The following is a 57,671-nucleotide window of genomic DNA, read 5'->3' as shown; positions in this document are numbered from 1 at the left end:
ATTACATAAGACAAAAAGAACCTAAAGGACTTGGACATGCGGTATGGTGTGCACGTAAATTTATTGGAAATGAGCCATTTGCAGTATTACTTGGTGATGATATTGTGCAAGCGGATACGCCATGTTTACGTCAATTAATGGATCAATATGAAGGAACACAATCATCTGTTATTGGGGTACAGACAGTGCCAGAAAATGAGACACACCGTTATGGAATTATCGATCCGATTGAGCAAAATGACCGCCGTTATCAAGTGCGTCAATTTGTAGAGAAGCCAGCTCAAGGTACAGCACCATCTAATTTAGCAATTATGGGTCGCTATGTATTAACACCAGAAATCTTTATGTTCCTTGAAGATCAACAAACAGGTGCTGGTGGAGAAATTCAGTTGACAGATGCGATTCAACGTTTAAATGAAATTCAACGAGTATTTGCTTATGATTTTGAAGGAATACGCTATGATGTTGGGGAGAAGTTTGGGTTTATTAAGACTACGATTGAGATGGCACTTCAAAATGAAGAATTGAAAGCAGATTTGATGAAATACATGAAGAAACTTATAAAAAAAGATGAAGTACATTCATAAGAGAATGTCCTTTTTTATTATTAATTAAATAATATTTATATACAGAAGGGAACAGGTATATTGAGTTATCGAAGACGGCTCTCATTATTAATTTTATTAGATTCATTTATTGTATTAACTGCCGTGTACTTAAGTTATTGGTTTATACATCCTAATGTATTAAATAAAATTCCTACGACAGTAGTTATTAGTTCTATTACATTATTGTGTAGTCATCATATTTTTGCAAGTATGTATAAGCTATACAATAAAGCATGGGAATATGCAAGTATTGGTGAATTGAAACAAATATTCAAAGCAATCACTCTGTCTATTATCGTAACAGCAATTGTTCAACAAATTATAAATCATGATATTTATGTTCGAATTTTAGCAATTGCATGGATGCTACATTTATTATTGATTGGTGGTTCGCGTTTCGTATGGCGCATGTTCCGTGATACATATATTGCAAAAGATACGAATAAAAAAAGAACACTAATTGTCGGTGCAGGTTCAGCAGGAACTATGGTAGTAAGACAATTACAACATAATAAAGAAGCAGATTTATTTCCAATTGCATTTGTGGATGATGATAAAAATAAACAAAAATTAGAGATTTATAATGTACCAGTTGTTGGTATGACAAATCATATTAAAGAAATTGTAGAAGATAATGATATTGAACATATTATCATTGCTATTCCTTCTTTAAATAGAAAACAAATAAATGAGATTTTTGAGAGATGTACGAAAACGAAGGCGAAAACTCAAATTGTACCGATGCTTGAGGACCTTCTAGATGGTAAAGTGTCTGTCAATGAAGTGCGTGATGTGCAAGTAGAGGATTTATTAGGAAGAGAACCAATTCAGTTAGACGACGCAGGAATTGGAGAAAAGATTACAGGTAAAACAATTTTAGTGACAGGTGCAGGTGGATCGATTGGATCAGAGATTTGTCGTCAAGTGATGAAGTATAAGCCTGCAAAAATTGTTCTTTTAGGGCATGGTGAAAACAGCATTTATAATATTGAAATGGAAATGCGAGTTACATACAAGGATTCGATCGAAATTACTACAGAAATTGCTGATGTACAAGATCGCCATAAAATCTTTGAAATAATGAAGAAGCATCGTCCATACATTGTGTATCATGCAGCTGCACATAAACATGTGCCTTTAATGGAACGTAACCCTGAAGAGGCTGTGAAAAATAATATTTTTGGTACAAAAAATGTTGCAGAAGCAGCTGATACATTTAAAGTAAATACGTTTGTCATGGTTTCTACAGATAAAGCTGTAAATCCGACGAATGTAATGGGGGCTACAAAACGATTTGCAGAAATGCTTGTACAACATTTGGCAGCAGTGAGTACGAATACAAGATTCGTTGCTGTTCGATTTGGTAATGTTCTTGGGAGTAGGGGAAGTGTAATCCCATTATTTAAGAAGCAAATTCAAAAAGGTGGGCCTGTAACAGTTACTCATCCTGATATGATTCGTTACTTTATGACAATACCAGAAGCTTCAAGACTAGTTATTCAAGCTGGAACGTTAGCAAAAGGTGGAGAGCTATTTGTTCTTGATATGGGAGATCCAGTTAAAATTGTTGACTTAGCAAAAAATCTTATTACTCTTTCTGGATATTCTATTGAAGAAATTGGAATCGAGTTTACTGGACTAAGACCAGGGGAGAAGATGTATGAAGAGCTCTTAAACGAAGGAGAAATTCATCCTGAACAAATATTCCCTAAAATCCATATAGGAAAAGCTGTATTGATGGACCAGGGGATTTTAAGGCAGTTTATGAATGATTTTGAAAAAATGAGTAAAGAAGATATAAGAGAAAGATTGTTAGAGATTGCTAATAGTAAAGTTTTAATTAAAAGCTAGCTTGTTTCTAAATCATTTATCCGTATGCTGAGAAAATTGAGGTGGTAATAAAAGTGATATATAAAAAGAGTTTGAAACAAATAATAGATTGTATCTTTGCAATTATAGGGTTAGTAGTATCATCACCTTTATTCTTATTATTAATAATTTGTATAAAGCTGGATTCCAAGGGCCCTGTGTTATTTAAACAACGCCGTATTGGTAAAGGGAAAAAAGAATTTTATATTTTAAAGTTTAGAACAATGAGGATTGATACACCAAAAGATATGCCTACTCATCTTTTGGAAGATCCTGAAATGTATATCACAAAAGTTGGTAAATTTTTGCGGAAAACAAGTTTGGATGAACTCCCACAAATTATAAATATTATTAAGGGTGAAATGAGTATAATTGGTCCCCGTCCTGCACTTTGGAATCAATATGACTTAATCGAAGAACGTGATAAATATGGTGCAAATGATGTTGTTCCAGGATTAACGGGATGGGCACAAATAAACGGACGAGATGAACTTCCTATTGATGTAAAAGCGAAACTAGATGGTGAATATGTAAAGAAATTGTCACCATTATTTGATTTGAAGGTGTTTTTTATGACTATAAAAAGTGTTTTAAAATCTGAAGGAGTTAAGGAAGGGAAAAATAATAATAGTGAACAAAACCCCGAAATGAGAAAAGGGGCTAGTTCATAAATGAACAAGAAACGAATTTTAATAACTGGAAAAGAAAGTTACATAGGAACAAATTTTGAGAAATGGGTTAGTAATTGGTCAAGTCAATATGATGTTGATAAAATATCTGTTAGAAATGATGGATGGAAACAAAAGGACTTTTCCCAATATGATGTTATTTTACACGTAGCTGGAATAGCACATGTTTCAGCTGATCCTAAAATGGAAGAAATGTATTATAAAATTAATAGGGATTTAGCGATTAACATTGCAGAAAAAGCTGAAAAAGAAAATGTTAAGCAATTCATTTTTATGAGTAGCATGATTATCTACGGTGCAGATGGAAAATTAGGTGAATCTAAAATTATTACTGCAGAGACCGAGCCAAGTCCTATTGATTTTTATGGGCGAAGTAAGCTCGAAGCTGATTTAGCTATTCAAAAAATGAATAGTAATAAATTTAAAACGGTTATGGTACGAACGCCAATGGTGTATGGACCAAACTGTAGAGGGAATTTTCCTAGGCTGAAAACGCTGGCGCAAAAATCACCAATTTTTCCTGAGATAAGTAATGAAAGAAGTATGATATTCATCGATAACCTGTGTGAATTTTTAAAGGTTGTTATTGACAAAGAGTTGGACGGGGTATTTTTCCCGCAAAATAAAGAATATGTTAGTACGAAAGATATTATTAATCTTATGGCTATCAACGTGGGTAAGAAAGTCCACTTTATTAAAACATTTAATCCAGTCATAAAGATAATGTCAAAAAAGATAAATGTCGTTAATAAGGTATTGGGAAATAAAGCATATGATAAAAAACTAAATCCTGATTTTGACTATTGCGTTGTTGATTTTGAAACTTCTATAAAAATAAGTATGTAATTAGGTGAACATAAAATTATGAATAAAAAAGTACTATTATTAGGTAATCATGGATTTGTAATATACAATTTTCGTAAAGAACTAATACAAGAATTATTGAGGGAAGGATACGAAGTATATATATCGTTACCCAAAGATGAAAAAGTAGATAAGATGATTGAATGGGGATGTAAATTCGTAGAAACAAATGTTGATCGACGAGGCACAAACCCGATAACTGATTTTAAACTAGTCGCGCACTATATTAAAATATTGAAGGACATAAAACCGGATGTTGTATTGACATATACGATAAAACCAAATTTATATGGAGGATTAGCTTGTAGGCTTTTAAATATCCCATGTATAAATAATATTACAGGTTTAGGAAGCGGATTTAGTAAAAGTTCACTTTTAAAAACGTTTTTATCTACTTTATACAAGGTAAGTTTGAAAAAGTCTTATTGTGTTTTCTTTCAAAATACTGAAGACATGAGAATGTTAGTAGATAGGAATATAATTAAAGGGCATTATGAACTTATTCCAGGTTCAGGAGTGAATTTAGAAGAATATAAATTTAAAGATTTTCCAGAAGAAGATGTGTTGAAGTTCATTTTCATTGGAAGAATTATGAGGGATAAAGGTATTGATCAATATTTAGAAGCTGCAAAAATTATAAAGACAAAATATCCAGACACACAATTTAATGTAATAGGTTTTGTTGAGAAAACACAGCCACATTATAACGATATGATTAATCAGCTGCAAAATGAAGGTTTTATTACATACTTAGGGTATCAATCAGATGTTAAACCATTTGTTAAAGAAGCTCATTGTCTTATTCAAGCCTCTCATGGTGGAGAAGGCTTATCTAATGTTTTATTAGAGGCAGCTGCTACTGGAAGAGCATTGATTGCCTCTAATATACCCGGTTGTAGGGAAACAATTTCAGAAAATCAGAATGGATATACATTTGAAGCTAAAAACACAAGCAGTTTAGTTGGACAGATTGAAAAATTTATTTGCTTAACAAATGTTGAAAGAAAACAAATGGGTATAAACTCTAGAGAAAAAATCGAAAAAGAGTTTGATAGAAACATAGTAATAAAGGCATACATGAATCAAATTGATCAAATTTGTAATAAATAAATTGATGTGGAGTGTAGAATATGACCAAAATAGCAGTAGTCGGAACAGGTTATGTAGGTTTAGTATCAGGAGCTATTCTATCAGATTTTGGACATACGGTGACGTGTGTTGACGTCGATAAAAATAAAATCGAGAGCCTAAAAAACGGTGTAATTCCTATATATGAACCGGGATTAGAAACAGTCGTACAAAAAAACCATTATTATAAACGTCTTAATTTTACAACTGATATTAAAGAAGCTGTAGAAAATAATGATGTTATTTTTATAGCGGTAGGTACACCGCCAGCAGATGATGGAAGTGCTGACCTTCAATATGTACTTGCAGTTGCAGAGAGTATTGCAAAATATATGAATGGATATAAAGTAATTGTAGATAAATCCACTGTGCCAGTAGGAACAGGGCAAATTGTTAAATCTACAGTAAAAGAAGCACTGGATAAAAGAGGGATCCAGTATGATTTTGATGTAGTTTCAAATCCAGAATTTTTAAGAGAAGGTTCTGCTGTTAGAGATTTTACTCATCCTGATAGAGTTGTTATCGGAGCTGAAAGTGAAAGGGCATTGGAGTTAATGAAGGACGTTTATAGAGTTCTTTATCTAAATGAAACGCCATTTGTAGAAACTAATATTGAAACAGCAGAAATGATTAAATATGCTGCAAATGCTTTCCTTGCAATGAAAATAACATTTATTAATGAAGTTGCGAATGTATGTGAAAAAGTTGGTGCGGATGTTCAGAAAGTAGCGAAAGCGATGGGGCAGGATGGGCGAATTTCACCGAAGTTTTTACATGCAGGTCCTGGATATGGAGGGAGCTGTTTCCCAAAAGACACGAAGGCTCTCGCAAGAATAGCTCATGAGCACGGTGAAACTATTTCTTTAATTGAGGCAACAGTAGAAGCAAATGAAAAACAGAAGTTAAAAATGGTAGATAAAATTGTTAATGCCATGGGTGATGTTGATGGAAAAACATTTGCTATTTTAGGTATCACCTTTAAACCTAATACAGATGATATGAGGGATGCACCAGCACTTGTAATTTTACCTGAGTTGGCTAAACGTGGAGCAAAATTCAACATATATGATCCTGAAGGGCTGAAAGAGGGAACGTGGCGTCTTGAAGGAATTAAAGATAGTATTACATGGTGTGAAACAGCATATGAAGCAATTGCAAGTACAAGTGCTACAGTGATCTTAACCGAGTGGAATGAATTTAGAAACCTTGACTTTGATAAGCTTCGTGAAATAGATGGAAGTGAGTATTTCTTTGATTTGAGAAATATTTATAATAAAAAAGCAATGATCGAAAAAGGCTTTAAATACTATGGTGTAGGAGTCTGAAAATGAATTTAAAACATGTAGATTCTAAAAAAACATATTTAATAACAGGTGCAGCCGGCTTTATCGGTATGCACCTTTCTAAACAATTATTAGAGATGGGTTGTAAGGTTATTGGATATGATAATCTTAATAACTATTATGAGGTTAGCCTTAAAGAACGTCGTTTAAATATATTAAATCAGTATGAGAAGTTTATTTTCCATAAAGCGGACTTAACTGATAAAGAGTATTTGGAGCAATTATTTGTTGAAAACGAGATTAATATTGTTATTAATCTTGCTGCACAAGCAGGTGTAAGATACAGTATTGAAAATCCAGATGCTTATATTCAATCAAATGTTGTTGGGTTTTTGAATATCCTTGAAATGTGTAGACATCATAAAGTAGAACATTTGCTTTATGCATCATCAAGTTCGGTATATGGTGCAAACAAAAAAATACCGTTTTCAACAGAAGACCAAGTGGATAATCCAGTTAGCTTATATGCAGCAACAAAAAAATCAAATGAATTAATGGCTCATACATATAGCCACTTGTATAATGTGCCAACAACTGGCTTACGTTTCTTCACTGTTTATGGACCTTATGGAAGACCAGATATGGCGTATTTCTCTTTCACAAAAGCGATTATGGACGGAAAACCTATAAAAGTATTTAATAATGGTGATATGTATCGAGATTTTACGTATATTGATGATATTGTAGACGGTATTATTAAGTTGTTAGAGAACTCGCCTGTCCTTAATAATAAGGAATTACCATATAAAGTTTATAATATTGGAAATAATAAACCTGTAAAATTGTTAGATTTTATTCAGGCTATTGAATCTGCAGTAGGTAAAGAAGCGGTCAAAGAGTATTATCCGATGCAACCAGGAGATGTTTATCAAACATATGCAGATGTTTCAGATTTGATTAATGATGTAGGGTTTAAGCCAGATACTCCCATTCAAGAGGGAATAAATAAATTTGTTGAGTGGTTTGAAAATTAATAACCAAGGTAAAGTAATAGAAAAGTATATTTAAAATATAGGGAATGATTATTTTGAACGAAAGAATTAAATATAAGTTATCAAAAGCACTATCACTCTTTCCAGATCGTCAATACTGTACACTTACTTTTTTGCTGAAAAATAGAAGATTCCCTGATTTAAAAAATCCTGTCTATTTTAATGATAAATTACTTTTTTTGAAGTTAAATAATCATAATCCAGTTATGAAAAAAGTAGTTGATAAGTATGAAGTTAGAGCTTATATAAAAGAAAAATTAGGGGAAGAATACTTGGCTCCTTTAATAGGGGTGTATTCGGATCCTAAAGAAGTTGATTTTGAAAAATTACCCAATAAGTTTGCACTGAAGTTAGCATCAGGCTCTCAATATAATATTATTTGTCAGGATAAAGGGAAATTGGATTGGGAAGAATCTGCTAATAAATTAACGAAATGGTTAAAGCTCGATCCTTATATGAGGACTAGGGAATGGCAATATAAAGATTTACCATCACGTTTTGTAATAGAGGAATACATCGAGGATTCTCAAGGCAATACTTATGATTATAAATTTTGGTGTTTTAATGGGGAACCTAAGCTTGTTCAAGTAGATACAGATCGGTTTGGGGAACATAAAAGAAGTATGTTCGATATTAATTTTAACGATAAGCATTTAGATGTGAAAATTGGTCATGAAAATATTGATAAGCCTATAGAGAAACCTAAAAATTATGAGCAAATGGTTGAAATTGCTAGCAAACTATCAAAAGGTTTTCCATTTGTTCGGGTTGATTTATATAACTTAGATGGGAAAATTTATTTTGGTGAAATGACTTTTTATCCAGGCAACTGTAATGAAAAAATCGAACCAATTAAATATGAAAAAATTATTGGAGATATGCTCCAGATTAGATAAATTCAAAGTATATAATTGAAAAAGCACCATTGACTATGGGATGTAAAAGTATTTTTGAAAGAATTTGATCTATAGAATTGTAAAATTATTAATATTGAAGGTGACTTAAATGAAGGTTTTAATTTATGATGCATATGCTAAATCTTCACCTATAGGTGGATCGAATATAAGTCTAATTGATTTTTTAAAGGTTCAAAAAGAAAAAACAGAAATTGAATACTATTTTTTAACTAACCAATTAAATAAGCAATACTATGAAAAATATATAAAACCTTTAGGCGTTAAAGAAATGTATATGAAGTTCCCGAAAAAATTATTAGTGTATGGAAAAGTATATGAGAAGAATAATTTTAGTAGGTTATCTTTGATATTATTTACAATGTTCTCATTTAGTATAAAATTTGCATACTTATTAAGAAAAAAGAAAATTGATAAAATAATTGGTAATGAACTACGAGCTAGCTTAACTGTAGGACTTGGAGCGCTTATTGCTAAGAAAGAATTAATTACATTTGTTAGAAGTGATTATGGATTAAATTCAAAGCTAAACAAATTAAGTTTAAGCCTTTCTTCAAAAGTTATCTGTATATCTAATGGGATATACGAATTATTGGATGATAAGATTAAACGAAAAGCAAAAATAATTAATGAATCTGTCGAAATAAGTAGTCCTTTAGTAAAATCATATCGAACAAGTACAGTAAACATTCTTAATATAGCAAATATTGCTCCGTATAAAAATCAAATAACTTTAATTAAAGCAATTGGGTTAGTTGTGAAAAAATACAAAGATGTAAAACTATATATAATAGGGGAAAAATTGGACAAAAAATGTTTAGATGAACTATTAGGTTATATAGAGAAGAACAATCTACGGAATTATATAGAGTTTACAGGTTTTCAGTCGGATATAAATAAATTTTTATCCATAGGTGATATCTATGTACAACCTTCACTTAATGAGGGATTGGGAAGGAGTATAATAGAAGCTCAACTTTTTGGGATGCCTGTTATAGGTAGCGATATCCCAGGAATACAATCAGTAATTAGAAATGAATTTAATGGTTTACTCTTTAATGCAGAGGATGAGATTGAACTATCTAATAAGATAATAGAATTAATAGGTGATAAAGATAAAAGAATTTTGCTGGGCACGAACGGAAGAAAATTTATGGAGCAAAATTTCAATTTAGAAACAAATGCTCGGCAAATAGAGGAATATCTACGGAAAGTGATATGAATTTAATATAAAGGTGAAGAATATGACTAATAAGGTTGCAGTGGTTATTTTAAACTATAAAAATATTAAAGAAACATTAAGGGCTATAGAAGAATTTAAAGAACAAACAGACGAGGTAGAGATTGTTGTTGTTGATAATGATTCTCAGGATGAATCTCATAATATTTTATCTAAGAAAAGGGATATAATATATATTCAAACAAATGAAAATTTAGGGTATGCAAAAGGAAATAATGTGGGTATTAAATATGTCGTTGATAATATGGATGTGAATTTTATTATCGTTTCAAATAATGATATTCATTTACCTATGAAAAATACAATTGCAATGTTAAAAAATATAGTTGGAACATTACCGTCTGATTGGGGATATTTAGGAACGACCATAAAGAATATTGATGGAACTTTAGCACAATATTATCCAAAAAAACATACAACGTTGGTAGAGAGATTCATTAACACTACTTTATTTGGAATACCTTTAAGGAAACTTTATAATAATATCACTACGAAAGATTTAAAAACAAAGGGTGTTTTTGAATCAGAAATTGTTTCAGGGGCTTTCTTTCTTTTAAATGCAAAAGCTGTAGAACGTATAGGGGCTTTTGATCCATACACTTTCTTGTACGGGGAAGAGCGTATTTTAGCAAAAAAATATTATGAAAAAGGGTACAAAGGTTTTATAACAAGTGATGTATATGTGGTACATGAAAACGCAGCAACTACTAAAAAATATCCCTCAATCTCTTATGTGAATGGTTTAAAAGGGGAGTATTACTACTTTGTTAAATATACAGAGATAAATAAATTTAAACAAAAGCTTTTAATATTAGTGAGGTTAATGGATACAATGAGTCGAGTTATTATAAGAAATGTTAGTATGAAAACTTTTAATAAAACATTAGAAATGTATATTGAAATACAAAGGGAGTTAAAATGAGTTATTTATTTACAATTTTTCTGTTACTCTCCTTAATGTATCCAGAAGTCTTATCTCCACAATTAATTATTATTGTATGTTTGATAGGCGTATTTGTATCATTAATAAAAAATAACTTATTAATGATAAAGAGTTTAGCGTATATCCATGTACTTTGGATAATCTTTTTTATCCTATTAGGCTTAAGTTATTTTCATTATCATAATGATCAATTTTATGCGGAAGTTTTATTATTCATTTGTTTAGCTGGAAGCATGTATATTGGAATTTTGACGGGCATTAATTTTAAAAAAAATTTATTATATGTTTTTGTTGGTTGGGTATCGATTATACAATTTCAATTATTTACAAAAAATTCAATTGATCAGGTGCTTAATGAAAGGTGGACAATAACCACTGGCTGGCTGAATTCTAATGCTGTGGGAGCAATGTTAGTATTTTCAATTCCCTTACTTTTTTTATGTTTTTTTGCAACAAAATCTAAACTAATTAAAATACTAATAGTATCAGAGGTATTTATTAGTATTTTAATTGTTTTTTTGCTGAGTAGTAGAGGAGCACTTTTAAGTTTAAGTGTAATTTTAATTTTTACATTTTTAATATCAAAAAATAAACTTAGAAAGATTTTAATAATTGTACCATTCTTAGTAATAATTACACCTATAATTTTAAGTGTTGATATTGTGCAGCAATCTGTTGAATTAACCTTTAAGCGGATTAATTCTTCAGGTTTAAATGGTAGAGAAGTACTGTGGAGTGAAGGGATAGAGTTGATTAAAAATAACCCGATTTATGGGATAGGTGCTAGGAATGGAATGGCGATTGATTTACATAATCCCTTATTACAAATTGCCATGCATTATGGAGTTTTTATGGTAGTACCATTTATGGCTTTAATATTATCGCCCCTAGTATTAATAAAGAGAAAGCAGTTTAAAGAACTATCTATAGCATGTATTTTTGCTACTTATATAGCTATATTAGTTCAATCTTCATTAGAGGCTATTCTTACACCGTTGATAGCAGGATCGGTAGGATGGTACTTTATTGGTCTAATTTATGGTGTTCTGGTTAAATATAGAGTGGATAGTGATTTTCACGATATAAAGATAAGCGAAAGAAGGAAGTGAATTTTAATTTTTAGGTAGTTAGCTAATGTTTGAATTATAAAGATCAATCAGGGGAAAGTGTTTACATAACAATTTGTTTTTATTCATTAATTGTTAATACACTTTCCTTATTATTATTTAATGTACAATATTATAGGGATTATGATAGAGTAGGTTATTTAAATTTTAATATTTTGAAGATCTATTAATTTTGAAATATATATATAACTCCAAAATATTAAAAGAAACCTGTATAGGAGGAGTGAAAATGTTAAGAGCGCTTAAAAATGAATTTAAGCTAAATATTTTTAGGAGGAAATTTAAAAAACGTTTTGTTACAAACCTTATACCAACAAGGATTTTCAATTTAAATGTGGTGAAAAAGGTTGGAGAATACTCCTACGGTCCGCTGCATGTAATGACTTGGAATAACCTAAAGGAAGAATTATACATAGGAAACTTTGTTTCAATTGCTAATGATGTAATTATTCAATTAGGAGGGAATCACGAAATGGATAAAATATCCACATTCCCTTTTAAAACAAGATTGAATATAGGTCAGGAAGATATTGCATGGAGTAAAGGCCCTGTTATAATCGACGATGATGTATGGATTGGAAGTAGATCTTTAATACTATCTGGAGTACATATTGGTCAAGGGGCTGTGATTGCCGCAGGAAGTGTAGTGACAAAAAATATCCCTCCATATGCGATTGTAGGAGGAAACCCAGCAAAAGTAATTAAATATCGTTTTAGTGATGAGGTCATTAATCAGCTGTTATTGAAAGTTGATTACAAAAAGGTTAATGAAAAAAACATTAATGAATTTGTTAATATTTCCTCTAAACGGATAAATTTGAAAGTAATTGAGGAAATTGTGGATGTATTGAATGGAGAACAATCTAATGCCAAGTAATAGTAGTTTTGTAAAGGGCAGCCTTAGAAATATTTCATATACCTTTATTGCACAAGGAATAGCTCTTACTATAAGTCTTATTAAAGCTTTATGGATTCCGAAAATACTTGGAATTGAGGAGTTTTCCTACTGGCAACTATTTTTATTTTATAGTAGCTATGTGGGATTTTTTCAATTTGGATTAAATGATGGAATATATTTAAGATATGGTGGAAAGAAATTTGAACACCTTGATAAACCTTTATTTCGTTCGCAATTTTGGATACTAGTAGTATCTCAAGTTATTTTAGCGATTTTAATTATCATTTTTTCAAATATATTTGTTGTAGATGATAATAGACTAATTGTTTTAATAATTACTTCTATGTGTATGTTTTTTACTGGTACATCCGCCTTTTTTTGGTTTGTCTTTCAAAGTACTAATAAGATTAAAGAATACGCATTGTCAGTGGTCGTTGAAAAATTTACATTCCTTATAATTGTCTTAATTTTATTGGTAATGAGGAAGGGGAATTTCGAATACTTTGTCCTGGCTGATCTAGTATCACGTATATGCGGGCTAATTTTTTGTATTGTTATAGGAAAAGAATTAATTGTTGGACAGATTTCCTCTTGGAAAATTGCAATTTCAGAAATGATAAGTAATGTTTCAGTTGGGATGAAACTTATGTTTGCAAATATAGCGAGTATGTTAATAATTGGTGTTGGTAGATTTGTTGTTGATTATAGATGGGGAATTAATGCATTTGGAGAGTTCTCTTTATCTTTGTCAATAGTTAGCATGATTTTATTATTTATAAATGCGGTGAGTATTGTTTTATTCCCGGCACTTAGAAGAGTGGGAGAAGATAGGCTATCAGAAACGTATAGTTTAATAAGAACTATACTTATAACATTACTTTGTGGATTTTTAATTTTTTATATCCCAATTCAATATATTTTAACTGCATGGTTACCTGAATATTCTAGGAGTCTGAAATATCTAGCGATCCTATTTCCTATATGTGTATTTGATGGAAAGATGCAAATGCTTGTATCTACATATTTAAAGGTCCTCAGAAAAGAAGGTATATTACTCAAAATAAATATAATTGCGCTACTGTGCAGTTTATTAGTTTGTAGTATTGCAGTCGTTATTTCGGATAATCTAAATCTTGTGATAGTTTCTTTGGTGGTTGTAGTAATAGCTAGATGTGTACTTGCTGAGTTATATTTATCTTCTAAATTAAATTTATCAATTATGAAAAACCTTATCGGTGAAATTTTATTAATGGTAGCTTTTATGATGTCTTCTTGGTATCTGGAAGGTATTTTGAGCTTATTCATATATCTAACTGCGTATTTAGTGTTTATATATTTTAATAAATATGATTTAAAGCATTCATTGAGACTAATCGGAAAAGTCTCTTCTAAGTAAAGATAAATATGGGGGGAAAAAAATGAAAGGCATAATTTTAGCAGGAGGAAGTGGTACACGTTTATATCCACTCACAATGGTTACAAGTAAACAATTACTTCCTATTTATGATAAACCAATGATTTACTATCCATTATCAACATTAATGTTAGCAGGGATTCGTGAGATTTTAATTATTTCAACACCGGAAGACACACCACGTTTTGAAGCGTTATTAGGTGATGGTTCTCAATTCGGTATTTCTCTTCAATATAAGGTACAACCGAGCCCTGACGGTTTAGCACAAGCATTTATTATTGGTGAAGAGTTTATTGGTAATGATTCTGTTGCTATGGTATTAGGAGACAATATTTATTATGGTAGCGGGCTTCGTAAAATGCTACAACGTGCGGCGAATAAGGAAAAAGGCGCTACAGTTTTCGGATATCATGTAAACGATCCAGAGCGTTTTGGGGTAGTTGAGTTTGATGGGAATGGAAAAGTACTAAGTGTAGAGGAAAAGCCTCAGGAACCAAAATCTAACTACGCAATTACTGGATTATATTTCTATGATAATCGCGTAGTTGAAATTGCAAAAAATGTAAAACCATCGGTTAGAGGAGAGTTGGAAATTACATCTATAAATGAGGCGTATTTAAATAGTGGTGAATTAGAGGTTGAGCTATTAGGACGTGGTTATACATGGTTAGATACGGGAACTCATAAGAGTCTAGTAGATGCAACAAACTTTGTAAAAACAGTTGAGGACCATCAAGGAATTAAAATTGCAGCTCTTGAAGAGATTGGATATATTAATGGCTGGATTAACAAAGAAACTCTAATTAAATCAGGTGATCAGTGCTCTAAAAATGGCTATGGTCAATATTTATTAAAGGTAGCAAACGGTAGCATTAAATATTAATCTGGAGTGAGCATAATGAAAGTTATAGACACAAACCTGCTAGGCGTAAAAGTAATTGAACCAAAAGTATTTGGCGATCATCGTGGTTGGTTTATGGAAACGTATAGCGACAAAGCAATGAAAGAAGCGGGGATTGATTTAAAATTTGTACAAGATAATCAATCGTTTTCTGCAACAAAAGGAACACTTCGTGGTTTACACTATCAATTAAATTCTAAAGCACAAACTAAGCTTGTGCGTTGTACACGTGGATCTATATTTGACGTAGCAGTCGATATTCGCAAGGGAAGCCCTACGTATGGTCAATGGTTTGGCATTGAACTAAGTGCTGAAAATAAAAAACAATTATTAATTCCAAAAGGATTCGCACATGGATTTATGACATTAACAGATGATGTTGAGGTTCAGTATAAAGTTGATGAATTGTATGCTCCTGAATGTGATCGTGGTATTGTTTGGAACGATCCTGAAGTTGGCGTTGAGTGGCCAATGGAGGTTCAACCGGTGCTATCTGAAAAAGACGAAAAAGCACCTTCATTAAAAGAAGCAGAAAATAACTTTGTATACGGGGAGTAAAAAAATGAAAGTTTTAGTAACCGGTTATAATGGTCAGCTTGGATATGACGTAGTAAAACGTGGAGAGAAGCAAGGACTAGAAATGCAAGGTATTGGAATAGAAGATTTAGACATTACAAACGAAGCTGCGGTTTATGAATTTGTAGATAATGTAAAACCAGATGCAATTATTCATTGCGCAGCATATACGGCTGTTGATAAATCTGAAGATGATAAAGAGCTTTGCTGGAATGTTAATGTAGAAGGTACAAAATACCTTGCTACAGCAGCAAAAAAATTAAATGCCAAATTTGTGTATATTAGTACAGATTATGTATTTGATGGAGAAGGAACTCATGCATTCGTAGAAACTGATACGCCGAATCCGGTTGGATACTACGGTTTAACAAAGTATGAGGGAGAAAAAGTAGTTAGAAGTCTAATAGATAACAATTTTATTGTGCGTATTTCATGGGTATTCGGTATTAATGGAAATAACTTCATTAAAACAATGCTTCGTTTAGGTGAAACACGTGATGAATTGAATGTTGTAGGAGATCAAATAGGTTCACCAACTTATACGTATGATTTAGCTCGTTTGTTAGTTGATATGGTCGTAACGGAGAAATATGGTACATATCATGCCACAAATGAAGGTTTCTGTAGTTGGGCTGAGTTTGCGCAAGAAATCTTTGAAATCGCAGGACAAGATGTGAAAGTAAATAGTATTACTACAGAAGAATATCCTACTCGTGCAGTACGTCCAAAAAATTCACGTATGTCTAAACAAAAATTAATTGATAATGGATTTAAACCATTACCAACTTGGCAAGAAGCGGTAAAACACTATATTACGCAATTACAGCAAGAGGTGAAGTAAAATGGAGAAAAAGAAAGTATTAGTAACAGGTGGAGCAGGATTTATCGGGGGAAACTTTGTACAGTATATGGTAAATAAATATCCTGATTACCATATTGTAAATCTAGATGTATTGACATATGCGGGAGATTTAACAAAGCATAAGGATATTGAAGCGAAAGAAAATTATTCATTTGCTAAGGTTGATATTGTAGACCGTCAAGCGGTCAACCAACTATTTGAACAAGAAAAATTCGATTACGTTGTACATTTTGCGGCAGAAAGTCATGTTGATCGTTCTATTGCTGAACCTGAAGTATTTATTAGTACAAATGTATTAGGAACACAAGTGTTATTAGATGCAGCAAAGGCATATGGTATAACTAAATTTGTTCACGTATCGACAGACGAAGTATACGGCGAATTAGATTTTGATCCAACAACATTCTTTACAGAAGAAACCCCTTTACAACCAAATAGTCCATATAGTGCAAGTAAAGCTTCTTCAGATTTATTAGTTAGAGCTTATCATGAAACATTTGACTTACCAATCAATATTACACGTTGTTCAAATAATTATGGACCTTTCCATTTCCCAGAAAAACTAATTCCATTAACAATTTCACGTGTATTAAATGATGAAAAAGTTCCTGTATATGGAGACGGTAAAAATATTCGTGACTGGTTACACGTTATTGATCATTGTGCTGCAATTGATCTAGTTATGCATGAGGGTGTAAATGGAGAAGTCTACAATGTCGGTGGACATAATGAACGTACAAATTTAGAGGTAGTTAAAACAATCATTAGTACGCTTGGCAAAACTGAAGAATTAATTGAGTTTGTTCAAGATCGATTAGGTCACGATAAGCGTTATGCAATTGATCCAACAAAGCTAGAGAAATTAGGTTGGAAACCAACTTACACATTTGAAACGGGAATTGCTCAAACGATTCAATGGTATTTAGATAATACCAAGTGGTGGGAACAAATTATTAGTGGTGAGTATCAAAATTACTTCAAGAAGCAATACTCATTATAATAATTAGCTAGGGGTTTGTCATAATACGATTATTATCTTATTCTAGCCTCAAATAGAAGGGATATTATATTTCTAAATAAGAATTTAAATTTATAAAATGGGTATAAACAATTTAAACTTTAAATGCTAGAATATAGAAGACTTTTTATAAGTTTGCTTGTTGATTTTACTTATAATAGTTGGAGAGTTTTAGTACAAGATAGGATATAAATGTTGATACATATGAATTAATTTTTATTTCGACTTATATTAGAATTCTTATGATACTATAAACATAAATGAATAATTAGTATATAAATTGAAAGAGGGCTAAAGGAATGAAAAAAAAGATCCTATTATGGATACTAGGCGTTATAGGGGTAATGATTATAGGTGGGGGAGTATATGCCTATAATGTATATTCCAAAGTTTCAAAAACATTAGATGAAGTTCATAAGCCGTTAAAGCGTGATAAAGACTCTAATGGTGTAGAAACAGCAAAAATTAGTAAATCAGAACCGATTTCAATCCTATTACTAGGAGCGGATGAACGTGGTGAAGATAAAGGGCGTTCAGATTCTTTAATGGTTATTACTTTAAATCCTAAAAATAACTCAATGAAGACTGTAAGTATCCCTCGTGATACATATACAGAAATCGTTGGAAAAGGGAAAAGTGATAAAATCAACCATGCTTATGCATTTGGTGGCGTAGATATGTCTGTCGCAACTGTAGAAAAGTTCTTAAATGTTCCTATTAACTATTATATTGAAGTAAATATGGAAGGTTTTAAAGATATTGTTGATGCAGTTGGTGGGGTAGATGTAAATAATGACTTAGAATTTACTGCAAACGGTCATCATTTTGCTAAAGGAAATATTCATTTGAATGGTGATGAGGCTCTAGCATTCACACGCATGCGTAAAGAAGACCCACGCGGTGACTTCGGTCGTCAAATGCGTCAACGTCAAGTGATGCAAGCTGTTATTAAGAAAGGTGCAAGCTTCTCTTCTCTAGCAAGTTATGGAGATGTACTTACAGCAATTCAAAAGAATGTGAAAACAAACTTAACGCAAGATCAAATGTTTGATATGCAAAAGAATTATAAAAATTGTCTGCAGAACAGTGAGGATATCCAAATTCCTGGTGACGGCCACAAAGCCGCGGATGGCATTTGGTACTACTATGTTCCAGATGCAGCAAAACAAGATTTAACGAATAAGTTAAGAGCACAGCTTGAATTGACTAAGTAATATGTAATAACCCAACTCCTTTGGAAGGAGTTGGGTTTATTTTTGCATGGATTTATATTAGTATTATATGTTGTGAGATTAATAGATGAGGTGAATCGATGAATAAGAAAGCAGTACTTGTCCTTGTTATTTTTGCAGTGTTTGTCGCTTCGATTGTGAGCGGTAAATTGTACTGGAATAAGAAAGTTGCAAATGCAACGGGGCAAACGAGTGAAGTAACGAAAACGAAGGCTGAAGTGAAAGATAGCGGAGCGAAGAAAGAAGAGAAAAAACAAGAAGCGAAGTCATCTTTTAATGAAGCATATGCGAAGAATTTACCCGATAAAGTGAAAGAGACGTTGAAGAAAGCTGCTGAGGAGAAGAAGGCGGTAAATCTTGTTATTGTTGGTGATGAGGCTTCTTCATCTGAAAAAGATGCTTGGGCAGCTAAGTTAACAGCTAATTTAGAAACTGCTTACGGTAAAGGTTTATGGAATGTGACAGTAAAGGAATATAAGGGTGAAAGTACGGAAGAGTTAATCGCAAATAAGCGTGATAAAGAGATTGCGAAAGACAACCCAGATGTGATTTTATTTGAACCACCATTTATTACTGATAATGGTAAAACTGGTAATGGTAACTCTGTTGCGAGTACACAGAAGTTCGTTCAAGCACTTTCTACTAGTGCAAAAGGCGCTACAATTATGATCCAACCACCAAACCCAGTGTATGGTGCGAAGAATTATCCGAAATCGATTGAAGCATTAAAGCAATTTGCGACGCAAAATGGTTATACATATGTTGATCATTGGGGAGCGTGGCCAGATGCAACAACAAAGGCTATTTTACCATACTTAAAAGAAGAATTTGGTTTCCCAAGTGCTAAAGGACATGAGGTTTGGGCACAATATGTAACGGATTATTTTGTGGCTAAATAATAAGTGAAAGAGAGAGGGTATCGTCGACAAAATATGTTCGACAATACCCTCTCTTTTTTCGTCTTATTTTTGCTATACTAAACTGTACTATAATACAGGATGGAAGGAGGAGAATGATGAAAATACTTGTAGTTGATGATGAATCGAGTATTCGTAATTTGATTCGGATGCAGTTAGAGATGGAAGGATATGAAGTATTGACGGCAGCTGACGGGAGAGAAGCTGTAGAGAGATGGAATGAGCAGCCAGATGTACTTATTTTAGATGTGATGCTTCCTGATACGGATGGGTATGAGTTATTGCGTTTATTCCGGGAGAAGGATCGTGATATTCCGGTGCTGATGTTAACAGCGAAGAGTCAGATGAATGATAAATTGCTTGGTCTTCAGCTTGGAGCTGATGATTATGTGACGAAGCCTTTTAATTATGCTGAGCTTATTCTTCGTGTGAAGAATATGAGCAGGCGTGTGAAGAAGGAGGAGACAACTGTAAGTCACGAAGTAATTCGTGCAGGTGAGTTAGTGATTTGTCCTAAGGAGAGAAAGGTACATGTCGAAGGGCAAGAAATTCAGTTAACGTACCGGGAGTTTAATTTATGTCAGTTGTTTGTTTCGAATCCGCAGCGTGTGTTTATGAGAGATGAGCTACTTGAGAAAGTATGGGGGTTTGAGTATATCGGAAATACGAGAGCGGTTGATATTATGGTGCAAAGGCTTCGAAAGAAACTAGGTAATAGTGGGGAGTATATTAAGACGATTTATGGCGTTGGCTATAAGCTGGATTGTTAAGTGGTGATGATATGTCTTTAAAACGAAATATGGTGTTTGGAATAGTTGGATTGTTGATTCCAATTCTTGTTCTTTTGTATGCAGTTGTTTATATTGCACTGGAGAAGAATGTGTATCATAATGCGGCGGATTCCTTAGAAAAGTTAAGTGTAGAAGCGCAAATTTATACGATGAATTATTTAGAGAAAGAAGCAGAAGTGGAGACACTAGGTCCTAATTCGCTTTTAATTGCTTCGTATTTAGCGAAGCGAATGGATATCCGTGTGCAGATGATTGGGAAGAATGGAGATGTTGTTGCGGATACACAAAAAGGAGCATTACTTCATCGAAATATCGATATTGAGAGTTCTTTGAAGGGAAAGAAATCTTATGTTTTCGAGGAGGGAGACCCAGCTCCAATTCTTTTGTTTTCAAGTCCGGTTTATTATGGAAACGATGTCATTGGGAGTATTCGTTTTATAAATGAGTTAACGGATGAGAAGGAAGTTTTAACAAATGTGAGTTGGACGTTTTTAATAACGTCTCTTTGTTTAGTAGCTGCTGGTATTTTCTTTGCGATTCGTTTGGCGAAGTCTCTTCATAAACCAATTGATCAGTTAAGGCAAATGGCGCATCGGCTTGCGAATGGAGATTATGAAAGTAAGATTGAGCTGAATGAGTATGTGGAAATTGCACAGCTTTCAGCATCTTTTAATGCGATGGCTGATGGAATTGAACTACATATTAAGCAACTGAAGGACGAGAAAGAGAAACAGAAAGATTTCTTAGACCGCATTACGCATGAGCTGAAAACACCGCTAACAGCGATTATCGGTTATGTAGATTTAATTCCGAGGTTACAATCAAAGGAAGATGTTCAGGAGAGTCTCCGTTATGTGGCTGTAGAAAGTGAGCGTTTATTATCACTTGTAGAGGAGTTGCTTAAATCTTCGAAGTATGGGACGAGTACGTTTGAAGTGTCACCTACAGTTGTGAATATTAAGGAGCTGGCAGAAGAAGCAATTTCTATTGTGAAACCTCGCCTGCAGCAGTTTGAAATTGAAGTTATGAATGAGTTAACAGATGTACATGTCGTTGCGGATTTTGATAAGACGAAGCAAATTTTCTTGAATGTGCTTGATAATGCGATTAAATATAGTGATGCTACGCAAATTCGTATGAATGTAATTGTAAATGAGCAGGAAGCGAAAGTTTTTGTTCATGATGATGGTATTGGTATAGATGAAGGTGTGCTTGCAGAGTGGGACGAGTTTCCAGGAGGTAAGGTGCTTCCTTCTAGTTACGGGAATGGCTACGGCCTATATATTTGTCAGGAGATTATAAATAAACAGGGCGGAAGTATGCGAATTGAGAGTAGTGAAGAAATGGGAACTACAATATTTATTACATTTTTGCTTCCGAGACGGATGGAAGACATAAAAAACTTGAAAGCGGTTAAATGATACATTTATGAAACAATTATGCGGTATTTTCGAAACAACGTTTTTTTATCTTGGAGGTAGGCAGAAATGAAAAGGCTATCATTTCAAATTCTTATGTTTGTCTTTTGTATTATTGTTTCTCTTATTTTGTTTTATGTTATTGAGAAGCAAATATATAACCGAATCACAATTGTGGATGACAAACAAGCCGTTTTACAAAGAGTGAATGAGTCCCTTCCAACTGAAGTGAAAGTAAGGCATAGTAGGTGGGGAGAAATTGTTGTAACTGATGAAGTTCGGTTGCATACGATTGTTTCATTCTTTGACCGAATTCGAATAGAGCCGAGAGAAGCGAAGAGTCAAGAACAAGTATTTACTGGAGAAGTAACGTACTTGAATGGACATAAACGTACTTTTGCAGTAGGTGACTTGTTCCAGTATGAGGCGAACGTATACGGGAAGAATGGCACGGATCCGATGATCTCAGCATTGCAAACGTATTTGTTAAGTCTGTATTATACACCAGAACGTATTAGTGATTTTTTTGCGTCAGCAAAGGATGTCATAGTACGCCAAGGTGATGTAGTACGTACTATAAATCTTACGTACATACTTGACTCTATTCGGTATGCAAAGCAAATTACGGATTACGGAGAAATTCAGAAATTATTACAGTCACAGAATGAGCCAATCGCTTATATTACTGCTTATAAAACAGGCAAACGTGTAAAGAATGAGCGGGAGGATATTCTAACTATTTCTGTGTATCCATCGTACTTTGTTGTGCAATACCTGGGTGATAATAACGGGAATGTCATGTATATGAAAGGCTCCCTAGCAGAGTTATTTGTAAAGGAGAATGTGTCATGAGAAAGATAGCCTTTTTCTTCTTTTTGCTAATAATCGGAGGAGCGATGTCTAGTTGCTCTCGAGATACAGCCTCTATTAAATATAATAAAAGTGGTCTCCCTATTTTGAATGATCGTCATCTTGTTGCGTATGTAGCTGCTCGTGAAGAAGTTGGTGAAGCTTTGCTTTCGTCATTTTGTAAACCGCGTGGATGTACGTATGAATTTATTCGTCTTTCGACAGAAGAACTTCTTCGGAGAGTGGAAGAAGAAGCTGGAAACCCGAAAGCGGATATTATTATTGGTGGTACAGTAGATGCACATCAAATGATGAAGCAAAAAAATCTTTCTATTCCTGTGATGAGCCAACATGCGAATCGTATTTCAAAAGCTGTTAAAGATAAAGACGGCTATTGGTACGGTTATGAAGTGGAGAAACTGGCAATTGCGATTAATAAAGAGCGGTGGAATGAAGAAATAGCGCCGCTCGGTCTTCCGTATCCATCAAGGTGGCAAGATTTATTAGATCCTGTGTATACGGGTAAGATTGTAATGCCAGATCCAAATGTTTCAGGTACAGCATATACGTTGTTTCAATCACTTATTGATACTTTAGGTGAAGAAGAGGCAAAAGCGTATGTAAAGAATCTTGCAGGGCAAGTTGGTGAAGTAACGGTGAATGGTTACATGCCGGCGGAACTTGTTGCGAGCGGTGAATATATGATAGGCGTCAATTTCATGGGAGATCAGAGAATGCTTCAAAAACAAGGCTTTCCAATTGTAAGTATCGTACCTGAGCAAACAGGTTTGTCTGTTAATGCGATTTCGAAGCTAAAACGTGCACCGAGTGGTATTATTGCGGATTTATTTATTGATTATTGTTTATCAGAAGACGCGGGGCACATTTTAGAAAAAGTTTCGTTTGGCGTACCAACGATGTTTGCGAAGAATGAGAAAGAAATAGAAGGTCAGCCAGTTAGAAGGACAAACCAAAATATATCAAATAGTGGAATAATCGAGATATGGAATAGACAACGTCTCTCTCAGAAGTGAGAAAAGGAGACGAAAGAATATGTTTAAATGGCTTAAGCCAGCACCTGCAATTGAGAGATTGCCAGCGAATATGATCGACCAAGTATATCGATTACTACGTATTCGTGTGTTAATCGGAATCTCAGTTGGATATGCTGCTTATTATTTAGTTCGTAGTAATTTTAATTTATCTACTACGTATTTAGTAGATGAGTATGGATTTAGTACTACACAAATCGGGTTATTAGGCGCAGTAATGGCTGTTGTTTATGGGCTAAGTAAATTCTTTATGGGAAATTTATCGGATAAGGCTTTTGCTCAACGATTTATTGCAGTAGGTTTATTTTTATCTGGGCTTGTTAATATTTGTTTCGGTTTTGCATCTTCCTTTGGGATGATTTTAACATTACTTGTTCTAAACGGTATTGTACAAGGTATGGGAGCACCACCTTGTAGTATTGTTATGACAAAATGGTTCTCAAAGAAAGAGCGTGGAACTAAAACTGGTATTTGGAATATTTCACATAACGTTGGTGGATTACTTGTTCCACCGTTTATTGGAATAGGTGTAGGTATTTTTGGTGAAAGCCATTGGCAAGGCGGCGTATTTATTTTCCCGGCGATTATCGCAATGGTAATTTCAGTTCTTGTTTGGATCAATGCGAAGGATACACCAGAATCTGAAGGTCTTCCTCCAATTGATGAATATCGTAATGACTATGAAAATCTTGAAAAAGCAGATAATGCTAATAAGATGTCATCAAAAGAAATTTTAATGAAATATGTAGTGAAAAATAAATTTGTTTGGTTCTTATGTATTGCAAACGCATTTGTTTACTTAATTCGTTTCGGTGTTATTAACTGGGTACCAATTTATTTAACAACAGTTAAAGGGTTTACAAAAACAGAAGCGCATGCAGCGTATTCAATATTTGAGGCAGCGGCAATTCCGAGTTCTTTAATTGTCGGCTTTTTAAGCGATAAATTATTCAAAGGAAAACGTATGCCACTATGTGTTATTAGTATGGCTGGAGTTGTTATTGGAACGCTTGTATATTGGCAAGCAACTAATATTTTTGTTGTCAGTATTGCAGTTTCTATTATCGGCTGTTTAATTTACGTACCACAATTTTTAATTGGTTTAAGTGCGATGGAATTAGTACCGAAATTTGCAGTAGGTACAACAGTTGGTATGTGTGGTCTGTTTGGTTATGTTGGAGGAAGCTTCGTAGCAAACGCAGCAATTGGTATTATTGTTGATCGTTCTGGCTGGGATGGTTGCTTCATGTTACTGTTAGCAGGTGGTGTATTATCAACAATATTCTTACTGATTGTTCAAATGGGACATGAGAGAAAAGGTTCTAAAGTAGCGTAATTGTTTATTAGGAAAGCTATCCAATTATCATTTTGGATGGCTTTTTCTATATAATATAATATTTCCTTAAAACTATCTTAAAAGATAGGATGTCATATTTCTAATCATTGGAATTTTTGTTACAATATAAATGAATGTGTAAAACTTTGTAAAAAGAATGTAATAATATTCATTTTGTTTTCAGAAAGTTTTATACAATTCGAATATCTATTAAACTATTAAGTTATAAAAGGAGAGAGAATATGTTACCAAATACGGTTCGTACTCCAAACAAGAAGAAGAAATGGATTATTATCGGGGTTATTGCACTAATTGTTATTGTAGCAGCGGTTAATATTTTTGTGATGCAAGGTAAGAAGAAAGGTACGGCGACGAATGATGCTGTAAGTTTTGAGAAAGTGACAGAGCGTAAGCTTAATAATACGAAGTTAATTTCTGGTCAGGTGAAGCCTGGGAATATCGAAAGTTTCTATGCGGATCCGACTAAAGGAAAAGTGAAAGATATTGCGGTGAAAGAAGGACAAGAGGTAGAGAAGGGAACGAAATTATTCTCTTATGATAATGAAGAAATTAATCTTCAAATGAAGCAAGCTGAGCTTGATCAGAAGATGGCAGATATGCGTTATGATCAAGGGAAAAAGAAGATTGATTCGTTGAAGAAAGAAATTAAGAAGGCGAAAGATAGCGGAGCTGGGAAAGAAGTAACAGACCCGATGGATGAGCAAGTAAGTGAGTTAGAGATGACACAAAAAACAACTGACCTTGAGAAAGAGAAAGGAAAGTTGCAGAAAGAAGAGTTAAATAAAAAGCAGAACGAGCTTACGATTTATAGTAATTTTTCTGGTGTTGTTCAAAAGTTAGACAAAGATGCGGCGCAAAGTTCATCTCAAGCGTTAGGTGGTCAAGGGAAGGCATTCTTACAAGTTGCTTCTAAAGATCCGTTCCAAGTTCAAGGGACATTAACAGAACTTCAGAAGTCACAAATTCAAAAGGATCAAACGTTTACTGTAACGGCGAAAGCAAATAATAAGAAGAAGTGGACAGGTAAGATTACAGAAGTAAGCGAATTCCCAACAAGTGCAGAGATGGCTCAATCGGCTGGTCTAGGTGAAGCGGCTCAAAATATGTCTCAATATACATATAAAGCAAGTCTGGATAGTCAGGATGGTTTATCTCCAGGTTATCACGTTTCTTTACAAGTAAATTTAGAGAATAAGACGATGATTGCTGTGCCAAGTAAGAGCATTGTAGAAAAAGGCGAAGATGCATTTGTTTATATCGAAGAGAAAGGAAAGCTTCGTAAACAAAATGTGAAAAAAGGTTCTACTGATGGAGACTGGACAGAGATTGTTGAAGGCGCAACAGTGGGGCAAAAGGTGGTTAAAAATCCTTCCGACAACGTGTATGACGGAATGGAAGTGAAAGAGAAATGATTACGTTAAATAATATTTCTAAAACGTATTATCAAGGGAAATTGGCAGTGCCGATTTTACATGGTATTAGTTTAACGATTCAAAGTGGTGAGTTTGTTTCTATTATGGGACCGTCTGGTTCTGGTAAATCAACGCTTATGAATATTATCGGTTGTTTGGATCGTCCAACAGAAGGTGAATATATGTTGAATGATGTGAATATCTTAACAGCAGACGAGTCAAAACTAGCTTTAATTCGTAATGAATACATCGGATTCGTATTCCAGCACTTTAATTTATTACCGCGTCTTTCCGCAGTGGAAAACGTTGAACTCCCGCTCATCTATGGTGGAGTGAAGAAAGCAGAGCGTCGTCAAAGAGCTCTTGAAGCGCTTGGAAAAGTTGGTTTAGCGGATAGGGTTCACCATTTACCAAGTGAGTTATCAGGTGGACAGAAGCAGCGTGTAGCTATCGCGAGATCGATTGCAAATAATCCAACGTTTATTATGGCCGATGAGCCGACAGGTGCGCTTGATACGAAGTCTGGTGAGCAAGTTATGAATATTTTCACGAAGCTCAATGCAGAAGGTACGACGATTGTTATGGTTACGCATGAAGAGGAAGTAGCCGCTTATTCATCTCGCCGTATTGTACTGCGAGATGGGAAAATTACAGAAGATAGAAGGTGTGCGGTATGAGTTTACTAGATAGTATAAAAATAGCTTTATCTTCTATTCTAGCTCATAAACTGCGCTCAGCTCTTACGATGCTTGGAATTATTATTGGTGTAGGTTCTATTATTACTGTCGTTGCGATTGGACAGGGCGGAGAAGCGATGCTGAAGTCAAAGATTGCTGGTTCGGGTAATAACCTAATGCCGATTCAGTTTAAACCAGATATTAATGATGAGTTTGCGATGGGTGGACATCAAGTACCAAAATTAACAGAAGAAGATATTCTTGAGGTAAAACAGGTAAAAGATGTTTCCCATGTTATTACGACGAATAATACGATGGAAACACTTGATATAAACGATAAAAAATCAATGATTAATGTTATTGGACTTGATAGTGAGTATTTTCAAGTAAATAAAGTGAAAATGGTCAAAGGGCGCTCATTAAATGAATCAGATATTTCGCAAGGGAATAACGTTGTTATGATTAGTACGAAGGCAGAAGAGACGTTATTTAAGGATGAAAATCCAGTAGGAAAAATTATTGAAATGAAAGGACAGCCGGTGCAAATTATCGGCGTCTATAAATCAGATAATGAATTTATGGGATTTGAGACTGAAGAAATATTGATTCCTCTCACTTTATGGCCTGTTTTATACGGAACAGATGAAATTCAAAGTATCGCAGTTCAAGCTAAAAATGTAGACAATTTAGAATCAGCAGGAAAAAAAGCTATTGATGTATTAAATAGTCGTAAGCCAAGTGACATTCCAGGTAAATATGAACTGGTAAACTTAAAAGAATTCCAAGAAGGAGTTTCTAAAGTTACTAACATTATGACGATGATCATTGGCGGTATCGCTGGTATTTCACTAGTCGTTGGCGGTATTGGTGTAATGAACATTATGCTCGTATCTGTAACGGAGCGTACACGTGAAATTGGGATACGTAAAGCGCTTGGAGCAACGCGTAGTAAAATTTTATTACAGTTTTTAATTGAAGCAGTTATGTTAACGCTTCTAGGTGGTTTGATTGGGATTGGTCTTGGATATGGCGGGGCATATATTGTTTCCACATTTGCGAAATGGCCACCGCTCGTTTCATGGGAAGTTGTCGTTGGGGGCGTACTGTTCTCTATGACACTCGGCATTATTTTCGGATTAATTCCAGCAAACAAAGCTGCGAAATTAGATCCAATTGAAGCACTTCGTTATGAGTAGATTATTAGTGTAGTAGAGAGGTTCTCTACTACATGTTACCGTTCTAGTGGGCGGTTCGTAGCCTCTAAATGAGGATGTGAACCGCCCGTTAGAACGGGTTATATAAATAGAAGGAGGCGTTGTAATGGAAGCGAATTTGAATACGCAAGATGTAGGTGCGAAGCCATCATTATTTGGAATGATTACATCACCAGGTGTGCAGTTTGAGAGAATGAAGACTAGTAATGCGGTTTGGGGTGCGTTTTTGATACTTGTTTTACTAGGTGGACTTATTGGTGGATTTGCTGCTTATGTATATTCTCTAACACCTGAAGCTATTAAGATTAATAAGGAATTAGGTGTTACCATTCCAGCTGCAATGACATATGGTATGGGATTCGGTGTAGGTGCTTTTGGTATGGCATTTAGTTTCCTACTTAGTGCTGTGGTGTATAAAGTGTTAATGATGTTTATGAGCAATGATACTTCTTATAAAAAATTATTGGCGATTACTGTATATTCAAGTGTTATTTCATTACTTGGTGTATTAATAAATACAATTTTAGCATTTATTTTAGGTGGATCGGCTCAAGAAATGTACACTGGCTTAGGACCGGTTTTTACTTCAAGTAGTGGTGTTGTAAAAGGTATTGTGAGTAAATTTGAAGTGTTTACAATTTGGGGATATGTGGTTACATGGCTAGGTCTTCAAATTACAGCAGGTTTAAGTAAAAAGCAGGCAACAATTATCACTATTGTCTTCTTTGTCTTAACTCTTGGGTTGGGTGCCTTACAAGGTATGTTCCAATAATAGTAGTACTTCAAGCTGCTAGAAAGAAATGCTGCGATTATAAAAAATCGCAGCATTATTTTTATAAAGCGGAGATACACATATGCTTAAGAAATTTTTAGCAAATGTTTTGTTCATGTTAGTCGTAACATTGTTAGCTGTAGAATATATGCCGAATAAGAATCCTTATATTTTTGTCAGTGTTACAAGCTGTATTTTAGCTATTGGTTTATATGGGATTGATAGACTTTTCAAAAGGGCAACTAGTGAATAGAATAGTTTACAAATGTATAAAAAGGTTCCTCCTACTATATAGGTGGAATCTTTTTTATTTTTACCCCTATTTCAAATACCCCCGATAGAATTTCAAATTCTACCTAGTGTAATTTCAAATTCCGGCATCAGCAGTTGAAATTACCCACAATGAAATTTCTTTTCTCTTTTTATATTGTAAAGGTACCGCGGAATAACAAAGAGGTATACCTTTTAGAAACGGGTACTGTGTGAAGCCAGCGACTTTTGCAGATACAGTTGTTTTGTATGAGGGTATGATTATAAATCAAATAAAGAGGTTAAATATTTATCAAGATTATGAAGAGTATTATCAATGTGGCTTAATTGGTCTTTGGCATGCTTATGAAAGGTATGAGGAAGAGAAAGGGAGTTTCCCTGCTTATGCTGTCGTAACGGTACGTGGTTATATATTGGAAAGGTTGAAGAAAGAATGTGTAGTGCAAGAGAGGTATGTATGCGTAGGAGAGTATGAGGAACGATTTAAGTGTGAAGATGCGGGAACGAGAGCGAAGGACTTTATGAGTGTGTTAGATGAGAGGGAGAGGCACATCATTTCAGAGCGATTCTTTACAGGGAAAAAGATTGGAGAGATAGCTACTGAAATGGGAATGACGTACTATCAAACGAGATGGGTATATCGACAAGCGCTTGAGAAAATGAGAGATAGTGTAAGGATGTAACAATAAGAATGGAAGGAAAGAAACATATCTCCTTCCATTCTTATTTATTATTTTAAGGTAGTAAATATAACGAGAGGTTTTTTAAATGTAGTAAATCTTTCAAGTTCATCTGGGATAATACATGCCCTGATTTCAAAAATTGCTGCTTTAACTTATGGGTACTTATGTGCATTGTTACGGTAGTTCCGTTTAAAAAATGAATGTTAGCTTTGTTAATTTTTTTGAAAAACTCTATATCATCTATCTGGTTATAGAACAACCAAATACAGTTTGGAGACGAAGGAGATTCTGTTGGGAACGCACAAATATATTCTCTGTGATTAATCGGAATCGGAACATTTTGTTTGAGCTTAAAGTTTGCTTGTATTGCATCACGTCTACCTTGATAAGTAGAATGAACAGTTGTTAGACAAGACTTCTTGATGAGTTGTAGACCTGTTTGGCATGAGTACAGATGGTTACCGCTACTGTCGATAATTTTTGTTCGGTAATAAGGGTGTTTGTACGGCTCAAGCATCATTGTAGAACTAGAAATAAAAATATTATTTTCATTATCCATAAGTCTAAATCCTCCTCTATGTAAGTTTTTTATTCTGAATATAATTATATACAAATGATATGAATTTACTGTTAATCTTCTGTTGCGTATTGTAAATTTTTATTGTTGGTTTACAATCAATAGATGATGGTCTTTCTAATTTGCATCGCTTGTACATATATATGAAAATAGAAAAGAGTAGGCGGTGAGATAGTATGAAGAAAAAGTATATTATTATTATGGCTCTTGTTGTTGTTCTCCTAGTTTATTTAGCAAATAGTAACCCGAGTAAAGGGGAATATACAGATTGGGCAGCAAAACAATTTATGAAACGTAATGATGTGAGTAAGAAGCTAGACGAGGTTCAAAAAGAAAACGAAGAGGGTCTCCTTGGCGACTTAGCATCGGCGGGTAAGAAGTTGGCGAAAAAGTATGTTGAGCCACAAGTTGGGTTAGTAATCGATCATTATACAAAACGAAATGATTATATTTTCTTCTCAACGTATACGACAGAGTTTGATTTAGGTGGGGAACATTATAAATATGTTTGCGTTGGTCTTTCAAAGATATTTATCCCGATTGAAATGCCGAAGAAAAAAGACGAATCTGCGAAATGATGCAGATTCGTCTTTTTGATTTACGGAGTAATAGAAACTTCAGATACGTTTCTTTCTACGAGGCGTGCTCCTTTTTTACGGGTGTTTTCACTAATTGATGAAAAAACAGACGATGAAAGAATTGTGTCCATTACTTCAGTTACTATTTGTGCATTGACCGGTGTGGTGGGATTATCGATAGAAAAAACAACTGTTTTTCCATCTTCTTTCGCAAAAATTAACTCGAGTACTTGCATTCTTTATTCCCTCCTTTTTATTTATAGATTAGAAAGGTCTGACGTACTTACAAGTTGTACAGCGTGAAGTGGTGATCCTTGTAATGAAGCAAGGGCGCGTGCTACTGCATGTACTTTTTCTAAATCTGCTGTTGTTTTAACACGTTTGAATTGCTTGTTCTTAACAACTGTTTTTCCGTTTTTGTCTAATCCGCCATTTAATACGAGACGTAAAGTTAAGTCCATTACGATTTGTTCAACTGCCATGTTTATCACCCCCTTTCACTTTATAAATAGGGAGTGAATGTCATGTTTTGGCGTGAAATTTTTTCTTTTTTTTGGTACTCTTATAAGAACAAGAGAGGAGCTTTCGGGAGAATGAATCGTAAATGGTTATTTTGGATTCCTGTATTATTATGGATGGGGCTTATTTTCTATTCTTCAGCACAGCCATATAAAAAACAGGATATGCGCTCGGATATTGAGCAATATGTGAATGTTGAGTTTGTGAAAGAACATTTTTCATGGGTATCTATCGATTATGGTGGAGGTACACCTGTTAGTATCGCAAATAAAGGTGTAGGTGGCTTTATTGAGTTTTTCCTTCGTAAAGGTGCTCATTTTATGGTGTTCTTTATGCTTGGTTCATTGACGTATTATGCTTTTCATCGATCGGGTTGTTCGAGAAAACGGTGCTTTGTGTACGCCCTCCTTTTCGTTGCAGGATATGCAACATTTGATGAAATTCATCAATGGTTTACAGGGGATCGTACACCGATGTGGCAAGATTCATTGCTTGATACGTGCGGCGGATTAACAGGAATTATAATAAGCAATTGGTTTTGGCATAGAAAAAGGAGCTAATCTCAGTTAGAGATTTGCTCCTTTTTGATTTATACACCAAGTAATTCTTTTAGTTCGTCTGTTGATAGTTCAGTCATCCAACTATCGCTTGTAATGACGGCGTTATTTAGTGATTGTTTTCGTTCTAGCATTTCATCGATTTTCTCTTCAAGTGTTCCTGTTGTGATAAGTTTATGAACGTGAACGAAGCGTTTTTGACCAATACGATATGCACGGTCTGTTGCTTGGTTTTCTACAGCTGGATTCCACCAACGGTCATAGTGAATGACATGGTTGGCAGCAGTTAAGTTCAATCCTGTTCCACCAGCTTTTAACGATAAGATGAAAATATCATACGTTCCATTTTGGAATTGTTCAATCATCTTGTCACGTTCCTTCTTCGGTACGCTACCGTTTAGGAAGAGGACGCGCTGACCGAATGTTTCCTCTAATACACTCTTTAGCATATTTCCCATACCAATATATTGAGTAAAGATTAAACAGCTTTCGTTTTGGTCTTTTATATTTTCGATGAGTTCCATTAACGTTTTTGTTTTCATAGAACGTTCGACGATGTTTTGTGGTTCTGTTTCTTTCAAATAAAGAGCTGGATGATTACAAATTTGTTTTAGTTTGTTCAGCATAAGTAATATAAATCCGCGTCTTTCAATCCCGCTTAATCCTTCTACATTTTGCAATGTATCTTGAACAAGTTGTTCGTATAAGGAAGCCTGTTCACCAGTTAGTGGACAGTAAGCTTTCTGTTCTTGTTTATCTGGTAAGTTTAATGCGACTGTTTGATCTTTTTTCGTACGACGCAATAAAAATGGCGAGATAAATCGTTGTACTTGTTGGATTTTTCCTTCATCACGGTCCTTTTCGATAGGTGTGACGAAGCGGCGCTGGAATTGTCCTAAGCTTCCGAGATACCCATGGTTGATAAAGTCGAAAATAGACCAAAGCTCAGCAAGTCGGTTTTCCATCGGTGTACCGGTTAAAGCAATTTTGTGATTTGCTTGTAGGTTTCTTACTGCTTTCGACTGTTTCGTATGTGGGTTTTTTATATTTTGTGCTTCGTCTAAAATAACAGCGTCCCAGCATAGCGTACTAAGTTCTTCTTCATCAAGCTGAGCTAATGCATAAGAAGTTAACACGACATCTGCCGATTGAAGAAAGTCTTTAAATGACCCTTCTTTAGCTCGGTTACTTCCATAATGTAACTGAACACGTAAATTTGGTGCGAAACGCTCAAATTCTTTTTGCCAATTTCCAAGAACTGATGTTGGCGCCACAATTAATGTAGGGCCTGTTTGGAGATTGTTTTCTTTAGCATATAGTAAGTAAGCTATCGTTTGAATACTTTTTCCAAGCCCCATATCATCGGCCAATAATGCTCCAAATCCAAGCTCTCGTAAATATAGTAACCATTCAATCCCGTGTTGTTGATACGGACGGAGTGTTGCCTGTAGTGAAGATGGTACATCTACTTTTGGAATATCTCCAATGTGCAGAAGTTTTTGGAAAAGCTCTTCGTAATATCCATCTAGCTCGATTTCAATGTCGGTAAATGGGCTATCGTCTTCTACGATTTCTGTTTCCGCCGCATTAGATAAATGTTGCTGGAGAACGTCTTTCATTTCTAGTCCATATTTATCGGCACGGTTCATTAGTTTTTTTACTTCTTCAATAAAGGCAGGATCAAGTCTCATCCATTGACCATTTAAATTGAAAAGACGCTTGTTCTGTTCAACGAGTTCGAAAAATTCGCTTTCTGATAAATCAATTCCGTCTGTTGAAATGCGCCAATCGAAATTAACGAGCGTATTCATGCCGAAGAAAGATTGTGTTTGTGCTGTACTTTGCTTCAGTTGTACGCGTAATTTCGGTTTGGTTGCTTTTAAATTTTGCCACCATGATGGTAGTAAAATTGTAATGCCTGCTGCAAGTAATTCATTACTTGCCTCTGTTAAGAAATTCCAAGCTTCAGTTTCAAAGAGTTCTTCTCGGAACTTGTCGTCCTCTTTTAACCACGGTACGAGCTTACTGAATCCTTCTTGCGTTTCAATAATCCGCTCTTCGTAATCGTGCCATCTTTTTGGCAAGGAATCGATACTCTCATATACATATATGCGATGCGCACCACGTTTTGGCGTAACGACTGTTTCGAGCTTCCACATTTCAAATTCTTCTTGTGGTTCTTGCAATCTTAAACCAACTGTAAATGGCAGGTCATCTTCAATATAACCAATTTTTCGAAGCCAATCTTCTTCATGTAGCGCTGTTTCCAATTGCCTTTTCGTAAAGTCGTAATGTTCGTATAGTCTCTTTGCATCTTCCCAGCCGTCATTTGAGCGAGTGTCTTGCAAGATACTCTCGTTCACCGCTGAAGTGAAAAGAGATGCTAATGTGTCATCTTCGATTGGGGTATTTTGAACAATCCAAGATGGCTGATGAGACCAACGCTTCATATCGGGCACGAAGCTTCCACTTACGAAAGCGTCCCATAATTCATTTGCGTCCTTTGTAAGGGCTGTAATAGGGCCGTTCATTTGAATATTTGCAAAAGAGTTCATCGGTTTATTTGCGATGTATTCAAATGCTTGGACATTCGTTAGCATAACGCCTTGTTTTCCTTCATATGTTGCCTCTTTTAAAAACGTACCGTAGAAGGAGGTAGAGTGCCATGTGAATGCATTTTGTTTCCAAGTTGCTACGGATAAGGGAGTGCCGCTATCATCTTCTCCCCAAAGGAACCAACCTTGACTAACGTGCTGGAGCCTAATTGTTACTTCAGTTTGTATGATCATCGATTAATTTTCCTCTCCGTAATTCCTCTTGTAGTGCGCGCAGACGTGAATGTAAGTTAGCAATATGAATAATGAAAGCATCCCATTCATCAGTTCGCTTCAGTCGTTTATAAAGCATACGTAATTTCTTTAAGTAACGAACGGCACGTCTATATGATTTGCGATTGCGCTCTTCAATTGCTTCCGTTGCGGCAAGGTGATAAAGAGGAAGTGCTGCTTCAGGCGCTTCTTTTTCAATATCTTTCAATGGTTCTTTCAAAAGCTCGATTGCCTCAAATCCATATAATAAATGAAGCTCCGCCCATGTACGGTATTGTTTCTTCGCTAGTACGTATTGTTCATAGTTCGCGAAACTATACGGTAATAGTTCTTGTAAAATCATTTCTAATCCCGCTTGTTCATTCGTATGCGTTGCATATGTTTCATACATCATTACAAATAAACGAACGATATCTTGTATGAAGACAGTATTTTCTTGTTCAAGTATTGTTTGCTTTACTTGTTTATACGTAAAGGAAAGCCAGTTTTTAGCACGATCCCACTGCATCGCACTTAATAACTCTTCTAACCAATAAAAGTAAAGGCTCACAACAGAAGCAGGCTGTTTCTCAAGTAATTCCATTGCCAATAGATCTTCGTTATTTAAAAAGAGCAGATGAGAAGATGCCAATGTTTTGGAAAGTGGATTGATTTTTGCATCGATTCGTTTTTTTTCTTCTAGTAGCTGTTCTTCTGTTCTTAACAGTTCACCCCATATGTGACGATAAATGAAGAATCGTTCTTGTGTATAGGAATCGGTAGAGAAGAATACTTCATGTACGAGACGAGCTGTTTCTTGTAAAATCAGTTCAGATTCTGCCGGAATCGCTTCTGTTTTTAAGTCCCGAACGATGGATTCAACTTTATCGACGAATAGACGAACGACGTTAACTGGTTGGTGATAAGAATACAGTTTGTTTACTTCAAATTCTTGAATTTCTTCTAATAATTTTTGAAAGCAATAAAGTGCCGCATGCAACTTAAATAATTCATGTATAGCAATGATGCGCGGGGCTTTCCGTTCTAATTTTGTATAGAAGTCTGTAAAAAGACTCATAAGAAAATACATTTGTTTATAAGTGAGCCGCTTCTGTTCTTTTTTAAATGATTCATATTCATTTTCAAAGTACGATTGCCAACTTTTATAATCCGTTTCTTCAAAAGCAGATGATTGCAATACTTGCCTTGCAGTTCGAATAGGAGGAAGGGAAGGTTTCGTATTATTTTTGAATAAAGTTAATACATCTCCTACCTGCCCGAAACTTGAAGCCGCAGATAGCAATACAGCGAGCATATGCTCACATTGCGTTGGTGCGAAGCAATCGCAATAGCTTTCGGCAACATTACGAATCGGGATGTGAACGCTATATACACTGCCTTCAGCATCTACAGTTCCTGATAGCGTATAGCCATCAAAGTCAACGTTATAGACAACACCACTACGATACAGGTGCCGAGCTGTAGCGACATGTTCTTGATCAGCTACTTGCTGCGGGTCAAGCCCTTGAACGAACTCGTTCGCAATCATCATAATTTCATCTTTCGTAATTGAGTGTTGCAGCATAATTTTCCTCCGTACACAGATTTCTTTCCTTTACCATTATAAACAAAAAATGCTCAAAACAGAAAAAATGAAATTCTAATTACACATTTAGAAAATCATGGTAATATATATAATGTTAATTTGAATATTACTATATATTTATAGGAGGAGAAGTCGTTTGTCAGATTTGCAGACTAAATTAGGTAGTGGGATGAATAAGCTACAAGAGGGAATAGAACAAGGAAAGATGAAGCTACAGGTTGCACAAGAAATTGCTCAGTTGAAAAAAGGAATGCAAGTGCAAATGCAGAAAAAAGCAGAGGTTCTATTAGAGCTTGGACAGCAAGTATATGTTCAATTAAGAGGAAATGGAGTAAATGAAGCGAGTTTAAAAGAAATGATTGCTCCAATTCAAGAGTTTGATGTTGCTATTTATCAAGCGAGAAAACGAATAGTTGAACTGCAAAAGCAACAAGGTGAGAAAGCAACATGTGAATGTGGTGGATCTTTATCAATGAATGATAAGTTTTGTGGTTCATGTGGAAAGCCTAATCCGATGTTAGCAGTAGAAAATAACAGCGAAAAGGCAAATTGTATTACATGTAATGAGCATATTGATAAAGACTCTACTTACTGCCCGGTTTGTGGAATTAAGCAAAGTGGGGAGTGAATAAGATGTATTGTCGCACGTGCGGAAAACAACATGGTGAAGAAGTAAACTATTGTCCAAATGAAGGAAGTATGGAAATCGCAGGAGCTTTAGATGCAGTGACTCTAGAACAAGATGCTGCTAAGTATTGCAAAGGTTGCGGTAATGAAAATGCTCAGCAAAATTTATATTGCCAAAAGTGTGGACATTCTTTATTTATTGTGAAGAAAAAAGAACAAACTGTAAAATTACCTACGATGGACAGCGCTCCTAAAGTTGAATTCACAGCAGATAAAGCAGTTTTAAAAACAGGATTGATTGGTGGAGCTGTTGCAAGTATTCTCATGTTAGTTGCTGGTTGGATTGGAAGTTTATTATTTGCTTCTATATTAAGTGAGATGTTTAGCAAATTTGCAAAAGAATTAGAAATGCTACCGAATTTTTATACAAGCGCAACTTCAACGTTATTAAATTACCATTTACTTGGTTTTTCAGCTGGTGATGATAGTGGATTGATTTTATCCTTATCTTGGCATACTCCATTCTTTTTATTATTAATTATTCCATTCATTGTCTTGGCTGGAACAGGAATATGGTTAGGGAAACAGCGCGTTGCAAAAACGATTAAGGACCAAATGTTTATAGCGGCAACAGTCGGTATTATATATGGAGTCTTCTTATTTATCGTAAGTTTTATAGCATCACAATCTTTTGCAATTCCGTTCTCAGATGCAGGTAAGATAACAGTTGGTTATTCAGCTGTAAAGAGTTTACTGAGCGGTTTTGTATGTGGAACATTATTTACTTTAGTAGGATTTATTGTTCATACAAGCAAAAACAATATGGCAGCAGCATTTCAAGAGTTAATGCCATATGGAGCATCTATTTATTATGGGATGTCAGCTATGATAAAAGGTCTTTTAGTAACAGCGGTAGTTGTATGTATTATGGCATTAGTAAGTAAGGAAGACAGTATTGAACCATTAAAAGAAATGACTTCTTCAAAAACTCAAAGCACATTATTAGCGCTAGAACTAACACCTCAATTATGGAGTATGGCTCATTTTGCTCCGTTAGAAGTATCAAGTCCAGCATTCAGTCGGGAATTTACTGGAATAAGCAAGAAATCGAAATCATCTGAGAACAAATTAGCATTTTCATTTGTATCAGGCATCTCTGTAAATGGCGTAGGGGTTAAAGATATAATGGTTTCGCAAGGAGCGAATCAGGAAGATATTGCTGAATTTGATGAAGTGAATAGCGTATTCCATTATGGTTTATTACTGCTTATTATTCCATTGTTCCTTATGTTTAGAGCGGGAAGAAAGTTAGCAGAATTACCGACTGCCAATATGTATATTACATTAGCGGTATGCAGTGGTTCTTATACAATTATGATGATTATAATGAATATGCTTTCTAAGTTCCAAATTGATGTTTCAGGAACTGTAACGAGTTTATTTGGAGCAAGTGGAACAGTATTATCTATGCAAAATTCATTTGTATACTTAACATTATGTAGTTTTATTGTGACATATGTAGCGGCATTTGCCGGAATGAAATTAGCAAAAAAATAGGGGGAGAGCATATTGAAGTTTTGTGGAACATGTAATAAGCAGGTTGCAGACCATTTGAACTTTTGTCCTGAGTGTGGAAGTAAAGTAGAAGTAATCGTCGATAACACTGCTGCTTCGCACATGGAAGTACAAACTGAGACAAAACCAGTGAAAAGTAAGAAAAATTTATTTTTAATCATCGGTTTCGTCATAATTGCTGCTTTATTATTTGGGGCATATAAATTTGGGGCACATAAGTTTTCAAAAGAAAAGCAAGTGAATGTAATGATTGAAGCATTCCAAAAGAAAGATGTCAATGCAATCGACGAGTTTGTGAAAGTAGATGATCCAAGCTTAAAGGTGAAGACAGAAGATATTAAAGCGTACTTACGTTATTTAAAGGATAATCCTTCGTACAATAAAGAGTTATTGTCTTATTTACAACGAGAGACAGTAGATCAAAAGTTAGCAAAGGATAAAGCATCCTTTAAAGACGGGCAAATTATAGAAGACGGGAAAGAGTGGTTCTTATATCCAAAGTATAAGTTCAGCTTGAAATCTTATTATATGAGTGTTAGCACAACTGCAAAGAATGCTGAAATATATGTGAATGATAAAAAAGAAACAGAGCTTTCTAGTGATAAAACTTCGAAAGAAATGGGTCCATACTTCCCTGGTGCTTATGTTGTAAAGGCAAAGGCGAAGACAGAACTTGCTGAATTAGAGACGGAAAAAGAAGTAGATTTAGCAGATGAAAAGAATGGAAAAGTAGAAGTGAATTTATCACTTGAAGGAAATTATGTAACCATTTCTTCTGATGAAAGCGACGCAACAGTTTTTGTGAACGGTAAAAAACGAGGGAAATTAAGTTATGGAAGTTATAAACTTGGTCCTGTACCGACAGATGAAACGGTTGAAGTACATTTAGAGAAAAACACTGATTTTGGTGTCATTAAATCCGAAAGCATCAAAGTTGGAGAACAAAGCACATATTATTTAAAGTTCCCGAAAGAAACGTCAAGCTCTGCAGTTGGTGAATTCGTGCGAAAACATATTTATGATAATGTGCGCGCGATTTCGTTAAATGATTTTAGCTTAATTGAAAATAATTATGATAAGAGTGGGAAATCGTATAAGGAAGATCGTGATTACTTACAATATCTAAACAAAAAAGGAATTACAGAAGATTTATTAACAATGGATATTCGTAATGTAGAGCGTCAAAGTGAAACGAAATATAAAGTAACAACATATGAAGAGTACCATATTCGATACGGTGATGGATCTGTGAAGTTCAAAAGTTTTAATAACGAACATATTGTAACCGTGAATGGAAATGGAAAGATGCTGTATCATTCCCTTGGTGCAAATAATACGTTGAAATCAGAGGAAGTATCTGGTCCGACTCGTTAATGTAAGAAAGACTATCTCTTTTAATTGAGATAGTCTTTTTTGCAATTAGGAGCGTGTTTGCTTTAATATCGCTTGTACGTATGGATCATTTAATATTTGTTCAACTAGCGGTAGCATTTCTTGATCGAATGGAATATCGATAGGGAATGGTTTTTGAGAGCCAGGTTTTATTCCATATTGTACGATTTTGTAATGTGTATTTGCTTCATGGCCTAGCACAATTAACTTATAACGATTGTCATCGTTTGTGAGTGAGAAGTCAATTGCGATGGCGTTATATGTTACATCATCTTTATATATGTACGGTTTTGGTGTACCGACCCAGTCTACTTTTGCTTGTGAATTCATCGGCCTAGCCTCCTTATAGCTATTATAAAAAAATAAAAGCCAGCTCTCAACAAAGAGAACTGGCTTGCCATTTAGCAGTCATTGGTTATTTTAAAATTTTCACTTTAATAGATTTACGTCCCCATTTGTTAGCAGCTGCATCAGAGCCAACTAAAACGTCGATACGGTTACCTTTAATTGCACCGCCAGTATCACCAGCGATAGCTTCTCCATATCCTTCTACCCATACTTTAGATCCTAATGGGATTACTTTCGGGTCAACAGCGATCATTTTCATGTTTGGGTTCGCTGTTAGGTCATGACCCATTGCAGTTAATACACGGCCACCGTATGTGCCACCGTTTTCGCTCGGATGAGCTGTATATGCTGTAGCCACAACTGTTAACTCACGACCATCAGAAGGTTCGTTAGTTTCAGCAGCTTTCACGGCAGGCTTAGCAGCTGTTTTTACTGGTGCAGGCGCTTGAGCCTTAGCGGGTGCTTCAGCTTTAGCAGGAGCAGGCGTTTCTTGTTTCTCGATAACAGGTGCTGTACCTGTTAAGAAAGGAACATGAACATAAGCCGTTTTCCCGTTATATTCAAATTGTAACCACTCATTTTGTACTTGGTTCGTTGTTTCGATCATATCGTCTTTCTTAAGCGTCCCAATAATTTCTGAGTTTGTGTTCGCTTCAGCACGTACGTTTAATACGTTAGCTGTTACGTAGTAAGAGCTTTTTGTAAACTCTGTACTTACGAATGCGTCTTTACCATCTAATTTGATTTGTGACCATCCGTTTTCTGTATTTAGAACATCTAATTTATGACCATTTAGTAATTTATCGACAACTTTTGATTCAGTAGTAGGGTTTTCTCGTACGTTTAGTACGTCTGTTGTAACAACAGTTTCTGCGCTAGCAGATGATGTGAAAATCCCAAGACCAAAAACTGCTGCTGTTGCTATACCAATTAATTTTTTCATGATAGCCTCCATTGCGTTTGTTTTCGTGTCCTCATTATAGCAACAGATTTTTTCGGATTTGGGGAAAACACACAATTACAAACCATTCGTAATGAGTCGTTAACACTTTGTAACATAGCAAAGAATGAAGGAAAGCGTTTTTCATTCCTTGTAATTAGTAGGTTTCTAGTTGTATTCAAAATATTTAATACAACATATTTTTTTCGGTGTAAATAAAAGTATTACAGGAATGTTACGTAATGTTTACTATACGGTTACACTCCTTGAGTATTTTACCGTTTTATGGGTAAAATAGTTATATAAACATAAACATCTCGTTTGTGAAGTTATAAACACGTGCTATGTACTAGCAAAAAAACCGCATAATTGTTACAAGAAGAAAGGGCTTTAAGGAATAAATCTGCCCTTTTTTACAACTGTAACACATCCTTTTTTGGGGGAATCTCTTCCCATCCGCATTTTTCTCACGCAATTTGACAGCAGTATTCCTATCTTGTAGCTCTTGCAGAGTGAAAAGGTTGTACGGAAGGTAAGGCTGTCCATAAGAATTCTAATTGGTGCAGGCAAAACTGAGAGAGCCGAAAGAAAATCACCGCAAAAACTATAGTTTTCTATCCGATTTAACTTATCGGAATTTATGTTATTTACAAGAAATGAAACATACGAAGGGGGATTTGATGAGGAAACTGACGAAAACATTTATTGTCTCATTAACACTATGTATTGCATTTACAATTTGGGGGATTATTCCCGAATCTATTATTGGAAAAGGTAGTTTAGGAAATGTAACGACTGCAATTCAGGCTGCATTAGTTAGTAAGTTTGGATGGTTCTATATTATTTCTGTTTCTATTTTCTTAGGAATTGCTATCTTTTTAATTGTTTCTAAGTACGGTTCAATTCGTTTAGGTAAAGATGATGATGAACCTGATTATAGTTATATGACATGGTTTGCTATGTTATTTAGTGCCGGCATGGGAATCGGTTTGGTTTTCTGGGGCGTTGCAGAACCGTTGAATCATTTATACACACCTCCGTTTGGAGAGGGTGCAACTGAAGAGAGTGCACGTCTTGCACTTCGTTTCTCATTTTTCCATTGGGGATTACATCCGTGGGGATTATATGCACTTGTAGCATTATGTATTGCGTATTTTACATTTAGAAAAGGAAAGGCAAGTACAATTAGTGCGACAGTTGGTCCACTATTTAAGGGCGGTGAACATGGCCGTATTGCCCATATGTTTGACGTTTTAGCTGTATTTGCGACAGTATTCGGTGTGGCGACATCATTAGGACTCGGGGCAAAGCAAATTGCGGGTGGTGTTAGTTATTTAACATCCATTCCAAATTCGTTAACAACACAGTTAGTGATCATCGGAATTGTAACAGTTCTTTATATGTTATCTGCACAAACGGGACTCGATAAAGGGATTAAATATTTAAGTAATACGAATATTATTTTAGCGTTTGCACTTATGATAATTGTATTATTTGCAGGTCCAACAAACTTTATTATGAATTACTTTACTTCAACAATTGGTTCGTACATTCAAGAATTGCCAAGTATGAGTTTCCGTTTAAGTCCATTAAATGAAGGCGGAAATCAATGGATTCAGTCATGGACAATTTTCTACTGGGCATGGTGGATTGCATGGTCACCATTCGTAGGGACGTTTATTGCTCGTGTGTCACGTGGACGTACAATTCGTGAGTTTGTTATCGGCGTGTTACTCGTACCCACAATAATCGGTGCGCTTTGGTTCTCTGTGTTCGGAGGAACAGGTATTCACATGGAATTGTTCGACGGAGCGAATATATATGGACAAATTAAAGAAATGGGAACAGAAGTAGGATTGTTCGCTATGTTAGACCAGATGGGCAGTATGGGGCCGGCTTTATGTGTGTTAGGTATTTTACTTATTTCAACATTCTTTATTACATCAGCAGACTCTGCTACGTTTGTTCTAGGGATGTTAACGACACATGGTAGTTTAAACCCACCAAATCGCATTAAAATGGTTTGGGGTATTGTCTTAGCGGTGATAGCTTCGATCTTATTGTATGTTGGTGGATTAGAGGCGTTGCAAACTGCGTCGATTATTGCGGCATTCCCATTTGTATTTGTTATTTTCTTTATGATTGCGGCGTTGTTTAAAGAGTTGCAAAAAGAAGGACGTATGAAGCAACATTAATAATAGAAGAAAAGGGGCTGATTTTCTATCAGCTCCTTTTTTTTATGTACCCTTGTTACCAATCAAGAGATTAGGAAAAAGTATGTATATCCATACTATTAAAAAGGAAAATCGATATGTTTCGACAATATCTGATATTATGTAAATTATATTCACATTTTTGACAAAAAATTGTCGGAAATGTGTTGTCACTTTTATGTATATGTGCTATATTATTTCCTGTAAGCGATTTCAAATAGTTTTTAAGCGCATTCAAGGGGGACATCTAGAATAATGAAACGTTACGAAAGAAAGTGGAAGCATATTTGCTTGAAACGTGTGGCACATCGAAATGTCCAGGAAAGCACGGAACCAAAGACTGAGACTCGTAAAGAGCATCAAGAGAAGCAATTGGTTTTACAAAAATAGCAATCACTTTTTCGTATATAAATGAAGGTCGATCGTTCGTTGGGGGATGGACGTGAAATAACTTTCAGCTAAGGGGTATTGTCTGATATATAGTATTACGGTAAAAAATAAGCACAGAGCATACGGCGCTCTGTGCTTATTTTTTATCCCGCTATTTGCGGGCTGATTAAAGTTTTACTTTATTTTTCCTTTTTAAATCGTACTGTTTTATCCCAGCCAATTACTTGTTTCTTGCTCTTTGCACGTAAGTAAAGAATGAGACTACGAATAAACAAATATGTAAAGAGCTGTGCGTACGTAAAGTACATAATGACGCTAATGAAAATGTTGGTCGGTGTAAAGGTGCGCTCGACGCTCTGTGCACTAAATAATTGCGAGACATATGTAATATATGCGACATACCACATAAATAGTAACGGAATGCTATATTGAATCTGGAATATCCCGAGCAGTCCAATTACAAACCAAACATTTGAAATGATTAAGAATAGCCAAAATACGACATACACTAAAACCTGTTGTAAAGAATGGACGAGAAGCTTTCCTTTAAAGAAGCTTAACGAGGAAAACATTTTTTCTAAAATGTATAAATTTCCTTGTAGCCAACGTGTACGTTGTTTAATAAGAATTTTTAAATGCTCAGGTTCTTGTTCCCATGTAATCGATTCTGGAACGATTGGTAAGAGGTAACCTTTTTGTGTAATTCGTAATGTTAACTCAGCGTCTTCGGCAATTGCATAAGGATCATAGCCACCAAGCTCTTCTAATGCAGAACGACGAAGAAGCATATTGGTTCCTGTCAGCGAGCCTGTTTGGAATAGTAACCAGCGTCCAGATTGCATAAGGAGCTGAAAGATTTGAAACTCTAGTGAAATCATTCGTGTAAGCCAGTTTCTTTTCTCATTTACTGTACGAACGTGTCCAACTGCTCCAACTGCATCTTCCACTGTTTCAGCGTGTTCTACGAGCATTCGTAAAGCATGCGGTTCAGGTTGATTATCTGCATCGTAAACACAGAAATATTCACCATCCGAAATGCTAAGGCCATAGTTTAATACACGTGATTTTCCTTTCGGTTCGCCAGGTGGTACACGAATGTGACGAATATGAGCATAAGCTTTGTCGAAATCGTCGCCAATTTCTGGTGTCTCATCTTGAGAGTTATCATTTAATAAATAAACGGTTAGTTTGCCTGGGTATTCAATCTTTGCCATCGCTTCTAATGTATCTTTAATAACGACGCCCTCATTATGGGCCGGTATTAAAATATCTACACTTGGATAATGTTCTAGCGTACGATCTTTTCGTTTACTATTTCGATGAATTAAGCCCGCGAGTGTTAAGAGAGAGTAGTAAACGAGTAAGGCAGAGAACAGAAAAGCTGTAAAGATCAATACATATTTAATTGAGAATGTAATGCTGATCCAGAAGACAAGTACACAAAACAAAATAAATAGGAGAAGCATAATGAGTGTCATCATAATGCAGTCGGTCCTTTTGCATTGATTTGCTCACGCTTTATTTTAATGTCTTTAATTGCTTCAACTGCAAGCCATTGTTCCATTTTTGGTTGTAGACGGTTCATTACAATATCAGCACCAGCTTCATTTGTATTTTGTAATAAAATGACCAATGTATTACTGTTATATTCAGCAGCAAGATCAAAGTCAGCTCTTACCGTATCAACTAATAATGAAGCTACACGATCCATGACACTTTCTTTCGTGTATTTACTAAAGGAAGTAAAATCAAAGAAAATGATAATGCCTGTTTCATTACGACGATTCATTGCAGTTGTTAATAATGCTTTTCGTCTTTCGAATTCTTGTCTTGTTAATAATTTTGATTCTCCAATGAATTGCTCCAACACTCTCACTCGTTCAGTTAACTTTCTATTTTCAAGAATAACCTTTTTTAATAGATGGGTTGAGATATAAACAATGAAGAAGTTAGCTGCCATCAGGAAATGGGTAGTAATATATTTCCATTGATCTGATGTACTCCATAAGTGAAGCCATGCTTCATAAAATAAATAGAATACTGAAATAATGGTTCCTAGTATAAAGAAAATAAATGCTGTTTTATCAGCTAAAAATAGGAACAGTATATTTATGATGACATATATAATTGTAAAAATGAGCGCGTGCTCATAGTTCGTCACATGTACGGTAGTAAAATAAAATAAAATTTGTAAAATCCACATAGAAAGGATTTTATAGGATTTATTTTTCACGAAACTTCCCTCCTTAAAGATGATTCGTGCAGGATATTTGTAGTATGCACAATTATTAAGAAATGGACTATGTAGTTGGAATTCTTTTTGGAGCAAGAAACATCAAATAGTATCTCTCTTTTACAAGAAAAAATAAACAGGCCTACTAATTATTGTAACATAATGTCTATACATCTAGACATAAAGTGTTTAATATATATAAAAATTATATTTATAGTATATAAAAAAGCCTCCTCTTTAAAAGAGGAGGCTTTGCATAAAATTATAGGAACATCATACCTGCAACTGCTGCGTTTAAGAAGTTCGCTAGTGTACCAGCGATAACTGCTTTAATCCCTAATTGTGCAATTTGTTTACGGCGGCTAGGAGCTAAAGTTCCTGTTACACCTAATTGAATTGCGATAGAAGAGAAGTTTGCGAAACCACAGATTGCAAATGTTAAAATCATATTTGTTTTTGCAGAGAGCTCTGCCATGTGTGGTCCTAAGTTTGCATATGCAACGAATTCGTTGATTGCAAGTTTTTGACCGATGAAACTTGCTGCTTGTATAGCTTCGTTTGGTGAAACACCGATTAAGATTGCAAATGGTGATAGTAAGTAACCGAAGATTAAATCAAGGCTAAGTTTAATATCGAACCAAGAGCCAACCCATCCTAATAGACCATTTAATAGAGCAATTAGTGCGATGAAAGCCATTAGCATTGCAGCTACGTTAATAACAAGTTGTATACCTTCAGATGCACCGCGTGCAGCTGCGTCGATAACGTTTGCGTCTTCACGCTCTGTTGAAAGTTGAACATTATTATCTACTTTTTCTGTTTCTGGCATAATTAGTTTTGCAATTAATAAACTTGAAGGAGCTGCCATAATTGCTGCTGCTAATAAATGCTCTAATGGAATGCCCATCGCTGCATAACCGACAAGAACTGATCCGGCAACAGCTGTCATACCACTTACCATAATAGTGAAGAACTCACTGTTAGTTAAACGTGCTAAGTAAGGTTTAATTAAGATTGGTGCTTCTGTTTGACCTAAGAATACAGTTGTTACTGCATTTAAGCTTTCAGCTTTAGAAGTTCCAAGAAGTTTACTTAATGCACCACCAATGATACTAACAAATTTCTGCATAATACCTAAGTAATATAAGATTGCTACTAATGAACTAATAAATACGATTGGAAGTAGTGCTTGAATAACGAAGATAAATCCCCAAGGTCCTTTTGCGTTGACTAAATCCCCAGCAACGAACTTAATTCCCTCGTAAGAAAAATTGATTAATCCTTGAACACCGTCAGCAGCGTGTTTTAAGCCTGCTTTCCCGGCATCCCATCGTAATACAATAAATGAAAATGTCATTTGTAATGCTAGCGCGATTAAAACTGTGCGCCAATTAATAGCTTTGCGGTTGGAAGATAGTAAGAAAGCGATTGCTAATACTCCAATCACGCCGCCAATTCCCCATAAAATATTCATGCAGTGTATGCTCCTTCCTCATAGTAAAAAAAGTGTATAAAACAGTTGTCTATACTTCTGCAAATATAACATCTTAAGTAACTTATCATAATGGACATCAGAGGTCAAACGTCTATTGAAAAGTTTAAATAGAAAGAAAATTCTTCGAAAAAACACATATAAAATGAATAGACATGAAATAGGTTATGTTTTTTGTGGAAATATATTCATTATGATAACGCTATGGACAATTTTTGTAGAATATAGTGTACGAAAGAGAAGAATGAACGCATAATTTTTTCGTGAGAAATAGAATAAGAGGGATTTATATATTGAAACCTTTAAAAAAGAGCCTTCTAGTAAACTAGAAGGCTCTGAAGCTATAACTTAAGGTGCTTTCGTATACCCTAAGAAATGGCTTTTCCAATAAGAGTTGCTTAATGAAACGATTGCTACACCTTTATCTCCAGCTTGGATAAATGACCCGCCCCCAAGGTAGATACCCATGTGAGAAGGACCTGCTTTATAAGTGTCTTTGAAATAAATTAAGTCACCTGGCTGTGGACTTGAAGTTTGTGGTAAGCTACTCCAATATCCTGCAACACTTTGGCGGCTAATGTTATGGCCGAATTTCTTATATACGTGGTAGATGTAACCACTGCAGTCAACACCGTTAGCAGAAGTACCGCCCCAAACGTATGGTACGCCTTGCATAGATTTCGCGTATGCAAGTAGAGAAGAGCTGTCACCGCTATTATTGCTTGTATTATTATTGTTGTTATTGTTTTGATTGTTATTTTGGTTATTGTTAGGTTTATTATCTACTGCGCCCCCAACTGGTGTTTTAGATAGGAAACGTGTTCCGATGTAACCAGTTTGACCGTTGTAGTTAATTTTGCTCCATCCATAGTTTTCAGAGATTACTTGAACCTTCTGTCCTTGTGGAAGTGCGCCTATGATTCTATAATTTGTACCTTCGCCGCTACGTACATTTAGTGCAGAAGCATTAATGTAGTAGTCACCAATTGCACCTTGTTCAGGTTGTTTCGGTTGTTCAGGAGTAGCAGTGCCACCTTTAACGAATTTCATGAATTCGCTACTAACGTAGCCTGTTTTTCCCTGATAGTTAACTTTAAACCAGCTACCTTCAGATCCAATTACGTTTAATGTCGTACCATTTAATACGCCACCAATTACGCTATGGTAAGTAGCAGGGCCTGTACGAACACGTAGGGATGTTGCGTTAACAACGTAAGTACCGCCAGTTTGAACAGTTACATTATTATTTTGCCCTTGGTTGTTACCTTGAGTGACGTTTTCGTTAGAACCGCCTTTTGTTACGTAGTCTTTGCTTAAGTAAGCTGTTTGTCCTGCGTAGTTGATTTTGAACCAATCTTGAACTTCGCCTACAACTTGTACTACTTGTCCTTGTTTAACAGAACCTACAGTTGGGTGAGAAGTGCTAGGACCTGTACGAACACGAAGGGAAGATACATTTACTGTATAGTTTCCGCTTGCTGGTTGAACAGTTGCTTCATTGTTATTACTGTTTGTAGAACCCGTATTTGAAGAAGCACCTGATACAAATTGGCTACTTACGTAACCTACTTGTCCGTTATGCTTGATTTTTACCCAACCATTTTCTTGACCGATAACGTTTAAAGTTTGTCCTTCATATACACGTCCTGAAACAGAACTAGAAGTGTTAGGACCTGTACGTACACGTAATACATCAGCAGTAACTTTATTGTTTCCACCTGTGCTTACATTGTTATTTGTTGCTCCGTTTTTTGACACAAATTCGCCACTAACATAGCCTGTTTGACCATTATGGTTAATTTTGAACCAACCATTCTCTTCTCCAATTACGTTTAATGATTGACCATTATAAACGCGAGTGATGATGTCGTGAGAAGTACTTGATCCTGCACGAACATGTAATACGTCAGCATTCACCGTATACGATGAACTGTTTGATGCGGAAGCTTGGACAGCTTGTGTAGCAGCTTTTTGTGTATTTTGTTCTGGGGCAGCTTGAACGCTATCAAGTGTAGGTGCTGCTCCTCCTGCTACAGACACTGCCGCAAGACCGGCAAGGTATTTTTTCATAATTTGTCGATTCCTTTCTGTCTGTAATGTAGTGTAGTGAAGAAATATTTACCAACTATTAAAAATTCTAAAAGGCATGTCGATTACTGTCAAGACTTATACGGGAATCTGAATATGACAAAAAGATTACAAGAAAAAATCAAGGCATAAATTCACACCTTGATTTCTATTTAAATACATATATTTGTTGTAGAAAGAGAGGAGATTATTCGTATTTAAGAAGATGGAATGTTGGATTTTAAAAGGCTTTGAGAAAATGACTTTTGTAGTAATTTGGTGATAGGACCAACTTGTCCATCTTGAATCGCAGTTCCATCAAGGTGGGTCATCGGTAAAATCTCAATAGTCGTTCCTGTAAAAAAGCATTCATCTGCGTTATAAACATCGCGAGTGCTGAAAAGCTCTTCTTGCACAGGAATTTGAAGGGTGTTAGCTAAAGAAAGGACGTACTGACGAATAATTCCGTTTAAAATAAGATGGTTAGCTGGATGCGTATAGAGCGTTCCGTTTTTTATGAGAAAGAAGTTAGATTGGCTACCTTCAGTAACATTACCATTTCGTACGAGAAGTGCCTCTTTACATCCTTTGCGTTCAGCTTTCGTATAAGCTAATACATTTGGTAATAAATTTAGCGATTTAATATCGCAGCGAAGCCAACGAGTATCAGGTTCTGATATGGCGCGTACACCATATTCAATCCATAAAGCAGGCCTTTCCTTTTTGGATATATAAGCATAGATTGTCGGGGATGTGTCATATGAGAATGCATGTGCACGAGCTTGTACACCACGAGATACTTGTAAATAAATCGTTCCATCTTCGTGGAAATTATTACTTTCAATTAGTTTGTAGAGTAATATAATGAGTTCTGCTTTTGAGAAAGGAAGTGATAATTCTATTTCGTCCATGGAGCGATATAATCTTGTTAAATGTGGATCTAATAAGTGAAAGTTTCCGTTATAGAGGCGAATAACTTCATAGACACCATCTCCAAATTGTAAGCCTCTTTCTTCCAGCTCTATGTACGCTTTTTGTTTCGTTGTATCAATAACTGCATCATTCCATAGTACAAATCTTTCGTATGCCAATTTCCGTCCCATCCTTTCATGAGTACACAAATAAAAAAATCACTATAGTTACTGTTATGCAAGTGATTCTCTATATATGACGTATACGTACCTGTAAATATTAGAGAACTAGCGATGATTTATAGCATTTTGTATATACAAATTCGAAAATGAGAAATAAGAATCCTGCTTTTTGAAATAAAAAAAGCAACATTCGATGGAATGCTGCACAAGGAGGGTAGCTATCTTGCATAGGGACATCGTCTTTAAAGGTTTAGTTTATGTAAACAAAACACTTTGAAAGACACTAATAAGAAAGTTGAAAACAAATGATGCGCATATTTCTCTAAGGGATCTTGTTAAAGATGAGAGATAAGAAATATGTGGAACCTTGTTTACGTATTTTATTATAAAGATGCTTCATTAATGTAGTGTAAATATTTGGTGAAGGTTATGTAATTTTAAAGTTAATGTATAGAAGAAGTTATAGAGAGAAATATAAAAAGAGGCTGAGATTACTCAGCGCTCTTCTTTTCTTCTTTAATAGCTGTTTTTACTTCACCAGTTTTGATCTTATTACTTTTAGAAAAACGAAGTAAGTCGCCCTCAATGAGTTTATCAGACATGTGCAATTCATTTTGTGCACGATCAATTAGTGGTTGAGCTTCTTCTTTCGGTAATTGTACAACTTCACCAGTGTTACGGTCGTAGAATGTACTGTTTGTGTACATGTACTTATCTGTAACGAAGCTACCGTCACGAAGAACAACGAATCCTTTATTATCTGGTGAGAATACGTCATGACCGAATCGAACGTCATCCGTAGAATCTACACCAAGTAGGTTTAGAATAGTTGGTTTAATGTCAATTTCACCAGTTGGTTTTGAAATTGTTTTACCTTCTTTTTGACCTGGAACGTGAATAAACATCGGTGTTTTTTGTAAGTTCATATGGTCAAATGTAGTAATTTCTTCTTTTCCTAAGAACTGTGCCATTGCACGGTTATGGTTTTCAGAAATACCATAATGGTCACCGTAGAATACAATTACAGAGTTGTCATAAATACCTTCAGCTTTTAGACGCTCAATAAAGTGTTTCATCGCTTCGTCTAAGTAGCGAGCTGTTACCATGTAACGGTCAAATACACCATCACCAGAATTGTATTCGTCGATTAATTTCGTACTATCATCATAAGTGAATGGGTAATGGTTCGTTAAAGTAAGGAAGCGAGTATAGAATGGTTGCTTCACTTGTTTTAACATATCGATAGACTGATCGAAGTATTCGATATCTTTTAATCCCCAGTTTAATTTTGTTTCTGGCGTAATCTTGTAGTCAAGCTCGTTGTAGTAACGATCGTAACCAAGTGCCGGATACATAATGTTACGGTTCCAGAATGTTGCGTTGTTTGCGTGGAATACTGCAGTGTAGTATCCTTGCTGACGTAAAATTTCTGGAGTTGCTGTGTATTCATTGTTACCGTGTGTGAAGAATACAGCACCACGGTCTAGTGGATATAACGAAGTATCTACTAAGAATTCAGCATCAGATGTTTTACCTTGTCCAGTTTGATGGAAGAAGTTATCGAAGTAATAACTTTCTTTCGCAAATTGGTTTAGGAATGGTGTAACTTCTTGTCCGTTAACTGTCGCACCAATTAAGAATGTCTGTAATGATTCAAGAGAGACAACAATTACGTTTTTCCCTTTAGCAACACCATACATATTTGGATCTGGTTTACTTTGTGTTGCTTTCACGTAGTTCTCTGTTTCTTGCAATTTACTACCGTCGGCAAATGCTTTTTGTGAACTTGATTTTGCTTGTAAGCCAAGATCGTATGCTTGGTGTACATATAATCCTAAGTTTTTAACAAGCATAACGCGGTCGAATGAACGAGTTAATAGTTCTGGACGCTCAGTTTCTGCAAGTCCTAGGTTTGCGAAGAAAATAGCAACCGTTGACACGAAGTATAGGGAACGCATCGGGCGCGCTACACGCTCTGTCGGTGCAAAATTTTTCTTCTTCTTCAATAGAATGAAGAATACGATAATATCAGCAAATGCCAAAATAATTTTGTAGTTAAATAATTCTTTTACACTAGAACCTAAACTTCCGAAGTTTGATGTTTGTCCTAGTACTGGTAAAGTAACGAAGTCATTGTAGAATCCGTAGAACATTACGTTACCAACAAGAATGAACGTTAAGACAAAATTAATTCCAAGTGCTATATAGTTACGTTTTTTCCCTTTTGCAAATAATGCAAGACCCACAAACAGTAATGATGCTGCTAATGGACTAATGAATAAAATAAATTCTTGCATAAAAGATTCAAGTTTTAAATCGAAGCTTGTGCGTGTAATGATATAGGTTTTTAGCCATACGGCCAAAGCTACGAATAAAGTGAAACGCACATTTTGAAATTGTGATTTCATGGTTTCTTTCATTCACTTCCACCCTTTCTCTATCAGGCTTGGTCGATTTTGGAGCGAAAAATGTCAAAATAAAAAATACATAGTCTTCTTGGCCATAATTAGAGTTTCTATATTCACCCATATACGACTTTAACTATGCATACCCTTTTTGGTTTCTTGTGTTGCTCATAAGCATAACGTCATTTCTGTATTATACAACAAAATTCATTTCTGAGAAACACTATAACATTTTACATTTTTTGTATGTGGTTTGTCACTACCAGAGAAAACTTTAACATTGGTTTATATGCTCGTCAACTAGAATATATAACAAAAATTGAAAGTTTTTTGTTGAGAAATATGGAATAAAGAGTTTTAGGTGGCTGACTAGAAAACTATTATATGAAGGAAAATACGAAAAAATTAACGAACACTTGTTCTTTTTTGGTTTATTTGTTACAATAAAATTTCATTGATAGATTATGTGTAATTTTGATGAACTTTTACTGATAACAATAACATATTGTAGCTTATTTCTTTTGAAGAATGGGGAGGCTTTTGAATGAAACAAAAATTTTCAGCTGAAGCGTTTTGGAAGAAAATAAAACATGTTGCAAAGCAGGCAGGGCAGTCGGTAATTTATGCGAGTTTATTATTGTTTTACGTTTTGCAAAGACCTGATGTTCCAAAACGAGTGAAAATTATTGTAATTGGAGCACTTGCTTATTTCATTGCACCGATTGATGCAATCCCGGATTTCATTGCTGGAATTGGTTATACGGATGATTTGGGTGCGTTAACGGCCGCACTATTACAAGCATCGATATACGTAAATGAAGATGTGAAAGATAAGGCACGAGTGAAGTTGGCAGAATGGTTTAGTTCGGATATAGACACATCATTTATCGATCAAAAATTAGATCAATAGGTGAGAACTGTCATAGGATGACAGGGCGAACGTAAGCGAGGAAGTGCATTATGCCATCAGGAAGAACGCATACGAAAATAAACTTAATATCTCTTCCAGTTGTTTTGTTTATGCTCTTTTCGTATGGATTAACAAATTTTGATTTTTTATTAACTTTTGCAATTGGCTTTTTAGTAGGTACTTCATTTTTAACACCGGATTTAGATACGTACAGTAATGCGTATAATAAATGGGGATTCCTCCGCATTTTTTGGTATCCATATAGGAGCGTAATGCCCCATCGTTCCTTTTTCACACATACGATTATAATTGGTGATATTATTCGTATTGCATACATGTTAATCGTGTTTTCTCCGTTTTTATTCCTATTAAATGTAATAGTATTGGACGGAAATTTAATAGAAATTGCGAAGGAACATGAAGTTGAAATTGTAACGTTTGTAATGGGAATTGTTGTGGCGAGTACACTCCATATTATAGCGGATAAAGTGAATACGCGCCGAAAGAAAATGATGAGAAAAAAGAAGAAACGCAGAAGATAAAGTGAAACTTTAATCAGTGGGGGGCATCCCCCACTGATTATCAGCCCTAACCAATCGGGCGTTTACGGGCAGTGGATCTCCCACCTAACTTCTTTGCTCCAGCTGAATTTCGAGGTGGGAGTCTTACTGCCCGCAAATAGCGGGATAAAGGACACTTGCAAATTGCAAGTGTCCTTTTTGAATTAAACGTTTGTTTAAAATTAAGCTTTCAGTACTTTAATACCTTTTACGATGTTCCAAATGAAGTAGTATAAGCTAATGATTCCGCAAATACATAAGACAATCATTGCTCCGATTCCAAATGTTACATCAGGTTGTTCAGATCCAACGCCCATAATTCCTAGAATCATTAAACCGATAAATGTAGCGATACTTGGAATTATGTGTGTCCATAGAGCTCGTTTCGCATGTGGCTTTGTTTCAGAATCGCCTACAATCCAAACGATAATAGGGAATAAGATAGGCGCAAATAGTACACTAAAGTATGATAAAGCTGCTAGTATTTTGTTTCCGTTCATATATATCACCTCATAAATAATGTCCGTTGTTATACTTTTATTATGCAGGAAATTTGTCTAGCTTCCTATCGATGAACCTTACAAGAACGTGACGTTTTTGTAAGATTTTCACGCGAGATAATAAAATTTTCAAAAAAATCTTTTTTAATGGAAAATGATATGTTAAAGTAGAAATGAAACTTAGTGAAAACGTTTTCTCAAACGTTTTTTATTTTTAGGCTGAAAGGTATGATGACCTGATAGTCTATTGATAAGGTTATGTTTTATTTAAAAGGGGATTATTGAGGGGGAGAGAACAATGAACACATGGACACAAGTTTATGACCCATTCGGTAACATTTGGATTTCCGCAGCGGTCGCACTTATTCCAATTATCTTTTTTTTCTTAGCTTTAGCAGTTTTCCGCATGAAGGGGTATGTGGCAGGATTTATTACAGTTGTATTAACAATTTTGGTGGCGTTATTTGCGTATAAAATGCCGTTCACAATGGCAATGGCAGCAACCGGGTATGGTTTCTTATACGGATTATGGCCAATTGCTTGGATTATCATTATGTCGGTATTTTTATATAAAATTTCTGTGAAAACAGGTCAATTTGATGTCATTCGTGCATCTGTATTATCAATTACAAATGACCATCGATTACTCGTTATTTTAATCGGATTTTCATTTGGAGCATTTTTAGAAGGGGCAGCAGGATTTGGTGCACCAGTAGCGATCACGGCAGCGCTTCTTGCAGGTCTTGGATTAAATCCTTTATATGCAGCAGGTCTTTGTTTAATCGCAAATACTGCACCAGTAGCGTTCGGAGCAATGGGGATTCCGATTACAGTTGCTGGACAAGTAACAGGCATTGATCCGCATAAAATCGGACAAATGGCTGGGCATCAATTACCATTCTTATCTTTATTTGTTCCATTCTTTATCGTATTTTTAATGGACGGTTTTAAAGGAGTAAGACAAACGTGGCCTGCTTTATTTGTAGCGGGTAGTTCATTTGCAATTACACAGTTTATTACAGCGACGTTTTTAGGGCCAGAACTTCCTGATATTACGTCAGCACTTGTAAGTTTAGTAAGTTTATCGCTATTCTTAAAAGTTTGGCAGCCGAAAGAAATTTATCAGTCTAAAGAAGCGAATAGCGAAGTAGCAGCAACGACGGTGACATCTATGCCGAAACTAACAGTAGGAAAAGTAGTAAAAGCATGGTCTCCGTTCATTATTTTAACTGTGATGGTAGTCATTTGGAGCCAAAATTTCTTTAAAGCATTATTCGCTCCAGGCGGCGCTTTAGAAAGTCTTGTATTTAAGTTTGAAATTCCAGGCTTGCACAATTTAGTAATGAAAGCAGAGCCTATTGTAAATAAACCAACACCTTATGAAGCAATCTTGAAATTAGATATTTTATCAGCGACTGGAACAGCGATTTTAATTGCGTGTATCATTTCTATCTTTATTTTGAAAATGAGTGCAAAAGATGCAGTAGCAACATTTAAAGAAACATTAAACGAACTGAAAATGCCAATTCTATCTATCGGATTCGTATTAGGATTCGCATTTATCGCAAACTATTCTGGTTTATCTTCTACATTAGCGTTAGCGCTAGCAGGAACTGGCGGATTATTCCCGTTCTTCTCACCATTCCTAGGCTGGATTGGCGTATTCTTAACAGGATCAGATACGTCAGCGAATGCACTGTTCTCGAATTTACAAGCAATTACAGCGCAGCAAGTTGGCGTATCTGAAGTGCTTCTCGTTGCAGCAAATACAACAGGTGGTGTAACAGGTAAAATGATTTCTCCGCAATCGATTGCGATTGCTTGTGCGGCAGTTGGTCTTGCTGGGAAAGAATCAGATCTGTTCCGTTTCACGGTGAAGCATAGTCTATTCTTCGTTATTATTGTTGGGATTATGACGTATGTGCAGGCTTATTATTTGACTTGGATGATTCCGTAAACAATAAAAGAATTAACCTTTGCATTTTTCAGATTATCGTGTATGATGGGAAAGTATTGAAAATTAAATCAGTGATAAACTAGGGGTGCCTAACGTATGCGTAGGCTGAGAGAGAAGCGTGTGAACTTCTTAACCCTTTGGACCTGATCTGGCTCGTACCAGCGTAGGGAAGTTAACGGCTTTACATAATTATGTCTTTATGAGCCAGGTCCTTATTTTTTTATGGACCTGGCTCTTTTTATTTTGGCATACGCTGGCCATATCTCGTCCTTGTCACGAACAGGGGGGCAATAA

The 57,671-nt window shown here is 35.2% G+C and carries 53 protein-coding genes and 1 riboswitch (1 of these 54 running past the window's edge); of the genes, 39 read left to right on the top strand and 14 right to left on the bottom strand.

The genetic code is table 11. From position 1 onward, the window contains the following. From galU to BAU28_RS05045, 29 genes are all read left to right on the top strand, one after another. Nucleotides 1-587, top strand: partial view of a UTP--glucose-1-phosphate uridylyltransferase GalU gene (galU, locus tag BAU28_RS05185; protein WP_071717939.1) — the 3' portion only. It extends 295 nt beyond the left edge of the window; 587 of the gene's 882 nt are visible here — the last part of the coding sequence; its start codon lies off the left edge, out of view; its stop codon occupies nucleotides 585-587. 60 nt (nucleotides 588-647) lie between these two features. Further along, entirely contained in the window at nucleotides 648-2,459 is a 1,812-nt protein-coding gene (locus BAU28_RS05180) for a polysaccharide biosynthesis protein (RefSeq protein ID WP_071717938.1), read from the top strand. A 53-nt stretch (nucleotides 2,460-2,512) separates the two neighbouring features. Then, nucleotides 2,513-3,148 (top strand): sugar transferase, encoded by a 636-nt coding sequence (locus BAU28_RS05175; RefSeq protein ID WP_071717937.1) that lies wholly within the window; start codon nucleotides 2,513-2,515, stop codon nucleotides 3,146-3,148. After that, entirely contained in the window at nucleotides 3,149-4,012 is an 864-nt protein-coding gene (locus BAU28_RS05170) for an NAD-dependent epimerase/dehydratase family protein (protein WP_071717936.1), read from the top strand. It begins immediately after the preceding gene. An 18-nt stretch (nucleotides 4,013-4,030) separates the two neighbouring features. Further along, nucleotides 4,031-5,140, top strand: coding sequence for a glycosyltransferase family 4 protein (locus BAU28_RS05165; protein ID WP_071717935.1), 1,110 nt, complete (start codon nucleotides 4,031-4,033; stop codon nucleotides 5,138-5,140). A gap of 20 nt (nucleotides 5,141-5,160) precedes the next feature. Further along, nucleotides 5,161-6,483 (top strand): UDP-glucose dehydrogenase family protein, encoded by a 1,323-nt coding sequence (locus tag BAU28_RS05160; RefSeq protein ID WP_071717934.1) that lies wholly within the window; start codon nucleotides 5,161-5,163, stop codon nucleotides 6,481-6,483. Nucleotides 6,484-6,485: 2 nt separating this feature from the next. Further along, on the top strand, nucleotides 6,486-7,475 hold the full coding sequence (locus tag BAU28_RS05155; RefSeq protein WP_083594544.1) for an NAD-dependent epimerase: 990 nt from the start codon (nucleotides 6,486-6,488) through the stop codon (nucleotides 7,473-7,475). Nucleotides 7,476-7,528: 53 nt separating this feature from the next. Next, nucleotides 7,529-8,389 carry an ATP-grasp fold amidoligase family protein gene (locus BAU28_RS05150; protein ID WP_083594542.1) on the top strand — a complete coding sequence of 287 codons (861 nt, stop codon included), beginning with the start codon at nucleotides 7,529-7,531 and terminating at the stop codon, nucleotides 8,387-8,389. Nucleotides 8,390-8,498: 109 nt separating this feature from the next. Next, complete coding sequence (locus BAU28_RS05145; protein WP_071717931.1) at nucleotides 8,499-9,629, top strand: glycosyltransferase family 4 protein; 1,131 nt, start codon at nucleotides 8,499-8,501, stop codon at nucleotides 9,627-9,629. Nucleotides 9,630-9,651: 22 nt separating this feature from the next. Beyond that, entirely contained in the window at nucleotides 9,652-10,569 is a 918-nt protein-coding gene (locus BAU28_RS05140) for a glycosyltransferase family 2 protein (RefSeq protein ID WP_071717930.1), read from the top strand. Beyond that, on the top strand, nucleotides 10,566-11,699 hold the full coding sequence (locus BAU28_RS05135; RefSeq protein ID WP_071717929.1) for an O-antigen ligase family protein: 1,134 nt from the start codon (nucleotides 10,566-10,568) through the stop codon (nucleotides 11,697-11,699). The genes BAU28_RS05140 and BAU28_RS05135 overlap by 4 nt, the downstream gene beginning before the upstream one ends. A 247-nt stretch (nucleotides 11,700-11,946) precedes the next feature. Continuing rightward, nucleotides 11,947-12,594 (top strand): CatB-related O-acetyltransferase, encoded by a 648-nt coding sequence (locus BAU28_RS05130; protein ID WP_071717928.1) that lies wholly within the window; start codon nucleotides 11,947-11,949, stop codon nucleotides 12,592-12,594. Beyond that, on the top strand, nucleotides 12,584-14,011 hold the full coding sequence (locus tag BAU28_RS05125; RefSeq protein WP_071717927.1) for an oligosaccharide flippase family protein: 1,428 nt from the start codon (nucleotides 12,584-12,586) through the stop codon (nucleotides 14,009-14,011). The genes BAU28_RS05130 and BAU28_RS05125 overlap by 11 nt, the downstream gene beginning before the upstream one ends. A gap of 22 nt (nucleotides 14,012-14,033) precedes the next feature. Then, nucleotides 14,034-14,912: a glucose-1-phosphate thymidylyltransferase RfbA gene (rfbA, locus tag BAU28_RS05120; protein ID WP_071717926.1), complete on the top strand. Its 879-nt coding sequence runs from the start codon at nucleotides 14,034-14,036 to the stop codon at nucleotides 14,910-14,912. Between the two features lie 15 nt (nucleotides 14,913-14,927). Then, complete coding sequence (gene rfbC, locus BAU28_RS05115; protein ID WP_071717925.1) at nucleotides 14,928-15,488, top strand: dTDP-4-dehydrorhamnose 3,5-epimerase; 561 nt, start codon at nucleotides 14,928-14,930, stop codon at nucleotides 15,486-15,488. 4 nt (nucleotides 15,489-15,492) lie between these two features. Further along, nucleotides 15,493-16,347 (top strand): dTDP-4-dehydrorhamnose reductase, encoded by an 855-nt coding sequence (gene rfbD, locus BAU28_RS05110; RefSeq protein WP_071717924.1) that lies wholly within the window; start codon nucleotides 15,493-15,495, stop codon nucleotides 16,345-16,347. A gap of 1 nt (nucleotide 16,348) precedes the next feature. Further along, a complete protein-coding gene (gene rfbB / locus BAU28_RS05105; protein ID WP_071717923.1) occupies nucleotides 16,349-17,368 on the top strand; it encodes a dTDP-glucose 4,6-dehydratase in 1,020 nt (339 codons plus the stop codon). A 317-nt stretch (nucleotides 17,369-17,685) separates the two neighbouring features. Next, a complete protein-coding gene (tagU, locus tag BAU28_RS05100) occupies nucleotides 17,686-18,600 on the top strand; it encodes a polyisoprenyl-teichoic acid--peptidoglycan teichoic acid transferase TagU (RefSeq protein ID WP_071717922.1) in 915 nt (304 codons plus the stop codon). 98 nt (nucleotides 18,601-18,698) lie between these two features. Continuing rightward, a complete protein-coding gene (locus BAU28_RS05095) occupies nucleotides 18,699-19,517 on the top strand; it encodes an SGNH/GDSL hydrolase family protein (protein WP_071717921.1) in 819 nt (272 codons plus the stop codon). Between the two features lie 116 nt (nucleotides 19,518-19,633). Then, complete coding sequence (locus tag BAU28_RS05090; protein WP_002174275.1) at nucleotides 19,634-20,305, top strand: response regulator transcription factor; 672 nt, start codon at nucleotides 19,634-19,636, stop codon at nucleotides 20,303-20,305. An 11-nt stretch (nucleotides 20,306-20,316) separates the two neighbouring features. Beyond that, complete coding sequence (locus tag BAU28_RS05085) at nucleotides 20,317-21,747, top strand: HAMP domain-containing sensor histidine kinase (protein ID WP_071717920.1); 1,431 nt, start codon at nucleotides 20,317-20,319, stop codon at nucleotides 21,745-21,747. A gap of 66 nt (nucleotides 21,748-21,813) precedes the next feature. Next, complete coding sequence (locus tag BAU28_RS05080; RefSeq protein ID WP_071717919.1) at nucleotides 21,814-22,596, top strand: DUF3919 family protein; 783 nt, start codon at nucleotides 21,814-21,816, stop codon at nucleotides 22,594-22,596. Continuing rightward, nucleotides 22,593-23,627, top strand: coding sequence for an ABC transporter substrate-binding protein (locus BAU28_RS05075; RefSeq protein ID WP_071717918.1), 1,035 nt, complete (start codon nucleotides 22,593-22,595; stop codon nucleotides 23,625-23,627). The genes BAU28_RS05080 and BAU28_RS05075 overlap by 4 nt, the downstream gene beginning before the upstream one ends. Nucleotides 23,628-23,646: 19 nt before the next feature. Next, nucleotides 23,647-24,981 (top strand): MFS transporter, encoded by a 1,335-nt coding sequence (gene pgtP, locus BAU28_RS05070; RefSeq protein ID WP_071717917.1) that lies wholly within the window; start codon nucleotides 23,647-23,649, stop codon nucleotides 24,979-24,981. A gap of 242 nt (nucleotides 24,982-25,223) precedes the next feature. Continuing rightward, entirely contained in the window at nucleotides 25,224-26,414 is a 1,191-nt protein-coding gene (locus BAU28_RS05065; RefSeq protein ID WP_071717916.1) for an efflux RND transporter periplasmic adaptor subunit, read from the top strand. Next, on the top strand, nucleotides 26,411-27,091 hold the full coding sequence (locus BAU28_RS05060; RefSeq protein WP_071717915.1) for an ABC transporter ATP-binding protein: 681 nt from the start codon (nucleotides 26,411-26,413) through the stop codon (nucleotides 27,089-27,091). The genes BAU28_RS05065 and BAU28_RS05060 overlap by 4 nt, the downstream gene beginning before the upstream one ends. Beyond that, a complete protein-coding gene (locus BAU28_RS05055) occupies nucleotides 27,088-28,287 on the top strand; it encodes an ABC transporter permease (protein WP_071717914.1) in 1,200 nt (399 codons plus the stop codon). Before BAU28_RS05060 ends, BAU28_RS05055 begins: the two co-directional genes overlap by 4 nt. A gap of 124 nt (nucleotides 28,288-28,411) precedes the next feature. After that, a complete protein-coding gene (yknW, locus tag BAU28_RS05050; RefSeq protein WP_071717913.1) occupies nucleotides 28,412-29,077 on the top strand; it encodes a YknW family membrane protein in 666 nt (221 codons plus the stop codon). Between the two features lie 482 nt (nucleotides 29,078-29,559). Next, nucleotides 29,560-30,030 (top strand): sigma-70 family RNA polymerase sigma factor, encoded by a 471-nt coding sequence (locus BAU28_RS05045; RefSeq protein ID WP_071717912.1) that lies wholly within the window; start codon nucleotides 29,560-29,562, stop codon nucleotides 30,028-30,030. A gap of 52 nt (nucleotides 30,031-30,082) precedes the next feature. Here the strand turns inward: BAU28_RS05045 and BAU28_RS05040 are convergent, their stop codons facing one another. Then, the gene (locus BAU28_RS05040; RefSeq protein ID WP_048370185.1) at nucleotides 30,083-30,589 is read right to left on the bottom strand and encodes a competence protein ComK; all 507 of its coding nucleotides are present in this window, start codon (nucleotides 30,587-30,589) and stop codon (nucleotides 30,083-30,085) included. A 194-nt stretch (nucleotides 30,590-30,783) separates the two neighbouring features. On the opposite strand from BAU28_RS05040, the gene BAU28_RS05035 reads away from it, so the two are divergent. Further along, a complete protein-coding gene (locus BAU28_RS05035) occupies nucleotides 30,784-31,185 on the top strand; it encodes a DUF4359 domain-containing protein (protein WP_048370187.1) in 402 nt (133 codons plus the stop codon). Nucleotides 31,186-31,205: 20 nt separating this feature from the next. Here the strand turns inward: BAU28_RS05035 and BAU28_RS05030 are convergent, their stop codons facing one another. Continuing rightward, nucleotides 31,206-31,421, bottom strand: a complete 216-nt coding sequence (locus tag BAU28_RS05030; RefSeq protein WP_048370189.1) for a DUF2922 domain-containing protein — start codon at nucleotides 31,419-31,421, stop codon at nucleotides 31,206-31,208. A 21-nt stretch (nucleotides 31,422-31,442) separates the two neighbouring features. Then, a complete protein-coding gene (locus tag BAU28_RS05025) occupies nucleotides 31,443-31,667 on the bottom strand; it encodes a DUF1659 domain-containing protein (protein WP_002174262.1) in 225 nt (74 codons plus the stop codon). A gap of 111 nt (nucleotides 31,668-31,778) precedes the next feature. Between BAU28_RS05025 and BAU28_RS05020 the strand changes: the two genes are divergently transcribed. Then, nucleotides 31,779-32,264 (top strand): VanZ family protein, encoded by a 486-nt coding sequence (locus BAU28_RS05020; RefSeq protein WP_071717951.1) that lies wholly within the window; start codon nucleotides 31,779-31,781, stop codon nucleotides 32,262-32,264. Between the two features lie 29 nt (nucleotides 32,265-32,293). Here BAU28_RS05020 and BAU28_RS05015 read toward each other — a convergent pair whose 3' ends face one another. Both BAU28_RS05015 and BAU28_RS05010 read right to left on the bottom strand, forming a co-directional pair. Beyond that, entirely contained in the window at nucleotides 32,294-35,050 is a 2,757-nt protein-coding gene (locus BAU28_RS05015) for a DEAD/DEAH box helicase (protein WP_071717911.1), read from the bottom strand. Continuing rightward, on the bottom strand, nucleotides 35,034-36,653 hold the full coding sequence (locus tag BAU28_RS05010) for an SWIM zinc finger family protein (RefSeq protein ID WP_071717910.1): 1,620 nt from the start codon (nucleotides 36,651-36,653) through the stop codon (nucleotides 35,034-35,036). The genes BAU28_RS05015 and BAU28_RS05010 overlap by 17 nt, the downstream gene beginning before the upstream one ends. Nucleotides 36,654-36,810: 157 nt before the next feature. Between BAU28_RS05010 and BAU28_RS05005 the strand changes: the two genes are divergently transcribed. The 3 genes from BAU28_RS05005 to BAU28_RS04995 are packed head-to-tail and all read left to right on the top strand — an operon-like array spanning nucleotide 36,811 to nucleotide 40,250. Then, on the top strand, nucleotides 36,811-37,302 hold the full coding sequence (locus BAU28_RS05005) for a zinc ribbon domain-containing protein (RefSeq protein ID WP_071717909.1): 492 nt from the start codon (nucleotides 36,811-36,813) through the stop codon (nucleotides 37,300-37,302). A 5-nt stretch (nucleotides 37,303-37,307) separates the two neighbouring features. Further along, nucleotides 37,308-38,858, top strand: a complete 1,551-nt coding sequence (locus tag BAU28_RS05000; RefSeq protein WP_071717908.1) for a zinc ribbon domain-containing protein — start codon at nucleotides 37,308-37,310, stop codon at nucleotides 38,856-38,858. A gap of 12 nt (nucleotides 38,859-38,870) precedes the next feature. Beyond that, a complete protein-coding gene (locus BAU28_RS04995) occupies nucleotides 38,871-40,250 on the top strand; it encodes a zinc ribbon domain-containing protein (RefSeq protein WP_071717907.1) in 1,380 nt (459 codons plus the stop codon). Between the two features lie 45 nt (nucleotides 40,251-40,295). Here the strand turns inward: BAU28_RS04995 and BAU28_RS04990 are convergent, their stop codons facing one another. Both BAU28_RS04990 and BAU28_RS04985 read right to left on the bottom strand, forming a co-directional pair. After that, nucleotides 40,296-40,598, bottom strand: coding sequence for a DUF3910 family protein (locus BAU28_RS04990; protein WP_071717906.1), 303 nt, complete (start codon nucleotides 40,596-40,598; stop codon nucleotides 40,296-40,298). An 85-nt stretch (nucleotides 40,599-40,683) separates the two neighbouring features. Then, nucleotides 40,684-41,559, bottom strand: coding sequence for a cell wall-binding protein EntA (locus BAU28_RS04985; RefSeq protein WP_071717905.1), 876 nt, complete (start codon nucleotides 41,557-41,559; stop codon nucleotides 40,684-40,686). A 677-nt stretch (nucleotides 41,560-42,236) separates the two neighbouring features. Between BAU28_RS04985 and opuD the strand changes: the two genes are divergently transcribed. Together opuD and BAU28_RS31280 are read left to right on the top strand one after the other, a co-directional pair. Further along, complete coding sequence (gene opuD / locus BAU28_RS04975) at nucleotides 42,237-43,751, top strand: glycine betaine transporter OpuD (RefSeq protein WP_071717903.1); 1,515 nt, start codon at nucleotides 42,237-42,239, stop codon at nucleotides 43,749-43,751. 273 nt (nucleotides 43,752-44,024) lie between these two features. Beyond that, on the top strand, nucleotides 44,025-44,159 hold the full coding sequence (locus BAU28_RS31280; RefSeq protein ID WP_002123916.1) for a hypothetical protein: 135 nt from the start codon (nucleotides 44,025-44,027) through the stop codon (nucleotides 44,157-44,159). 179 nt (nucleotides 44,160-44,338) lie between these two features. Here the strand turns inward: BAU28_RS31280 and BAU28_RS04965 are convergent, their stop codons facing one another. The 6 genes from BAU28_RS04965 to BAU28_RS04940 all read right to left on the bottom strand — a co-directional run bounded on the left by BAU28_RS04965 (nucleotide 44,339) and on the right by BAU28_RS04940 (nucleotide 53,465). Further along, nucleotides 44,339-45,640 (bottom strand): glycosyltransferase family 2 protein, encoded by a 1,302-nt coding sequence (locus tag BAU28_RS04965; RefSeq protein ID WP_002174253.1) that lies wholly within the window; start codon nucleotides 45,638-45,640, stop codon nucleotides 44,339-44,341. Then, nucleotides 45,637-46,392 carry a nucleotidyl cyclase domain-containing protein gene (locus tag BAU28_RS04960; protein ID WP_071717902.1) on the bottom strand — a complete coding sequence of 252 codons (756 nt, stop codon included), beginning with the start codon at nucleotides 46,390-46,392 and terminating at the stop codon, nucleotides 45,637-45,639. Before BAU28_RS04960 ends, BAU28_RS04965 begins: the two co-directional genes overlap by 4 nt. Before the next feature lie 262 nt (nucleotides 46,393-46,654). Then, the gene (locus tag BAU28_RS04955) at nucleotides 46,655-47,866 is read right to left on the bottom strand and encodes a NupC/NupG family nucleoside CNT transporter (protein ID WP_071717901.1); all 1,212 of its coding nucleotides are present in this window, start codon (nucleotides 47,864-47,866) and stop codon (nucleotides 46,655-46,657) included. Nucleotides 47,867-48,232: 366 nt separating this feature from the next. Beyond that, entirely contained in the window at nucleotides 48,233-49,954 is a 1,722-nt protein-coding gene (locus tag BAU28_RS04950) for a C40 family peptidase (RefSeq protein WP_071717900.1), read from the bottom strand. A 215-nt stretch (nucleotides 49,955-50,169) separates the two neighbouring features. Then, nucleotides 50,170-51,054 (bottom strand): D-amino-acid transaminase, encoded by an 885-nt coding sequence (locus BAU28_RS04945; RefSeq protein ID WP_083594538.1) that lies wholly within the window; start codon nucleotides 51,052-51,054, stop codon nucleotides 50,170-50,172. Nucleotides 51,055-51,536: 482 nt separating this feature from the next. Next, nucleotides 51,537-53,465, bottom strand: coding sequence for an LTA synthase family protein (locus BAU28_RS04940; RefSeq protein ID WP_071717898.1), 1,929 nt, complete (start codon nucleotides 53,463-53,465; stop codon nucleotides 51,537-51,539). A gap of 529 nt (nucleotides 53,466-53,994) precedes the next feature. Between BAU28_RS04940 and BAU28_RS04935 the strand changes: the two genes are divergently transcribed. Together BAU28_RS04935 and BAU28_RS04930 are read left to right on the top strand one after the other, a co-directional pair. Further along, the gene (locus tag BAU28_RS04935) at nucleotides 53,995-54,360 is read left to right on the top strand and encodes a YkvA family protein (RefSeq protein ID WP_002174247.1); all 366 of its coding nucleotides are present in this window, start codon (nucleotides 53,995-53,997) and stop codon (nucleotides 54,358-54,360) included. A gap of 50 nt (nucleotides 54,361-54,410) precedes the next feature. Further along, entirely contained in the window at nucleotides 54,411-54,902 is a 492-nt protein-coding gene (locus tag BAU28_RS04930) for a metal-binding protein (RefSeq protein ID WP_071717897.1), read from the top strand. Between the two features lie 200 nt (nucleotides 54,903-55,102). Here BAU28_RS04930 and BAU28_RS04925 read toward each other — a convergent pair whose 3' ends face one another. Next, complete coding sequence (locus BAU28_RS04925) at nucleotides 55,103-55,420, bottom strand: magnetosome magnetite crystal formation protein family (RefSeq protein WP_071717896.1); 318 nt, start codon at nucleotides 55,418-55,420, stop codon at nucleotides 55,103-55,105. Nucleotides 55,421-55,718: 298 nt separating this feature from the next. Between BAU28_RS04925 and lldP the strand changes: the two genes are divergently transcribed. Beyond that, nucleotides 55,719-57,377 (top strand): L-lactate permease, encoded by a 1,659-nt coding sequence (gene lldP / locus BAU28_RS04920; RefSeq protein WP_071717895.1) that lies wholly within the window; start codon nucleotides 55,719-55,721, stop codon nucleotides 57,375-57,377. A gap of 71 nt (nucleotides 57,378-57,448) precedes the next feature. Further along, nucleotides 57,449-57,564, top strand: a riboswitch (TPP riboswitch). The last annotated feature ends 107 nt before the right edge of the window (nucleotides 57,565-57,671 follow it).

The organism is Bacillus paramycoides, assembly GCF_001884235.1.
Taxonomy (GTDB): Bacteria; Bacillota; Bacilli; order Bacillales; family Bacillaceae_G; genus Bacillus_A; species Bacillus_A paramycoides.
This window is presented reverse-complemented; position numbering and strand designations above follow the sequence as displayed.

What these genes read in the sequence shown, in the direction of transcription:
- BAU28_RS05170 (WP_071717936.1), top strand. Translation starts at nt 3,149, where the DNA reads ATGAACAAGAAACGAATTTTAATAACTGGAAAAGAAAGTTACATAGGA.
- BAU28_RS05165 (WP_071717935.1), top strand. Translation starts at nt 4,031, where the DNA reads ATGAATAAAAAAGTACTATTATTAGGTAATCATGGATTTGTAATATAC.
- BAU28_RS05160 (WP_071717934.1), top strand. Translation starts at nt 5,161, where the DNA reads ATGACCAAAATAGCAGTAGTCGGAACAGGTTATGTAGGTTTAGTATCA.
- BAU28_RS05155 (WP_083594544.1), top strand. Translation starts at nt 6,486, where the DNA reads ATGAATTTAAAACATGTAGATTCTAAAAAAACATATTTAATAACAGGT.
- BAU28_RS05145 (WP_071717931.1), top strand. Translation starts at nt 8,499, where the DNA reads ATGAAGGTTTTAATTTATGATGCATATGCTAAATCTTCACCTATAGGT.
- BAU28_RS05140 (WP_071717930.1), top strand. Translation starts at nt 9,652, where the DNA reads ATGACTAATAAGGTTGCAGTGGTTATTTTAAACTATAAAAATATTAAA.
- BAU28_RS05135 (WP_071717929.1), top strand. Translation starts at nt 10,566, where the DNA reads ATGAGTTATTTATTTACAATTTTTCTGTTACTCTCCTTAATGTATCCA.
- BAU28_RS05130 (WP_071717928.1), top strand. Translation starts at nt 11,947, where the DNA reads ATGTTAAGAGCGCTTAAAAATGAATTTAAGCTAAATATTTTTAGGAGG.
- BAU28_RS05125 (WP_071717927.1), top strand. Translation starts at nt 12,584, where the DNA reads ATGCCAAGTAATAGTAGTTTTGTAAAGGGCAGCCTTAGAAATATTTCA.
- rfbA (WP_071717926.1), top strand. Translation starts at nt 14,034, where the DNA reads ATGAAAGGCATAATTTTAGCAGGAGGAAGTGGTACACGTTTATATCCA.
- rfbC (WP_071717925.1), top strand. Translation starts at nt 14,928, where the DNA reads ATGAAAGTTATAGACACAAACCTGCTAGGCGTAAAAGTAATTGAACCA.
- rfbD (WP_071717924.1), top strand. Translation starts at nt 15,493, where the DNA reads ATGAAAGTTTTAGTAACCGGTTATAATGGTCAGCTTGGATATGACGTA.
- rfbB (WP_071717923.1), top strand. Translation starts at nt 16,349, where the DNA reads ATGGAGAAAAAGAAAGTATTAGTAACAGGTGGAGCAGGATTTATCGGG.
- tagU (WP_071717922.1), top strand. Translation starts at nt 17,686, where the DNA reads ATGAAAAAAAAGATCCTATTATGGATACTAGGCGTTATAGGGGTAATG.
- BAU28_RS05095 (WP_071717921.1), top strand. Translation starts at nt 18,699, where the DNA reads ATGAATAAGAAAGCAGTACTTGTCCTTGTTATTTTTGCAGTGTTTGTC.
- BAU28_RS05090 (WP_002174275.1), top strand. Translation starts at nt 19,634, where the DNA reads ATGAAAATACTTGTAGTTGATGATGAATCGAGTATTCGTAATTTGATT.
- BAU28_RS05085 (WP_071717920.1), top strand. Translation starts at nt 20,317, where the DNA reads ATGTCTTTAAAACGAAATATGGTGTTTGGAATAGTTGGATTGTTGATT.
- BAU28_RS05080 (WP_071717919.1), top strand. Translation starts at nt 21,814, where the DNA reads ATGAAAAGGCTATCATTTCAAATTCTTATGTTTGTCTTTTGTATTATT.
- BAU28_RS05075 (WP_071717918.1), top strand. Translation starts at nt 22,593, where the DNA reads ATGAGAAAGATAGCCTTTTTCTTCTTTTTGCTAATAATCGGAGGAGCG.
- pgtP (WP_071717917.1), top strand. Translation starts at nt 23,647, where the DNA reads ATGTTTAAATGGCTTAAGCCAGCACCTGCAATTGAGAGATTGCCAGCG.
- BAU28_RS05065 (WP_071717916.1), top strand. Translation starts at nt 25,224, where the DNA reads ATGTTACCAAATACGGTTCGTACTCCAAACAAGAAGAAGAAATGGATT.
- BAU28_RS05060 (WP_071717915.1), top strand. Translation starts at nt 26,411, where the DNA reads ATGATTACGTTAAATAATATTTCTAAAACGTATTATCAAGGGAAATTG.
- BAU28_RS05055 (WP_071717914.1), top strand. Translation starts at nt 27,088, where the DNA reads ATGAGTTTACTAGATAGTATAAAAATAGCTTTATCTTCTATTCTAGCT.
- yknW (WP_071717913.1), top strand. Translation starts at nt 28,412, where the DNA reads ATGGAAGCGAATTTGAATACGCAAGATGTAGGTGCGAAGCCATCATTA.
- BAU28_RS05040 (WP_048370185.1), bottom strand. Translation starts at nt 30,589, where the DNA reads ATGGATAATGAAAATAATATTTTTATTTCTAGTTCTACAATGATGCTT.
- BAU28_RS05035 (WP_048370187.1), top strand. Translation starts at nt 30,784, where the DNA reads ATGAAGAAAAAGTATATTATTATTATGGCTCTTGTTGTTGTTCTCCTA.
- BAU28_RS05030 (WP_048370189.1), bottom strand. Translation starts at nt 31,421, where the DNA reads ATGCAAGTACTCGAGTTAATTTTTGCGAAAGAAGATGGAAAAACAGTT.
- BAU28_RS05025 (WP_002174262.1), bottom strand. Translation starts at nt 31,667, where the DNA reads ATGGCAGTTGAACAAATCGTAATGGACTTAACTTTACGTCTCGTATTA.
- BAU28_RS05020 (WP_071717951.1), top strand. Translation starts at nt 31,779, where the DNA reads ATGAATCGTAAATGGTTATTTTGGATTCCTGTATTATTATGGATGGGG.
- BAU28_RS05015 (WP_071717911.1), bottom strand. Translation starts at nt 35,050, where the DNA reads ATGATCATACAAACTGAAGTAACAATTAGGCTCCAGCACGTTAGTCAA.
- BAU28_RS05010 (WP_071717910.1), bottom strand. Translation starts at nt 36,653, where the DNA reads ATGCTGCAACACTCAATTACGAAAGATGAAATTATGATGATTGCGAAC.
- BAU28_RS05000 (WP_071717908.1), top strand. Translation starts at nt 37,308, where the DNA reads ATGTATTGTCGCACGTGCGGAAAACAACATGGTGAAGAAGTAAACTAT.
- BAU28_RS04990 (WP_071717906.1), bottom strand. Translation starts at nt 40,598, where the DNA reads ATGAATTCACAAGCAAAAGTAGACTGGGTCGGTACACCAAAACCGTAC.
- BAU28_RS04985 (WP_071717905.1), bottom strand. Translation starts at nt 41,559, where the DNA reads ATGAAAAAATTAATTGGTATAGCAACAGCAGCAGTTTTTGGTCTTGGG.
- opuD (WP_071717903.1), top strand. Translation starts at nt 42,237, where the DNA reads ATGAGGAAACTGACGAAAACATTTATTGTCTCATTAACACTATGTATT.
- BAU28_RS31280 (WP_002123916.1), top strand. Translation starts at nt 44,025, where the DNA reads ATGAAACGTTACGAAAGAAAGTGGAAGCATATTTGCTTGAAACGTGTG.
- BAU28_RS04965 (WP_002174253.1), bottom strand. Translation starts at nt 45,640, where the DNA reads ATGATGACACTCATTATGCTTCTCCTATTTATTTTGTTTTGTGTACTT.
- BAU28_RS04955 (WP_071717901.1), bottom strand. Translation starts at nt 47,866, where the DNA reads ATGAATATTTTATGGGGAATTGGCGGCGTGATTGGAGTATTAGCAATC.
- BAU28_RS04950 (WP_071717900.1), bottom strand. Translation starts at nt 49,954, where the DNA reads ATGAAAAAATACCTTGCCGGTCTTGCGGCAGTGTCTGTAGCAGGAGGA.
- BAU28_RS04945 (WP_083594538.1), bottom strand. Translation starts at nt 51,054, where the DNA reads ATGGGACGGAAATTGGCATACGAAAGATTTGTACTATGGAATGATGCA.
- BAU28_RS04940 (WP_071717898.1), bottom strand. Translation starts at nt 53,465, where the DNA reads ATGAAAGAAACCATGAAATCACAATTTCAAAATGTGCGTTTCACTTTA.
- BAU28_RS04935 (WP_002174247.1), top strand. Translation starts at nt 53,995, where the DNA reads ATGAAACAAAAATTTTCAGCTGAAGCGTTTTGGAAGAAAATAAAACAT.
- BAU28_RS04930 (WP_071717897.1), top strand. Translation starts at nt 54,411, where the DNA reads ATGCCATCAGGAAGAACGCATACGAAAATAAACTTAATATCTCTTCCA.
- BAU28_RS04925 (WP_071717896.1), bottom strand. Translation starts at nt 55,420, where the DNA reads ATGAACGGAAACAAAATACTAGCAGCTTTATCATACTTTAGTGTACTA.
- lldP (WP_071717895.1), top strand. Translation starts at nt 55,719, where the DNA reads ATGAACACATGGACACAAGTTTATGACCCATTCGGTAACATTTGGATT.